Origin of the sequence: Flavobacterium sp. TAB 87 (assembly GCF_001529295.1) — a bacterium.
Classification (GTDB): domain Bacteria; phylum Bacteroidota; class Bacteroidia; order Flavobacteriales; family Flavobacteriaceae; genus Flavobacterium.
In genome coordinates, this window is the sequence record NZ_LLWK01000035.1 from 1 (window position 1) to 57671 (window position 57671).

At 33.7% G+C, this 57671-nt stretch carries 52 protein-coding genes (1 of these 52 running past the window's edge); 39 read left to right on the plus strand and 13 right to left on the minus strand.

From position 1 onward, the window contains the following. Positions 1-313 precede the first annotated feature (313 nt). From AP058_RS06820 to AP058_RS06885, 14 genes are all read left to right on the plus strand, one after another. A complete protein-coding gene (locus AP058_RS06820) occupies positions 314-826 on the plus strand; it encodes a GNAT family N-acetyltransferase (protein ID WP_066308342.1) in 513 nt (170 codons plus the stop codon). Positions 827-943: 117 nt separating this feature from the next. Further along, positions 944-1348, plus strand: coding sequence for a hypothetical protein (locus AP058_RS06825; protein WP_066308344.1), 405 nt, complete (start codon positions 944-946; stop codon positions 1346-1348). Between the two features lie 1144 nt (positions 1349-2492). Next, entirely contained in the window at positions 2493-2819 is a 327-nt protein-coding gene (locus tag AP058_RS06830; RefSeq protein ID WP_066308350.1) for a hypothetical protein, read from the plus strand. An 82-nt stretch (positions 2820-2901) separates the two neighbouring features. Beyond that, positions 2902-3207, plus strand: coding sequence for a hypothetical protein (locus AP058_RS06835; RefSeq protein ID WP_066308355.1), 306 nt, complete (start codon positions 2902-2904; stop codon positions 3205-3207). A 638-nt stretch (positions 3208-3845) separates the two neighbouring features. Continuing rightward, positions 3846-5456 carry a GMC oxidoreductase gene (locus tag AP058_RS06840; RefSeq protein WP_066308887.1) on the plus strand — a complete coding sequence of 537 codons (1611 nt, stop codon included), beginning with the start codon at positions 3846-3848 and terminating at the stop codon, positions 5454-5456. Positions 5457-5458: 2 nt separating this feature from the next. Next, positions 5459-7210, plus strand: coding sequence for an amidohydrolase family protein (locus AP058_RS06845; protein ID WP_066308358.1), 1752 nt, complete (start codon positions 5459-5461; stop codon positions 7208-7210). A gap of 64 nt (positions 7211-7274) precedes the next feature. After that, positions 7275-7856, plus strand: coding sequence for a Crp/Fnr family transcriptional regulator (locus tag AP058_RS06850; protein WP_066308360.1), 582 nt, complete (start codon positions 7275-7277; stop codon positions 7854-7856). Positions 7857-7935: 79 nt separating this feature from the next. Continuing rightward, entirely contained in the window at positions 7936-8610 is a 675-nt protein-coding gene (locus AP058_RS06855) for a CPBP family intramembrane glutamic endopeptidase (protein WP_066308363.1), read from the plus strand. Positions 8611-8766: 156 nt separating this feature from the next. Further along, positions 8767-9315 carry a GNAT family N-acetyltransferase gene (locus AP058_RS06860; RefSeq protein ID WP_066308365.1) on the plus strand — a complete coding sequence of 183 codons (549 nt, stop codon included), beginning with the start codon at positions 8767-8769 and terminating at the stop codon, positions 9313-9315. 53 nt (positions 9316-9368) lie between these two features. Next, positions 9369-10505: an exo-alpha-sialidase gene (locus AP058_RS06865; protein WP_082706599.1), complete on the plus strand. Its 1137-nt coding sequence runs from the start codon at positions 9369-9371 to the stop codon at positions 10503-10505. A 212-nt stretch (positions 10506-10717) separates the two neighbouring features. Continuing rightward, positions 10718-11413 (plus strand): SMUG2 DNA glycosylase family protein, encoded by a 696-nt coding sequence (locus AP058_RS06870; protein ID WP_066308368.1) that lies wholly within the window; start codon positions 10718-10720, stop codon positions 11411-11413. Further along, complete coding sequence (locus AP058_RS06875; RefSeq protein WP_066308370.1) at positions 11410-11958, plus strand: DUF488 family protein; 549 nt, start codon at positions 11410-11412, stop codon at positions 11956-11958. The genes AP058_RS06870 and AP058_RS06875 overlap by 4 nt, the downstream gene beginning before the upstream one ends. An 18-nt stretch (positions 11959-11976) precedes the next feature. Then, positions 11977-12186, plus strand: a complete 210-nt coding sequence (locus tag AP058_RS06880; RefSeq protein WP_066308372.1) for a DUF2945 domain-containing protein — start codon at positions 11977-11979, stop codon at positions 12184-12186. Between the two features lie 249 nt (positions 12187-12435). Further along, positions 12436-13209, plus strand: a complete 774-nt coding sequence (locus AP058_RS06885; RefSeq protein ID WP_066308375.1) for a glucose 1-dehydrogenase — start codon at positions 12436-12438, stop codon at positions 13207-13209. A 178-nt stretch (positions 13210-13387) separates the two neighbouring features. Here AP058_RS06885 and AP058_RS06890 read toward each other — a convergent pair whose 3' ends face one another. After that, positions 13388-13885 (minus strand): hypothetical protein, encoded by a 498-nt coding sequence (locus tag AP058_RS06890; RefSeq protein WP_066308378.1) that lies wholly within the window; start codon positions 13883-13885, stop codon positions 13388-13390. A gap of 494 nt (positions 13886-14379) precedes the next feature. Here AP058_RS06890 and aroC point away from each other — a divergent pair, with 494 nt between their 5' ends. From aroC to AP058_RS06905, 3 genes are all read left to right on the plus strand, one after another. Further along, positions 14380-15438: a chorismate synthase gene (gene aroC / locus AP058_RS06895; protein WP_066308380.1), complete on the plus strand. Its 1059-nt coding sequence runs from the start codon at positions 14380-14382 to the stop codon at positions 15436-15438. 49 nt (positions 15439-15487) lie between these two features. Then, positions 15488-16768, plus strand: a complete 1281-nt coding sequence (locus AP058_RS06900) for a dicarboxylate/amino acid:cation symporter (protein WP_066308382.1) — start codon at positions 15488-15490, stop codon at positions 16766-16768. 118 nt (positions 16769-16886) lie between these two features. Further along, positions 16887-19112 (plus strand): response regulator, encoded by a 2226-nt coding sequence (locus AP058_RS06905; protein WP_231739586.1) that lies wholly within the window; start codon positions 16887-16889, stop codon positions 19110-19112. 132 nt (positions 19113-19244) lie between these two features. Here the strand turns inward: AP058_RS06905 and AP058_RS06910 are convergent, their stop codons facing one another. After that, positions 19245-20270 (minus strand): low specificity L-threonine aldolase, encoded by a 1026-nt coding sequence (locus tag AP058_RS06910; RefSeq protein ID WP_066308384.1) that lies wholly within the window; start codon positions 20268-20270, stop codon positions 19245-19247. A gap of 140 nt (positions 20271-20410) precedes the next feature. Between AP058_RS06910 and prfB the strand changes: the two genes are divergently transcribed. Next, positions 20411-21509 (plus strand): peptide chain release factor 2 gene (gene prfB / locus AP058_RS06915; RefSeq protein WP_157492637.1). Its coding sequence is split into 2 segments (ribosomal slippage): positions 20411-20473 and positions 20475-21509, totalling 1098 coding nucleotides; the frame shifts between segments, so codons are not numbered across the junction. A 386-nt stretch (positions 21510-21895) separates the two neighbouring features. After that, positions 21896-22903: a class 1 fructose-bisphosphatase gene (fbp, locus tag AP058_RS06920; RefSeq protein ID WP_066308894.1), complete on the plus strand. Its 1008-nt coding sequence runs from the start codon at positions 21896-21898 to the stop codon at positions 22901-22903. A gap of 102 nt (positions 22904-23005) precedes the next feature. Here the strand turns inward: fbp and AP058_RS06925 are convergent, their stop codons facing one another. Further along, entirely contained in the window at positions 23006-23467 is a 462-nt protein-coding gene (locus AP058_RS06925) for a hypothetical protein (protein ID WP_066308389.1), read from the minus strand. A gap of 173 nt (positions 23468-23640) precedes the next feature. On the opposite strand from AP058_RS06925, the gene AP058_RS06930 reads away from it, so the two are divergent. Next, positions 23641-24051, plus strand: coding sequence for an OsmC family peroxiredoxin (locus AP058_RS06930; protein WP_066308392.1), 411 nt, complete (start codon positions 23641-23643; stop codon positions 24049-24051). A gap of 52 nt (positions 24052-24103) precedes the next feature. Here the strand turns inward: AP058_RS06930 and AP058_RS06935 are convergent, their stop codons facing one another. Both AP058_RS06935 and mnmD read right to left on the minus strand, forming a co-directional pair. Next, positions 24104-24301 (minus strand): hypothetical protein, encoded by a 198-nt coding sequence (locus AP058_RS06935; RefSeq protein ID WP_066308394.1) that lies wholly within the window; start codon positions 24299-24301, stop codon positions 24104-24106. Positions 24302-24467: 166 nt separating this feature from the next. After that, positions 24468-25130: a tRNA (5-methylaminomethyl-2-thiouridine)(34)-methyltransferase MnmD gene (gene mnmD, locus AP058_RS06940; RefSeq protein WP_066308396.1), complete on the minus strand. Its 663-nt coding sequence runs from the start codon at positions 25128-25130 to the stop codon at positions 24468-24470. Between the two features lie 288 nt (positions 25131-25418). Between mnmD and AP058_RS06945 the strand changes: the two genes are divergently transcribed. After that, positions 25419-26486, plus strand: a complete 1068-nt coding sequence (locus AP058_RS06945) for a branched-chain amino acid aminotransferase (protein ID WP_066308399.1) — start codon at positions 25419-25421, stop codon at positions 26484-26486. Between the two features lie 55 nt (positions 26487-26541). On the opposite strand, the gene AP058_RS06950 is transcribed toward AP058_RS06945, so the two are convergent. Continuing rightward, complete coding sequence (locus AP058_RS06950) at positions 26542-26922, minus strand: nucleoside triphosphate pyrophosphohydrolase family protein (protein WP_066308402.1); 381 nt, start codon at positions 26920-26922, stop codon at positions 26542-26544. Between the two features lie 79 nt (positions 26923-27001). Here AP058_RS06950 and AP058_RS17105 point away from each other — a divergent pair, with 79 nt between their 5' ends. From AP058_RS17105 to AP058_RS06975, 5 genes are all read left to right on the plus strand, one after another. Beyond that, on the plus strand, positions 27002-27190 hold the full coding sequence (locus AP058_RS17105; RefSeq protein ID WP_066308405.1) for a hypothetical protein: 189 nt from the start codon (positions 27002-27004) through the stop codon (positions 27188-27190). 100 nt (positions 27191-27290) lie between these two features. Beyond that, a complete protein-coding gene (locus tag AP058_RS06960) occupies positions 27291-28403 on the plus strand; it encodes an SRPBCC family protein (protein WP_066308408.1) in 1113 nt (370 codons plus the stop codon). A 69-nt stretch (positions 28404-28472) separates the two neighbouring features. After that, positions 28473-29015 carry an RNA polymerase sigma factor gene (locus AP058_RS06965; RefSeq protein ID WP_066308414.1) on the plus strand — a complete coding sequence of 181 codons (543 nt, stop codon included), beginning with the start codon at positions 28473-28475 and terminating at the stop codon, positions 29013-29015. A gap of 30 nt (positions 29016-29045) precedes the next feature. Further along, on the plus strand, positions 29046-29459 hold the full coding sequence (locus AP058_RS06970) for a hypothetical protein (protein ID WP_066308419.1): 414 nt from the start codon (positions 29046-29048) through the stop codon (positions 29457-29459). A 16-nt stretch (positions 29460-29475) separates the two neighbouring features. Further along, positions 29476-29937 carry a sensor of ECF-type sigma factor gene (locus AP058_RS06975; RefSeq protein WP_369815136.1) on the plus strand — a complete coding sequence of 154 codons (462 nt, stop codon included), beginning with the start codon at positions 29476-29478 and terminating at the stop codon, positions 29935-29937. Positions 29938-30002: 65 nt separating this feature from the next. On the opposite strand, the gene AP058_RS06980 is transcribed toward AP058_RS06975, so the two are convergent. Further along, on the minus strand, positions 30003-31058 hold the full coding sequence (locus AP058_RS06980) for an oxidoreductase (protein ID WP_066308420.1): 1056 nt from the start codon (positions 31056-31058) through the stop codon (positions 30003-30005). Positions 31059-31176: 118 nt separating this feature from the next. On the opposite strand from AP058_RS06980, the gene AP058_RS06985 reads away from it, so the two are divergent. The 3 genes from AP058_RS06985 to AP058_RS06995 all read left to right on the plus strand — a co-directional run bounded on the left by AP058_RS06985 (position 31177) and on the right by AP058_RS06995 (position 36021). Beyond that, positions 31177-32580 carry a hypothetical protein gene (locus tag AP058_RS06985; RefSeq protein WP_066308422.1) on the plus strand — a complete coding sequence of 468 codons (1404 nt, stop codon included), beginning with the start codon at positions 31177-31179 and terminating at the stop codon, positions 32578-32580. A 128-nt stretch (positions 32581-32708) separates the two neighbouring features. Continuing rightward, positions 32709-34673, plus strand: a complete 1965-nt coding sequence (locus AP058_RS06990; protein WP_066308426.1) for a KUP/HAK/KT family potassium transporter — start codon at positions 32709-32711, stop codon at positions 34671-34673. Positions 34674-34797: 124 nt separating this feature from the next. After that, positions 34798-36021: an RsmB/NOP family class I SAM-dependent RNA methyltransferase gene (locus AP058_RS06995; RefSeq protein WP_066308428.1), complete on the plus strand. Its 1224-nt coding sequence runs from the start codon at positions 34798-34800 to the stop codon at positions 36019-36021. Between the two features lie 60 nt (positions 36022-36081). On the opposite strand, the gene AP058_RS07000 is transcribed toward AP058_RS06995, so the two are convergent. After that, positions 36082-37617 carry a YifB family Mg chelatase-like AAA ATPase gene (locus AP058_RS07000; protein WP_066308430.1) on the minus strand — a complete coding sequence of 512 codons (1536 nt, stop codon included), beginning with the start codon at positions 37615-37617 and terminating at the stop codon, positions 36082-36084. Between the two features lie 152 nt (positions 37618-37769). Here AP058_RS07000 and AP058_RS07005 point away from each other — a divergent pair, with 152 nt between their 5' ends. The 8 genes from AP058_RS07005 to AP058_RS07040 all read left to right on the plus strand — a co-directional run bounded on the left by AP058_RS07005 (position 37770) and on the right by AP058_RS07040 (position 49428). Then, on the plus strand, positions 37770-38972 hold the full coding sequence (locus AP058_RS07005; RefSeq protein ID WP_066308436.1) for an FAD-binding oxidoreductase: 1203 nt from the start codon (positions 37770-37772) through the stop codon (positions 38970-38972). Between the two features lie 552 nt (positions 38973-39524). Further along, on the plus strand, positions 39525-39959 hold the full coding sequence (locus AP058_RS07010; protein WP_066308438.1) for a GNAT family N-acetyltransferase: 435 nt from the start codon (positions 39525-39527) through the stop codon (positions 39957-39959). 8 nt (positions 39960-39967) lie between these two features. Then, positions 39968-41122: an amidohydrolase gene (locus tag AP058_RS07015; protein ID WP_066308441.1), complete on the plus strand. Its 1155-nt coding sequence runs from the start codon at positions 39968-39970 to the stop codon at positions 41120-41122. Then, positions 41112-42260 (plus strand): alanine racemase, encoded by a 1149-nt coding sequence (gene alr, locus AP058_RS07020; RefSeq protein ID WP_066308446.1) that lies wholly within the window; start codon positions 41112-41114, stop codon positions 42258-42260. The genes AP058_RS07015 and alr overlap by 11 nt, the downstream gene beginning before the upstream one ends. A gap of 1 nt (position 42261) precedes the next feature. Further along, positions 42262-43335, plus strand: coding sequence for an alanine/ornithine racemase family PLP-dependent enzyme (locus AP058_RS07025; protein WP_066308449.1), 1074 nt, complete (start codon positions 42262-42264; stop codon positions 43333-43335). 177 nt (positions 43336-43512) lie between these two features. Then, positions 43513-46515: an amidohydrolase family protein gene (locus tag AP058_RS07030; protein WP_066308451.1), complete on the plus strand. Its 3003-nt coding sequence runs from the start codon at positions 43513-43515 to the stop codon at positions 46513-46515. Positions 46516-46553: 38 nt separating this feature from the next. Next, positions 46554-47855 carry an amidohydrolase family protein gene (locus AP058_RS07035; protein ID WP_066308452.1) on the plus strand — a complete coding sequence of 434 codons (1302 nt, stop codon included), beginning with the start codon at positions 46554-46556 and terminating at the stop codon, positions 47853-47855. 277 nt (positions 47856-48132) lie between these two features. Continuing rightward, entirely contained in the window at positions 48133-49428 is a 1296-nt protein-coding gene (locus AP058_RS07040) for an ammonium transporter (protein WP_066308459.1), read from the plus strand. 92 nt (positions 49429-49520) lie between these two features. Here AP058_RS07040 and AP058_RS07045 read toward each other — a convergent pair whose 3' ends face one another. The 3 genes from AP058_RS07045 to AP058_RS07055 form a co-directional block, all read right to left on the minus strand. Then, on the minus strand, positions 49521-51638 hold the full coding sequence (locus tag AP058_RS07045) for a cytochrome c biogenesis protein CcdA (protein WP_066308461.1): 2118 nt from the start codon (positions 51636-51638) through the stop codon (positions 49521-49523). Further along, a complete protein-coding gene (gene tilS / locus AP058_RS07050; RefSeq protein ID WP_066308463.1) occupies positions 51635-52945 on the minus strand; it encodes a tRNA lysidine(34) synthetase TilS in 1311 nt (436 codons plus the stop codon). The genes AP058_RS07045 and tilS overlap by 4 nt, the downstream gene beginning before the upstream one ends. Before the next feature lie 83 nt (positions 52946-53028). After that, on the minus strand, positions 53029-54324 hold the full coding sequence (locus tag AP058_RS07055) for an anthranilate synthase component I family protein (RefSeq protein WP_066308897.1): 1296 nt from the start codon (positions 54322-54324) through the stop codon (positions 53029-53031). 302 nt (positions 54325-54626) lie between these two features. Here AP058_RS07055 and AP058_RS07060 point away from each other — a divergent pair, with 302 nt between their 5' ends. Next, positions 54627-55001 carry a DoxX family membrane protein gene (locus tag AP058_RS07060; RefSeq protein WP_066308465.1) on the plus strand — a complete coding sequence of 125 codons (375 nt, stop codon included), beginning with the start codon at positions 54627-54629 and terminating at the stop codon, positions 54999-55001. Positions 55002-55100: 99 nt separating this feature from the next. Here AP058_RS07060 and AP058_RS07065 read toward each other — a convergent pair whose 3' ends face one another. Next, positions 55101-56681: an NADP-dependent glyceraldehyde-3-phosphate dehydrogenase gene (locus AP058_RS07065; protein WP_066308471.1), complete on the minus strand. Its 1581-nt coding sequence runs from the start codon at positions 56679-56681 to the stop codon at positions 55101-55103. Between the two features lie 76 nt (positions 56682-56757). Continuing rightward, the gene (locus AP058_RS07070; protein WP_066308476.1) at positions 56758-57069 is read right to left on the minus strand and encodes a rhodanese-like domain-containing protein; all 312 of its coding nucleotides are present in this window, start codon (positions 57067-57069) and stop codon (positions 56758-56760) included. Positions 57070-57349: 280 nt separating this feature from the next. Here AP058_RS07070 and AP058_RS07075 point away from each other — a divergent pair, with 280 nt between their 5' ends. Next, on the plus strand, positions 57350-57671 hold the 5' portion of the coding sequence (locus AP058_RS07075; protein WP_066308479.1) for a Crp/Fnr family transcriptional regulator. 305 nt of this gene lie beyond the right edge of the window; 322 of the gene's 627 nt are visible here — the first part of the coding sequence; its start codon is at positions 57350-57352; the stop codon falls past the right edge of the window.

The following is a 57671-nucleotide window of genomic DNA, read 5'->3' on the forward strand; positions in this document are numbered from 1 at the left end:
AGTTTTGAACCTATTTTTTAATAAAAAAATAGTCAACCTAGACTAGGACAAGACAGTAGAGTCACGAATCCAACGCAATTTTATAACCAAAAAATGTATAAAATTGTAGTATAAAAATAGCTTGCAAAAGACTCAATTAAGATCATAGAATGGAGATTTAAATACTAAAATCAACTCTAAACCAAAATAAATCGTAGCTTTATTTTTTAAATGTAGAAAAGCCTAAAGTTAATCAAATTGCTTTCTTATTTGGAAACATAAGGATAACTTTAATCGAAAAGAAATTACGTTAGAAACTTATTCCGTTAAAAATATGATAATAACAAATAGTACTTTAAATGATATCCCAGAAATCTTTAGGTTATACAAATTAGCAACTGAATTTCAGAAAATAAAATTTCCGGACAATCAATGGCCTGAATTTAGTGAAAAATTAATTACTTCCGAAATTCGTGAGAAAAGACAATTTAAAATAATAATCGAAAACAAAATAGCTTGTGTTTGGGCTATAACATTTAACGATGCGCAAATATGGGAAGATAAAGAAAATAATTCTTCTATCTATATTCATAGAATAGCCACAAATCCTGAGTTTAGAGGACAAAACTTCGTACAAAAAATTGTTGAATGGGCTAAAGATCTTGCAGTAGAACAAAAAAAGGAATGTATTAGATTGGATACCTGCGGAAAAAATAATGTGCTAATCAATCATTATAAAAAATGTGGTTTTAATTTTATCGGTATGAATAAATTAGAAAATACATCTGATTTGCCAATACATTACCATAATGCGGACGTATGTTTATTTGAAATAAAATTAAACTAATTGCGTAAAAGAGTAATATGGAGATAGAGAAATGATTTAGTGCTACGGACAAAAATCATTTTATGATTGGGCATAAGAAGATACGGAAACACTTGAACAAATTTAATTAAAAAAAGAATGAAAAGACAAGTTTTATTGATCTGCATATTTATAAGTTCATTTGGATATGGTCAAAATAAAAAAGTAACAAAATGGTATTCTAACGCTGAGATTGATGTCATTATTCATAATAAAACAAAATACAGTTACAGCTATTTCGGTACTGATAATACAAAACATATAATTTGGGATGAAGATTTAAACGTTAAAAAACCAGCAATAGGATTAACATATTCCTATAATTATATGCTATTTAAAAAACTAAGTATAGGGCTAATTAGCGGTTATAAAAAGTATAACCAACCTGATTTTTCGATGGCAGAAATAGGAGGAGTAGTAAAATTCTTTTTTGTAGACACAGACAATGTGTTTGTATATTGTTCCCTAACAAATGAGATTAGTTTAAATAAAGAACAATTTTAAAGTGGTACAAATGCAAGACTTGGGATTGGAGTTCCAGTTATTAAACGGAATAAGTTTAATGTAGCAATTAATTTATTTACAGAGCAGCAATTTTTGAGACTCGAAGGAGCTGATCCTATACTTAATTACCAACAAGAAAAATCTGGAGATTTAATTTTTAAGTCCTATGGTATCAGTACCGGTATTAAATTTTAATTACCGCACTTCCAATTTTTTTTAGCAGTACTTTCTCTTTCAAATACACGAGCACGACTACTTTAATCAAGAGAATACAAACAAATAATTGCTTCAAACAATTAGTATGAAATCGCTGTATGTTTTGATTAGTACCTTTCTTGCAAAAGTCAGTTATTTGGAAAGTGACATATCAGGCAAGATATAAAACTTTATAGATAAGCTGAATTCAATAAAAAAATTGATTGTCAGTCAAGTATTGATAGTTTCAAAATAGAAGCTATATATTTTTTTAAAATGACAATACTTCTTGTTTGGAAGTTTATAGGAAGAGAACAATCAAAGATAAAATCATAAAAAAATCCTTTTCAAAAAATAAAATAGTAGTGAAATAGATTAATTACTTTGCTGTGATTACTACGAAGTTGTCTGCTATATTTTTAATCGGTTTAAAACAAATTATATTGTCGATGTAGAGCAAAAAAAGTGTAGTACTATTAAGATATATCTAGTTTAATTTCTGTGAATTTGTGTGATCGGGTTAGTAGTACACAGGTCTAGAATTTAGATCTAAAAAAAAATGGGAACAATGTACAAACTTTAAATGATTGAAATATATCTAGCGCATTGCAGAAGTAAACAAACCATCTGTGATTATTCATTTAGGTAGAAATTTTAAATAAAATGCGTCCTACTGATAATGCGGCATATTATTAAACATTGTTCAAGATGAGATGTAAACACAAAATTAAGTTGAAAAAATTATAGATTCGGTTACAAGCAAATTCATTAAGAATTAGACCATTTTTAAAAAATTTTTCAACTAAACTTCTTATAGATCAAAAGGTTAAAAAGATTTTACACAAATTTTAGAATTTACCGAACTTATCTGTAATATAAAACATAAAATGATAAATTCTTTCCTAAAAGAAATTTATTCGCTCTTGTTACAACTTCTGTTTTATTTTTTATGGCTAGAACGCTGCTGCTTTGGTTTACATATATAGAAGAAAGAGCGACCTATAGCAACGAACAGGTTTATAATGCTACTGAAAGATATGATTATCAACAAGGAATTTCTACTTCGGTAGGCTATCCAATCAAACTACTTTCAAAGCTCAACTTTGATGTTGCTGTAAAAGGACATCACAATCCTTCAATTCATTTACAAACTAATAAAGTGTTTTCAATTGTTTGGGGTTTTGGCGATACGACTTTCAAATCTTCACTCGCTGGCAGAATTGCAGTACCAGATAACGTACTGCTATATTGGTCTTCATATGTAGAAAATAAATAGTACGAGTTAAATACAAAATTAGATAAAAGGAAGATGTCTGGTTTTTTTTAAAAATGGCTTTAGAAGAGATGTAAAAGAAAAATTGACTGATGCCGAATTGATCCAAGGGAATTATAATGAATTGATTGCTGGTATTGCGCCAAGTGGTGCTGTTGTCTTATGGATTTCGGGCGTTAATGACACCAAGGAAATAGAAATTTATAAAGCTGATGAAATTAGTCCTGACCTAATTAAAGATTACGATATTGTAGAAAAAGATCAAAGAACAAAAGTTTTAAATGATACTTGCATTTGCGAAGACAGACCTCAATTTAGGAAAACAGTAAACAACTGTAAAGCTATTCTATTCGGCATTTGGACAAACAAATACTATCAAAAATTCAACTAAAAAATGACTATTACTAATTTAGGACAAACAAAAAGCAACGCTAAATTATTGTTTTTTTAATGGAAAAAGTCAAGTCTTACACAATGAAGATGTTGTCAACTTAAAGTATGGGAAGCAGGAATTGCCAAATCTTATAAAATTTACCTTTGTAAAAGATCAAAAGAACTATAACTTTTTTATAGAATTTGGTGAAGATGAAATATACCACCATTTCGAAAAATTGATACAAAATAATCGTGGTGAACCAATTTCTATCGTGGTGAATAGTATTCCGGATTTGAAACAAATGAAGGTCTAATTACCAACAAAAGATAAAAAAATCAATTTTGAAAAATTAAAAAAAGTTAGTCTTTGCTTTTTAAAGTTTTGAACTGATTAAAATTTAAATTCTGTACAACTCATAGTATCAAAAAAAAATAACTATTAGAAGATTTTTTAAAATTCAAAAATTAACTTAAAGATCAATTCAGTTTTGATCAAACAGGTACCACAAAAATCTGAAATACCATTAAAAAAACAGATTTGCTTAAAAAATTCTTTATTCTAAAGTCTTTTTAATTCGTACATTAGTAGTTGAAGGTGGTTATAATCCATCTCTAAATGACTTTAAATTGAATACGTATTTTAAAAAATATACTGTGGAACGACGAACTTTTATAAAAATAACATCAGCTTCAAGCGCTGGTATGGTTGCAGCTAGTGCTTTCGGAATTAATTTAGAACTAAATCATAGCGAAGAAACTATTGAGAATTTAGTGATTGGTTCTGGCTATGGAGGAGCCGTTGCAGCTTTGCGACTTACCCAAGCTGGTAAAAAGGTTGTGATGCTAGAAATGGGTTTAGACTGGGAAAAAGAAAACGGAAAATATAAACCGTTCTCAGACCTAATAACTCCAAAAAATAATTCTACTTGGTTGAAGAAATCTTCTCAAGCGCCAATGATGAATATTGCAATGTTCAATAAAAAATTTACTGGCGTTCTCGACCGCATGGATTTTGAGAATATAAAGGTATATGCTGGTCGAGGGGTTGGCGGTGGATCTTTGGTGAATGGAGGAATGGCAGTGCAACCAAAGAAGGAATACTTTCAGAAAATGTTTCCAGAATTGAATGTCGATGAATTTTGGAATACTTATTTTCCTTTAGCTCAAAAAGAGCTTGAAGTCAATGAAATATCAAACGATTATTATAATGAATCACCCTACTACAAGTTCGCCAGAGTAGGAGAAAGTGAAGCGCATCATGCAGGATTCAAAACGGTCAGAGTACCAAATGTCTACTCTTTTGATTACATGAAAAAAGAGGAAGCGGGAGAAGTTCCTAAATCAGCTTTAGCAAAAGAAGTTATTTATGGTAATAATCATGGCAAGCAAAGTCTTGAAAAAACATATCTAAAAAAAGCGCTAAAAACGGGGCTGTTAAGTATTCAAGACCTGCATCGAGTAGATTATTTTAAACAAACAGAAAAAGGATATACTGTTTTTGTAGACATTATTGATACAGAAGGCTTAGTAGTTGCAAAGAAAACGATAAACTGTAAAAAGCTATTTTTAAATGCAGGAAGTTTAGGTACAACTAAGCTCTTGTTAACAGCTATGCATAAAGGAAAAATGACCAATTTTGACAAAACAGTGGGAGGCAATTGGGGAAATAATGGTAATGTGATGACGGGTCGAAATATGGTAAACACGCTTTTTAATCGTGTAGAGGATGAAGCGACGGAAGAAAATCACAGTACCGGTACAGGCTCGAAACAGTCGACTATTCCCGTTTCCGGAATTGATAATTGGAATGATGAGAAGCATGCTTTCTTTGCCGAAATATCACCCTTACCAATGGGTATGGAAGTGTACACTGCGTTATATTTAGTCATCAATAAAGTTCCTGTTCCCGGAAGTATCTCGTACGACCCAGCTATTGGAGATATTAAAATTAACTGGGAAAAGAAAAACTTTAAACATACTGTTGATAACGCCAAGTATTTTATAAAAAAAATGAATAAGGCCAACGGCGGAACTCCTGCAGGATTATTATGGGGAAAAGGGTATGGACCCGACATTTGTTATCATCCGTTGGGTGGTGCAGTAATAGGCAAGACAACTGACCTTTTCGGAAGGGTAAAAGGATACGAAAATCTATACATAACCGATGGTGCACTCGTTCCTGCAAGCATTGGAGTTAATCCGTTTTTAACGATAACGGCCATCGCAGAATATTGTATGGAAGAAATTCTTAAAAAAGATTTTTAATCATGAAAATACTCATCAAAAATGGTCTGCTTTTTTCTGGAGATAACGATCAAAAAGCTATCGTACAAGATATACTAATTGACGCCAATGGTCTTATACAAGAAATAGGTACAAACATTTTATATGAGGATGAAAATGTAGAAATAATTGATGCCAAAGGAAAATGGATTGTTCCCGGGTTTGTAGATTCGCACACGCATTACGACGCCGAAATTCTTGCCTCTCCTGGACTCAAAGAATCGGCACGACATGGAGTTACCACAATAATTTTAGGCAGTTGCTCTGTTTCTGCTGTATTTAATAGCCCCGAAGATACCGCCGATTCATTTACAAGAGTCGAAGCAATTCCAAGAGAAGTCATGTTGCCTTTGTTAGAAAAAGAAAAAACATGGAATACGCCAAAACAATGGAAAGCATATATTAATACCCTACCATTAGGAATCAATGTCGCTTCATTCATCGGTCATTCTGATATTCGGATGAAAGCAATGGGAATCAAACGCTCTTTGCTTGACAACGTATCGGCTACAAAAAAAGAAGAGCAGGAAATGCTTCAGCTGTTAACAGCTGCTTTGGACGAAGGGTTTATCGGATTATCGACTATGGATAATCCTTGGGATAAAATGGATGGTGATCGGTACTGGTCGCATAAAACGCCTTCCTTCTACTCGTCTTGGAAAGAACGTAAAAGTTTAGTCGAACTACTTCGAGAGAGAGATGCTATTCTTCAAGGTGCGCCCAATTTGGTTACTCGAGTAAACGCTTTTAATTACATGTTAGCAAGTACTGGTATTTTTAGAAAACCACTAAAAACGACCATGATTGCAATGATGGATTTAATTGGTGATCGTTATATTTATCCTTTAATTGCATTCGCTTCAAGAAGTATAAATCTTTTAGGAAATGCAAATTTCAGGATGCAGTCTCCCCCTTGTCCGTTTACGGTTTATTATGACGGAGTCGATTCTGTTATGTTTGAAGAATTTCCAAGTGGAGAAGCACTTCGTCATCTTGCAAAAGAACTAGATAAAAGAAATCTTCTGATTACAGATCCTAAATTTAGAGATAATTTTAAAAAAGAAATAAAGAAAAAATTTGCGCCAAAAGTATGGCACAAAGATTTAAGTAAAGCAGTTATTATCGATTGTCCAGATAAAAGTTTAATTGGTAAAAACTTTTACGAAATGGCAAAAGAGAGAAACAGTCATCCTGTCGATGTATTTTTAGGCACTATTATTACCTATGATAAAAAAATAAGATGGACAACAACTATTGCAAATGACCAAAAAGAAAAGTACAAGGACCTTTATAATTTTCCGTACAATTTAATCAGTTTTTCAGATGCTGTTGCACATCTTAATAACATGGCTTTTTACAATTTTCCTTTAAAAATGATACAAACAGTTCAGGATTCCATCGATAATGGAAATCCTATTATGAGTATGGAAAAATGCATTTGGAGACTTACCAAAGAGCAAGGAGATTGGTTTAATTTAGATTGTGGTCATATAACTATAGGCAAAATCGCTGATTTAGTACTTTTAAATCCTGAAAATTTGAACAACGTAACCGAAAACGTTGAACTTGAACCTATAATAGAATTCGGAAACTATGCCCGATTAGTCAATAGAAATGAAGGAGTAATTGCACGAGTTTTGGTTGGAGGAAAGACAATCTTTAAAAATGAAAATTTTGTATCAGGTTACGGAAAATCCGTCAAGTATGGAAGGTTTATGGAAAAAACAAACGTGTAATAGTAGATTATTTTCAGAATAAGATAAAATTATTTCAGCTTCCTTAAATGAAAAAGATACTATAATGGAAGAGCCTACGCCTGAAAAAATAAAAAAAGTATTTGATCAAGATTATAGTGCTGATATGAATTTGTGGAATGAATTTGCTAAATCTGTGACCACTCGCCTATTTGCCAAAAATGAAATTAGTAAAGAATATAATAAAACAGAAAACTACATCAATATAGTAGTTAGTGGTTCTGCAGCACATTTTGTTTTGGCAGACGATAAAGACATTTGTATTAATTTATATTATGAAAATCAGATTTTTAGCGATTATTTATCCTTCTTGACACAATCTCCAACAGTTATAAAAACGGAGAGTTTAGAGAAGACGATCATTTGGTCTATCAATTATAAAGATTTAAACGCTTTGTATGTAAGATCTGCGAAAGGACTTTTGGGTGGTAAAGCAATATCAGATGCTATGTTCATTCGCAAACAATCAGAGCAAATTAATCTATTAGCTCTTTCTCCTACAGAAAGATATCTCAAACTCATTAAAGAACGCCCCGAAATTTTTCAACGAACTTCCCTAAAAATAATTGCTTCATATCTTGGTGTCACTGCCGAAAGTTTAAGCAGAATTAGAAAAAAAATAGTTTAAATTTTCATTTCTTACCCAAAGTCAATTTTTTAAACAAATTAGATCTTTAATTTTGAATCATAATTAAAACCAATCCTTTATGAAAACCAAGATTAATTATTTAGCAATTGTAGTTTTTTATAGCATCGCAATCGCACTTCGTTATGTAACTAACAAAACGACAGTATTAGATAATCTAAGCTCCGAATTTTTAAAAGTAATTTTACAAGGAATTGGTCCTGCGATTGGTGCAGTAATTTCATTTTTAATCTTTAAAATAAAACCAACACCTTCTCTTAAAGGAAATTATAAAAATCTTTTAATTCCACTTCTTTTGTATTGGATCTTTCCGATTGTTTTGATCTTGGGAACCGAGTACTACACCAGCGGAACATTCTCATTTGTTGCCGTTACAGCAATACTAGTTTATGGATTATTAGAAGAGATGGGCTGGCGTGGTTTTTTACAGCAAGAACTAAAGTCACTACCAGCAATTGCAAACGTTTTGATTGTTGCAACACTGTGGTTTATTTGGCATCTAAACTTTAACCTAACGACTTCTAATATATTGTTTTTCGGAATTTTGATCCTCGCAAGTTGGGGAATAGGAGCGGTAGCCGATCGCACGCACTCTCTGCTTGCGGTCTCAGCGTTTCATTCTTTAAATAACTTTTTTCCAGAAATGAGCCAAATAAAAATTATCATTTTAATACTTTTAGTATCAGTTTGGATACTTTCTCTTATAATTAAAAAACGAAAACAAAACAGACTCTAAAATTACTTTAGCACCACTACAGTCGGAGCGCTTCATTTAGACCTTTATATATATTTAATCATTAGTTTTTTGATCTACAGTTATTCCTATACAATTGTAAAGTTATACATATAAAATACGTAAAATTCATATCTTTAAAATTCAAAACACAAACCATTGAAACCACAAGCACTACAGATAGATCAACTACTAACCGAGAGATTAATTCTTATTCCGTTTACAACCAAAATATGTGAGAATCTAATGCGTGAAGACTATAGTGATTTAGAAAAACGAAACTTCAAAAAAGGGAAAAGTTGGCCAGATGCAGACGTATTAGAAACTTTACCTAAAATAATCGCTAATCTAGCTCAAGTAGCATCACCTACAGGATTTGAATCTTGGATAATTATAAAAAAAGACAACTTAGAAATAATTGGCGATGCTGGATTTAAAGGATTTAATACTCTATTAAAAAGTGCCGACATTGGTTATGGAATAATAGCGGAAGAGCGAAAAAAAGGGTTTGCGAGAGAGGCAGCCGAAGCACTTATAAAATGGGCGTTTGCGACAGGAATTGTGAAGGAAATAACCGCCAGTTGTTTAATGGAGAATCAATTCTCTATTAATTTGCTCCACAAATTAAATTTCTTTACCACAAAAACAGACGATACAATGCTATATTGGTTTTTGCAAAACAAAGAATATCAAATTAATAGAACGTAATTTTTGTCGTAAAAAAAAGTAGTATCTTACACATCTCTTCTAAAAAAACAGTTATGCAACTTAAATTCACTACCATTTTATTCTTTTTATCTTTTATAACAGTGTCACAAATCGGAATCGCACAAAGTGCAAAAGAGGAACTTAAATTTGTAAACCTGTTTAGTTCTGATATGAAAGAAGGTGTTTCATGTTATAGAATACCCTCGATCATCACCGCTTTAAATGGCGATGTAATTGCTGCAATTGATGAAAGAGTTCCGTCCTGCGGTGATCTTAGGTCAAATAATGATATCAATATAGTGATGAGGCGAAGTGCAGACAGCGGCAAATCTTGGTCAAAAATTCAAACTATTGTTGACTATCCTTTAGGAGAATCTGCCTCAGATCCTTCAATGATTGTAGATGAATCGTCAGGCGAGATCTTTATGTTTTTTAACTACATGAATTTAGAAACAGAAAAAGATGTCTATTATTTAAAAATGGTTTCAAGTAAAGATAACGGTTTAACATGGTCTACTCCTACCGATATTACTGCTCAAATTACAAAACCAGAATGGAAAAAAGATTTCAAATTCATTACATCTGGTAGAGGACTTCAAACAAAATCGGGCGAACTACTACATACTATCGTCAATTTAGAAAAAGGATTATTTGTCTTTAAAAGTGACGATCACGGAAAAAATTGGAGTTTAATTGATACTCCCATTTTACCTGCTGATGAGTCAAAAATTATGGAATTAGAAGATGGTTCTTGGATGATCAATAGTAGAGTAAGTAAAGTTGGTGTCAGATACATACATACGTCAACAGATCACGGAAAAACGTGGACATCAAATCCAGATTCCCAATTAATTGATCCGGCTTGCAATGCAAGTTTCATTCGATACAGTTTAAAAGACAAAAAATATAGTAAAAACCGACTGCTTTTTTCAAATGTAAATTCGCCCAACAAACGCGAAAATCTGACCGTAAAAATTAGTTATGACGAAGGGAAGACGTGGAGTAAAGGAAAGACAATTTACGTCGGAGAATCTGCATATTCATCGATGACTGTCTTAAAAAACGGCGATATTGGACTCTTTTTTGAAAAAGACGGTTATAAAAAAAATGCATTTGTAAGTTTTTCTTTAGATTGGCTAACTGATGGGACTGATGCAGTTAAATCGAGTAAGAAAAAACAAGGCAAATAGTATCCAAAACAAATCTATTTTAGTCTTTTTACAACAAATATTTTTCTATTATTTAGGGCTCTAAAACTGGATTTGATGTTTCTTTTTATCTACTTTTAAATTCTATTTGCTAACTTTACTATTAAGCCTTTTTTGCTAAAAGAAATTATTCAATCTTTAATTTTCCTTACTATTTGCAAGAAACGGCTTTAAATAAAAAAAGCAGAATTTTTATGTCAAAAAGCATTGCAAATAAAGTAATTGAATTCAATACGCAACTGCACTACTCAGATCAACTTCCAGATGGTTATCAGGTACTTAATCCTTATATGGATAATCCCGAAACGATGGATGTGATGCGGCAATTTTATTATAAATTTTACAATGATTCGAACAGCAGAAAATTTATTGTGGGAATTAATCCGAGCCGACATGGTGCTGGAGTGACTGGAGTTCCTTTTACCGATACTAAACGATTAGAAAGTGAATGTGGCATTAAAATGGACTCTGCCCACACGCATGAGATCTCGTCTGTTTACATGTATGATATGATTGCCGAGTATGGCGGAACAGCTACTTTTTATAAACAATTCTACATCAACTCTCCTTTCCCTTTAGCTATTGTGCGTAAAACGAAAGAAGGAAAATGGTTAAATGCGAACTACTACGATGATTCTAAGTTATTTGAGTTGGTTAAAGATTTCATGATTGATTCGTTAAAAAAGCACATTAGTCTGGGTTTAGAAACAGAAGAGGTTTGTATTCTAGGGAAGAAAAATGCACAATTTATCCACAAATTAAATCAAGAGGCTAAATTATTCGGAAATTTAAAGGTTCTCGAACATCCGAGATACATTCAACAATATAAATCAAAAGAAAAGCAACTTTATATCGACAAGTATATATTAACCTTAAATCATTTATTATGAGTGCGCTAAAAAATCCGACTATATATACCGTCGGTCACTCTACGCATACTTTAGTGGAGTTTTTGGAAATGCTCGCTTCTTTTGAAATAAAAGTTATTGCCGATGTTCGAAGATTGCCTGGTTCCCGAAAGTATCCTCAATTTGATCAAGAAAGTTTAAAAAAATCCTTGGCTGAAGTAGGAATACAATACCTTTATTTTGCAGATCTTGGTGGTAGAAGAATTGCAAGAAAAGACACAAAAAATACCCGTTGGAACAATGCTTCTTTTCGTGGTTATGCCGATTATATGGAAAGTGACGCCTTTAAAAATGCAGTTGTAGCATTGGAAGCTGTTGCTTTAGAAAAGAATACTGCCTACATGTGCTCTGAGGCAGTTTGGTGGCGCTGCCATCGTTCTATGATTTCTGATTATTTAAAAGCAGCCGACTGGACTGTTTTACACATTATGGCAAAAGCAAAAATTCAAGAGCATCCATACACTCAACCCGCCCGAATTGTCAATGGTTGCGTTTTATATTCGGATGCAGCCGCAGATGAAACATAATACTTAAAAACTACTAGCATGAAAACATATTTTAAAATTGGAGATGCGGTGAGCTGGAACTCCGAAGCAGGGAAAGTATCAGGGACAATTATTAAAAAGCATATAAAAAATTTTGAATACAAAGGATATACGCATCATGCGACAGAAGATGAACCTCAATACGAAATAAAAAGTGACAAAACAGATCATATTGCTGCGCACAAAGGAACTGCATTAACCAAACAGTAGGTTTTAATTTATCATCAATTAAGATTAATTTTTTAAGAATACTTCTCCCCTTCTTACTCTTAAATAAACTTCTATCTCGTTAAATTTGATTTAAAAAGGACGTCAAAGCCTCGCGACATCTATTTACACAGAAAACAGTTCAAATAATTGCTTTACCTTCAATTTTTGGATTTTAAAATAACTTATATTTTCTAATCCAAACTTTATTTTTCACAGCAAAAAAACTTATTTAATTAAAAAAAGAGAAACATGGACTTTAATAAATTGTTCGATTTAACAGGTAAAACTGCGATAGTAACAGGTGGAGCGAACGGAATTGGTAAGGCAACTGCAATTATGCTGGCTAAAGCTGGAGCAAATATTGTAATCGGAGATTTTAAGAAAGATGACGCCGAAAAAACCGCAGAGGAAATCAGACAATTCGGTGTGCAAGTTTTAGCTGTAGAATGTAATATTTTGAAAGATGAAAATCTTGTAAATCTTGTTGACGAAACGGTTAAGAAATTTGGATCCATTCATATCCTTATTAATAATGCAGGTGGCGGTGGCGGTGGTCGTGAAAATCCTTTTAAAATATCAGTAGATGAAATTAAACGCGATTTTGAACTGAATGTTTTTAGTGTTTGGCGCTTAAGTCAGCTTTGTGTACCGCACATGAAAACAGCAGGATATGGATCCATTGTAGTTACAACTTCAATGTCTAGTATCAATAAAAGTCCTAACATGAGTGGTTACGGTGCTTCAAAGGCAGCAGTAAATCATATGATTGCAAATCTGGCACATGACTTTGGACCAGAAGTACGAATTAACGCTGTAGGTCCTGGGGCAACAAGAACCGCAGCATTAGAAAGCGTATTGACTCCCGAAATCGAAAAAACAATGTTGGCGCACACACCTATCAAGCGATTAGGAAAAGCGGATGATATTGCTGGCGCCATACTTTATTTTGCTTCACCAGTTTCAGAATGGGTAAGCGGACAAACAATATTTGTAAATGGTGGTGGCGTTCAGGTTTTAGAATAATCATTTATAGATTCCGAACGACGCATCAGTTCTACTTCAAAGCAATTAATCTGTTTAAAAATTCAATTATAGAAGAGGAAAACTATTCGGAATGTTGCATAAACAAAAAAAGGCTGCAAAATAATTTGCAGCCTTTTTCTTCAATTGTATCAATCGAATATCAGACGATTTGTTTGAATTAGAATCTGTAACGGATACCTAAACCAATGTCAAATCCAAAATCATCATTGTAACCACCAGTACCAATTTCTGGTCTAGCATCTAATGAAATTAAAATTGGCACTTCTTTAAATCCGTACTCAATTCCGATATCTCCAGCAGCAAAAACGTAAGTTCCGCTATCTTTGTAATCGTTATTTTTAGGTCCATCATAGTTATCATCCCAAGCAGCTAAACCAGCACCAACACCAGCATACCAGTTAAAACCACCTTCAATATTCCAAACCCATTGGTATATACCTGTAACTTTTACTGCATCATAATGATTACTATTTCTCCATCCTAAATCAACCTCTAGTCTATTGTTTGAAGATAATGCTCTTTGGTAAGAGATTTCTCCACCAAAACCGTCATTATCACCAAAACGTAGACCTAAAGCATTTTTAGAAATGTCCTGAGCCTGAGCTGCAAAGCCAATTGCTAATAGCATCATGGCAGATAAAATAATTTTTTTCATAAGTTTTTATATTAATTTTAAGCAAATCTAAAGCAAATAATCAGTAATGCATTACATAATAATTAAAATTTATTCTACAATTTACATCTTTTGATTTTCCAAATAAATAATACAAATAAGTACCCTAAAATTTTAGTTTTTTTTTTAAAACAGAATAGAGATCATTTTCTCTGAAATTTCTTAAATTTTGGAGTACAAATAAGCGTCGTTAAGACTGATGCCGCTAAAATTTAACGTTCAAGTTTTAAACTTTGCTTCTACTTACTAATCATAAAATAAAAAGAATTTTTCAGAAAGTTTTTAATCATATATCAACCGCACTTATTTTATTTTACCTCTAATTGATAAAATCATACCTTAATGACGATCAAATGTAAATTGCTTTATAGTTTTAACAAAATGAACGGTTTATATATTTTTTTGTAAAAGGAATTCATTATTATAAATTTTTTAGTTTAATTCATAAAACTTACATTTGCTCAAAACTAACTAAAATGGCAGGAAATAGCTACGGAACACTATTCAAAATAACTACTTTTGGAGAATCACATGGCGAAGCTTTAGGCGGAATTATTGATGGCTGTCCTTCTGGGATAACCCTTGATTTTGAAGCTATAGAAACAGAAATGGCACGCAGGAAACCTGGACAATCAGCAATTGTAACACAACGTAAAGAACCAGACGCGGTGCAATTTCTTTCTGGTCTTTTTGAAGGTAAAACCACGGGAACTCCAATCGGGTTCATAATTCCAAATACCAACCAAAAATCAGACGATTACTCTCATATTAAAGACAATTACAGACCAAGTCATGCCGACTACGTATATGATCAAAAATATGGTTTTCGCGATTATCGCGGTGGCGGACGCAGTTCGGCTAGAGAAACAGCAAGTCGTGTAGTAGCTGGAGCTATTGCTAAGCAAATGCTTCCTGAAATAAAAATCAACGCTTACGTTTCATCTGTCGGACCAATTCACTTAGACAAATCGTACCAAGAATTAGATTTGTCAAAAACTGAAAACAATCCTGTGCGTTGTCCAGATGAGGCCGCAGCAATAGTAATGGAAGAATACATCAGAGACATTCGCAAACAAGGTGATACTGTTGGCGGCGTTGTTTCTTGCGTAATTCAAAACGTACCAGTAGGTTTAGGAGAACCTGTATTTGATAAGTTGCACGCAGAGCTAGGCAAAGCAATGTTATCGATAAACGCGGTAAAAGGTTTTGAATACGGTAGCGGTTTTGCTGGCGCAGAGATGAAAGGCAGTGCTCATAATGATTTGTACAATTCTGATGGAACGACTAAAACAAATCTTTCTGGAGGAATTCAAGGCGGAATAAGCAATGGAATGGATATTTATTTTAAAGTAGCTTTTAAACCCGTTGCTACTATAATGCAAACTCAAGATTCTTTAAATAATAAAGGAGAGATTACCTCAATGACAGGAAAAGGACGACACGATCCTTGCGTAGTTCCTCGTGCAGTACCTATTGTTGAAGCAATGGCTGCAATTGTTCTAGCAGATTTTTATTTGCTAAACAAAACCTATTAATCGTACTAAGACAGTGAGCGTCTTAGACACATCAATTAAATATATATAAATGACCACTACAACCGAAATCAAAAAAACGTCTTTTCTTAGAAGCTTAACTGGCCAAATCTTGGTTGCAATGTTTCTAGGTGCCGTACTCGGAATCTTTCTTCATAAAAACATTTCGCCAGAAGGTGCCAAAGAATTTAGTGATAAAATACAAATTTTGGCGACGATTTTCATTCGTTTGGTACAAATGATTATTTCGCCTTTGGTTTTTACCACATTAGTAGTTGGAATTGCAAAACTAGGCGACGTAAAAGCCGTAGGACGAATTGGCGGAAGAGCTTTAGGTTGGTTTTTTACAGCATCTTTTATCTCCTTATTAATTGGTTTATTTTTTGTAAATGTCTTAGAACCTGGAGTTGGATTAAATCTTCCTCATGTAGATCTTGCTTCTGCAGCTGAAGTTACCGGTAAAACACAGTCCATATCATTTGCGAACTTTATCGAACATATCGTTCCGAAGAGTATTTTTGAAGCGATGGCAACTAATGAAATCTTGCAAATTGTTGTATTTTCTATCTTTTTTGGTTTAGCAGCAGCAGCATTAGGTGATACTGTAAAACCAGTGATAAATGCTTTAGACAAAACATCGCACATTGTATTGCGCATGGTAAATTATGTAATGAACTTCGCTCCAATTGGTGTTTTTGGTGCTATTGCGGGTGTATTTGCCGTTCGCGATTTTCAAGAACTTCTAGTAACCTATTTTAAGTTCTTCGGATCATTTTTATTGGGTATAGGTACACTTTGGGTATTCTTGATTATTGTTGGCTATCTATTTTTAAAATCACGAATGACGGTTCTTTTAAAAAGAATTACAAGTCCGTTAATTATCGCTTTTGGAACTACAAGTAGCGAGGCAGTTTTTCCAAAATTAACGGAAGAACTAGAAGCTTTTGGCGTAAAAGATAAAATTGTATCGTTTATGCTTCCGCTGGGCTATTCCTTTAATTTGGATGGAAGTATGATGTATATGACATTCGCCAGTATGTTTATAGCACAAGCTTATGGAATTCATCTCGATCTAGGAACACAAATGGTAATGTTATTGGTATTGATGCTAACCAGTAAAGGAATTGCTGGTGTACCAAGAGCTAGTTTAGTTGTGGTTGCCGCAACCTGTGGTATGTTTGACATTCCTATTGAAGGAATTGCTTTGATCTTACCGATCGATCATTTTTGCGATATGTTTAGAAGTGCTACCAACGTTTTAGGAAATGCTTTAGCAACATCAGTAGTGGGTCAATGGGAAGGTGATCAAGAGCTCACAGAAGAATTAAGCTAATTAATAAGTTAATAAAAACACTGCAAAGCGCCTTTCTCAAATGGCGCTTTGTTATTTTAATAGCTATCTATAAAATTTTTAAAAACAATATATTGTTCAATAATAAATGTATATTTGGTTGAACAATAACATCTTTATGTCGCAAATTCGTTTTGTTTTATTTGTACTATTCGTACTTACTTTTTGTACTCCCAAAGGATTCGCGCAAGCAGACACGCTCAGTGTTTCAGAAATAAAAGTACTCACCGATACTGCAGTATCTTATTTTAATACGTCACAGTTTCAAAAATCATTACTTACTTCTAGATTAGCTTTAAATTTTGCAATTGCATCAAAAGATAATTTACTAATTGCCAGATGTTATAATATTATCGCAGGAAATTGTCATGTTATTTCACAAATTAACAAGGCTGTTTTTTATTATGATAAAGCATTGTATCACGCCAATTTAACAGAAGACGATGTTATCAAAGGAAAGATAAATAACAATTTAGGAAATATTTATTTTTTTGACAGAAAAGAAACTGCCAAAGGAATTCTTCACTTTGAAAAGGCGATCGAATATAGTAACAAATCAAACGATTTACTTGGCATTTTTTTGACGAAAGTAAATATTACTTGGGCATACTTTAAGATTGGAGAGTTCGAGAAAGGAAAAGAAACTCTAAATTACGTCAATAAACATAGTTCTGAATTACTTTCTCCCGCAACTTCGACAGCATTCTACATGATCAACGCGATTTATGCCGCACACCTAAATAAATCCTATGTAGCGCATAATTATTTCTTAAAAGCAATAAATGAAGGTAATAAATGGGACAAGCAATCTGACCTTTCTTATGCTTATTTAGCCTATTCACAATTTTTAGATCGTGTAGGCAAACCAGACGCAGCTTACGAAAACTTGTTAAAATACAACACCATCGTCGACCAATTAAATAACGTAGAAATTTTTAATAAAGCAGAACTCGAGGGTACAAATTTAGAATTAGATGAGTACAAACGTGAACTAATTAAAATTGAAAATGAAAAATTAACTCAAATTCAAAATCTACAAAAATCAAAATTAATAAATTTTCTATCCATCTCACTGTCGCTGATTTTTTTACTGCTCATCGTAACTTTATTTAGAAACGTCAATTTCAAGAAAAAAGCAAACGCACAATTACTGCAGGCAAATGAAGAATTGCGCTTGGCTAAAGAACAAGCCGAAGAAGGTTCTAAGCTAAAAACTCAATTCATTTCGACTATTAGTCATGAGCTACGAACGCCGCTTTACGGAGTAGTTGGAATTACAAACATGCTGTTAGAAGAACACAAAGAACTTTCTAAAAGTCAACATCTTCGATCTTTAAAATTCTCGGCTCGATATCTGCTGCTGTTAGTAAATGATATTCTTCAGATTAATAAAATTGAAGAAAAAAAGGTGATTTTAGAACAAATGACTTTTAATATTTCTGACGAAGTCGATATGATCAAAAATTCACTTTCTTTTTTAACACAGAGTAATAACAATCAAATTCTTGTAAAAGTAGATCCTGCTATTCCCGAATATTTAATAGGAGATAAACTTCGGCTGTCTCAAATTTTGATGAATTTAATTAGCAATGCTTTAAAATTCACTAAAGACGGAAACATTTTTGTTCACATTAATTTAGTAAAAACGGAAGGCAAATCGCATTATCTTGAATTTAAGATCAAAGATACCGGAATGGGAATCGCAGATTTAGATCAAGATAAAATATTCGAAAAATTTGTTCAAGTTGGCCGAAAAGAAACCGACTACCAAGGAACTGGCTTAGGATTAACAATTGTAAAACACTTATTAAGCTTATTTGACAGCACCATAAGTTTAGAAAGTGTGGTGGATAAAGGTTCTACTTTTACTTTTACGATAGCTTTTGACCATGATCCAGAAATGACTACAAAAATTATCAATGAAATTGACGTCGACTTGACATCAAAAGAAATTTTGCGAATTTTAGTGGTCGAGGATAATTCAATTAATCAATTGGTCACAAAAAAAATTATCGAAAAAAACAATTATCTCTGTACTGTAGTTGAAGATGGATTTTCGGCAATAAAAATTTTAAAAACGGAGCAATTTGACATTATATTAATGGATATCAATATGCCAATATTAAATGGATTTGAGACCACGCAACGCATACGCAGCCTGGGAATTGAAACGCCAATTGTCGCTCTTACTGCTTTTGACAAAGAAGAAGTTACAGAAGACGCATTAGCTTGCGGCATGAATGACATCATTATCAAACCATTTGACCCACTAAAATTATTTAAAATTATAAATTGCCTGGTTTATAAAAATAAAAGTGAATTGTAAGCAGTCTATACTAAAATAAACTGCCATGAATTAAAACTAATTCCCTTTAAAGATTTTCACCTACTTCAAAAATAGTCACTAATAAACAACTATAATTTATTGCAATTCTCCACAAACGGAGGAGCTTAAAAATTAAATTTCTAATTTTTGTATCGTATCTAAAACGTAGGTATGCATAACAGCTCTATAATCTAAGTGCGTAACAATTCGTAAGCGCCCTTGTCCCATCGAACTTATCGATATGTTTTTTTGTTTTAATTTTTCTATTACTTCCTTTTCGTTACAGTATTTCTGAAGAGAAAATATTAAAATATTAGTTTCAACTTGTTCAACAGTGGCAACCCAACTTTTCGTTTGCAATACTGCTGCAATTTCTTGCGCTCTTTTATGATCAACCGCCAGTCGTTGCCAGTTATTATCAATAGCAAAAATTCCTGCAGCGGCCAAATATCCTACTTGTCTCATTCCGCCTCCTAATATTTTTCGAATTCTAAGTGCTTTGTGTATCGACGCTTTACTTCCTAGCAAAACTGAACCAATTGGTGCACCCAAACCTTTAGACAAGCAAACCGAAATGGTATCAAAAAGTTTTCCAAATTCTCTCGGATCTTGATTTTTGGCGATAAGGGCGTTCCAAATACGAGCACCATCCAAATGGTATTTTAAATTATTTGCAACACAAACTCTTTTGATGTTTTTTAAATCTTCAATTTCATAACACGCTCCGCCACCTTTATTCGTTGTGTTCTCAATACAAACCAAACTTGTCAACGGACTGTGGTAAAATTCTGGATCGTTAATCGCCCCTTGCACTTGCTCGGCGGTAATCATTCCGCGATTTCCATCAATTAGACAGCAAGAAACACCGCTGTTAAAAGAAACTCCACCACCTTCATAATGATAAACATGCGCATATTTATCTGCAATTAATTGCTCTCCTGGCTGTGTATGTAATTTTATTGCAACTTGATTGGCCATAGTTCCCGAAGGAAAAAAAAGACCAGCTTCCATACCAAATATTTTGGCAACTTTGGCTTCCAACTCAATTACAGTAGGATCTTGTTTGTACACATCATCTCCTACTTGTGCATTAAACATATATTGCAACATTTCTATACTTGGCTTGGTGATTGTATCGCTAACTAAATTTATTTCCATATTCTAAAAACTATATCTTATTTTTGCCTACAAAATTACGTATTCGGACTCGTTCTACCATAAAAATAAATAGTATTAACGAGAACCGTTGCATAATAACGAATGTATTTTAATTATCTTATTTAAACTAGTATTAATTTATGACAACAACCGAACAAATAAAAGGTATTGTGGAGCGTCTTGGTGCGTTGAGGAGGTATCTTTGACGTTGATGCTAAACTAATTGAAATTGCCAACGAGGAAGAAAAAACTTTTGCTCCCGATTTTTGGAACAATGCAAAAGAAGCGGAACTTATTGTAAAAAACCTTCGCAATAAGAAAAAATGGATTGAAGATTACGACAAAGCAATTGAGGTTACTGATGAACTGCAACTGGCATATGAATTTCATAAGGAAGGTGAAGTTTCTTCTGAAGAATTGGATGAACAATATTTTGCAGTTGAAACCCATATTGATAACATCGAATTCAAAAACATGCTTTCAGATGAAGGGGACAGCTTAAGTGCTGTTCTGCAGATAACTGCTGGTGCTGGTGGAACGGAAAGCTGCGATTGGGCGCAAATGTTGATGCGCATGTACATGATGTGGGGCGAAAAAAATGGCTATAAAATAAAAGAATTAAACTTTCAAGAAGGAGAAGTTGCTGGAATAAAAACGGTGACTTTAGAGTTTGATGGTGATTATTCTTTTGGTTATTTAAAAGGCGAAAACGGAGTACATCGTTTAGTACGAATTTCTCCCTTTGATAGTAATGCCAAGCGCCATACTTCGTTCGTTTCTGTGTATGTGTATCCATTGGTTGATGACAGCATCGAAATTGACATTAATCCAGCTGATATTGAAATTACAACTTCAAGATCAAGCGGTGCTGGCGGACAAAACGTGAACAAAGTAGAAACGAAAGTGCAATTGGTACACAAACCAACTGGAATACAAATTCAGTGTTCAGAAACTCGCTCACAGCAAGACAACAGACAACGTGCTATGCAAATGTTACGTTCGCAATTGTACGAAATTGAGTTGAAAAAGCAGCAAGAGCAACGTGCTGATATTGAGGCTGGAAAAATGAAAATCGAATGGGGCTCGCAAATTCGAAACTATGTCATGCAACCATATAAATTAGTTAAAGATGTACGAACAGGATTCGAAACCAGCGACGTAGATGGAGTAATGAATGGTGATATCGACGGATTTTTAAAAGCGTTCCTGATGATGATGGGACAAAGAGAAGAAGAATAGTCTAAGAAATAATCTGAGAAAAGGGTTTGGTTTTTTAAATAAAATCAAGCCCTTTTTTAGTAAATATAATTTCACTAATACATCTTCGCCTAAAAATCGCTCTGTTTCTAGATAAATGAACTTTATAACAATCTACAAAAGAATGAGTTTTTGCTACAAATTGAATACATTATAAATACGAGAAATAAGCGTAGTAAATTTTACTTTAAATAGTTGTACTCATAATGAGATTTTAGTAAAAATAAGTGATGATTTGATCTTAAAAATAGTAATATCAATCCAAAAATGACGTTTTACATGTAAAGCATCAAAAAAAGAAGTTGCCTGTAGGTGTATTAATGCAAAATAATACGATATTTGCCAGACCAAACGCAATCGATATAGTAATGACTAAACACAACAAAACTTTAGGTGAATTTATCATCGAAAATCAACAAGCTTTCCAATATTCTTCGGGCGAATTGTCTCGAATTATAAACTCGATCAGACTGGCTGCAAAAGTGGTCAATTACAAAGTAAACAAAGCGGGTCTCGTTGATATCATTGGCGGCGCTGGCGCACAAAACATTCAAGGAGAAGACCAACAAAAACTAGATGTTTATGCCAACGAAGTTTTTATTCAAACACTTATCAATCGTGAAATTGTGTGCGGAATTGCTTCAGAAGAAAATGACGATTTTATTACTGTTGAAGGAAACGATAAAAGTCATAGCAACAAATATGTCGTTCTCATGGATCCTCTAGACGGATCTTCAAACATTGATGTAAATGTCTCAGTAGGAACTATCTTCTCTGTTTACAGACGAATTACTCCAATTGGAACTCCAGTAACTTTAGAAGATTTTTTACAACCTGGCGTGAATCAAGTAGCAGCAGGTTATGTTATTTATGGAACGTCTACGATGCTGGTTTATACCACCGGTCACGGTGTAAATGGTTTTACACTGAATCCAGCAATAGGAACCTTTTATCTCTCGCATCCTAATATGACTTTTGCAGAAGATGGAAATATTTACTCTATCAACGAAGGTAATTATGTGCATTTTCCTCAGGGTGTAAAAAATTATCTAAAATATTGTCAAACCGAAGAAGGTGATCGTCCCTATACTTCTAGGTACATCGGAAGCTTAGTCTCTGATTTTCATAGAAATATGATAAAAGGTGGGATTTATATTTATCCCACAAGTAGCAAAGCTCCAAAAGGAAAATTACGTTTGTTATACGAAGGAAATCCAATGGCGTTTATTGCAGAACAAGCAGGCGGTAAAGCATCTGACGGAGAAAATAGAATATTAGAAATAACTCCAACAGAATTACATCAAAGAATTCCGTTTTTCTGTGGAAGCAAGAATATGGTAGAAAAAGCCGAAGAATTTATGCTAGAATCTAAATAAAAAATAACTCTTCAAATAACACGAATTAAACTGCACAAAAAAACTGGTTACCAATAATGGAACCAGTTTTTATATTTATAAAGAGAATTTCAATTCCTTATATTAGTCTTTCAGTTGCTCAATAGCACTTTCTACAGCAACTAATTGTTTGCAAAAAATCATTTCTAATTCAGATGAAAGCGGCAATTCTCTTAAAGTTTGTCTATAAATACTAACGATTGATTGCTCTTGCTCAATACACGAATGTACTGCCGAAACTTCAGAGTTAGACAAGAAGTCTAATCGACCCGATTTTTCTGAAGTTCTCGCAACTGTATTTGCATTAAAACGACTTGCTTTTGTATATTTTTTAATCTGATTTTGAAGTTGAATGATAAATAAGATTCGCTCTTTTGCAAATGCAAAAAAAGTAGCGCTCTGCTTCTTATCCTTACTATTTTGAGAGGCTTTTACGTAAGACAAACGGGCTTTTTTTAAATAGTCTACAAGTTCTATCATACGAATAGTTCTTAAAGCATATTGGTTTTCCAAACACGTAGCTTGAAGGTGTAATGTTGTGCTCATAGATATGTTATTTAGTTTACCGTAAAATTCGTCTACTAGACCATTTTTTTTATTACACAATTATGATATTACATTATAACATTTTCAGTATTCGATAAATCATGCGGGCTTAAGAGGATAAAAACCAATTGATTTACATAACTTTATAAATCAATGAAGTAAAAAATTATATTATGAAAAGAAATGCAACTGCCATTTGGCATGGAACTGGACAAGATGGAAGCGGAGAAATTACAACTGAAAGCAAGGTGTTAAACAAAACGCAGCTCTCTTACAAGAGTCGTTTTGAAGATGGAATAGGAACTAATCCTGAAGAATTAGTTGCCGCTGCTCACGCAGGCTGCTTTACCATGAAATTATCTTTTTTATTAGCCGAAGCTGGTTTCACAGCAGATACGTTGGAAACTAAAGGTTATATCACTTTTGAAGATGGTGCAGTAACCGAATCTCATTTGGTTCTAAATGCAACTATACCAAAAATAGCAAAAGATGAATTTGATAAATGTGTGAAGGACGCAGAGCTTAATTGCCCAATGAGTAAATTATTAGATACAAAAATTACAGTAGATGCAACTTTGCAATAGCAGTTCAAAAAAAAAACCGTCTCAATTGAATTTGAGACGGTTTACTTTTTTTTTACAATTTTACTAAGACGAGGCATTGTTTTAGTTCTGGTTTTTCAGTAGTAAAACTTAACAGCCACTCCTGTAATTGCTCCATTTCGTAAGGCAACAATGTTTTGATGGCTTTCTCTAATTCTTTGCAAAAAAGAGCGGGATCGAAACTTACTCTCTCAAGTATAGATTTCGTGTAATCATACATCATTTTCGACATAATAAATATAATTAGTGGGGTGTTTCTATGTTTTTAAATTCAAAGTAAAAATAACACATAATACCAATGCAAACTAAATTTTAACACTAATTTTTAATTATTAATTTACGAATACGTTTTCAAATTCGTAATACCGTAATAAACAACGCTTAGCCAAATCAATATGCTATTCTTTAATAGCCCTAAACATTTCTCTTTTTCCAGGCGGCCCTTCTAACTTTTCTACCCTAAAACCAACCTCAATCATACTTCTTTTTACCACACCGCGAGCAGCATACGTAACCAAAACACCATTCGGCTTTAAAGCATCGTACATTTTTTTAAAAATTTCCGTACTCCACAGTTCTGGTTGTATTTGATAACCAAAAGCATCGAAATAAATCAAGTCAAATTTTTCCACATCATCAATTTCATTAAAAAACTGCTGTCTTTTTGTTAATGAAAATTGATCAGAAATACGAAGCTTCTCATTCCAATTACTTTCATGCATTAGTTTAAAAGTAGATTTGTATTCATCAGCTTCTAAAACTTCGACATAATTTAATGTTAAAGCTTCAGCTTCAGCAATAGGATATGCCTCTACTCCACTGTAATCAACGACGAGGCTATTTTTTGTTGCTTCCAAAAAAGTAATAAACGCATTTAAACCTGAACCAAAACCTATTTCTAATATCGCGATCGGACTTTCTTTAAATAAAGTAAAACCATTTTTTATAAAGACGTGATTTGCTTCTTGAACGGCTCCAAATTTTGAATGGTAGCATTCATCCAACTCTGGTAAAAATATTGTGGATGAACCGTCTAAAGTTTGTATAATTTCTCTTTTCAAAATAAAATAATAGTATATCTAATTAAACATCTTCAAAATTAATCAAATCAAATACGTTTGTCCTAAAAAAAACGATTATTTTCGAAAATATGATAGAAACTGAACTCCAATTCAATCCTTTTTTATAATATAAATAAATCACAACAAAGCCTATTAAATTATACCGTTTTGATAAGGAAGTACGTATTTTTTAATTAATTTTACAGCCATAAAAAGTAACATTTTACTACTTTGTTTCTTAAAAAAGAGATCTTTTTAAGGTAAACAACACAAAAACAATTTCTTATCATGAGTACAACTCTAACAAACAAAATCGAAATTACAAAAGCTACCGCTACAAAAATAAATGAGGTAGATTTTGACAACTTAAGCTTTGGTGCTGTGTTTACAGACCATTTATTTGAATGTGATTTTAAAAATGGAGCTTGGCAAAAACCCGTCATTAAACCATATGCACCATTTTTGTTAGACCCGTCAGCAAAAGTGTTTCATTACGGACAAGCTATTTTTGAAGGAATGAAAGCATACAAAGACGAAGCAGATTCGATTTGGTTGTTTAGACCTGACGAAAATTTTAAACGTTTTAACACTTCTGCGGTACGAATGGCAATGCCAGAAATTCCCGAAGATGTTTTTATGGGCGGATTGAATGAATTGTTAAAAATTGATGCAAAATGGGTTCAAAAAGGAAACGGAAGCAGCATGTACATTCGTCCCTTTATGATCGCTACCGGTCCAGGTGTGGTTGCAAACCCATCTGATGAATATAAATTCATGATTTTACTTTCACCTGCACAAGCGTATTATGCTGGCGAAGTAAAAGTAATTGTTGCTGAGCATTACAGTAGAGCTGCTAACGGTGGTATTGGTGCTGCAAAAGCGGCCGGCAATTATGCGGGACAATTTTATCCTACCAATTTAGCGAATAAAGAAGGCTTTCAACAAATCATCTGGACCGATGATGCTACACATACCAAGCTTGAAGAAGCAGGCACAATGAATGTGTTTTTTAGAATAAACGATACCTTATTAACAGCACCTGTAAGTGAAAGAATTTTAGACGGAATTACCCGTAAAAGTTTATTGGCCATGGCTGAAAAGGAAGGTTTAAAAACAGATGTTCGTTCGGTATTGGTATCTGAACTGGTAGAAGCTGCAAAAGACGGTTCTCTGAAAGAAATTTTTGGAGCTGGAACTGCTGCAGTTATTAGTCCGATAAAAGGATTCTCTTATAAAAATGAATATTACGAATTGCCTAAAAGTGAAGATTCGTATGCTGCTTTATTAAAGGAAAAATTAACTAGTCTTCAAAATAAATTATCCGAAGACACTTTTGGTTGGACTGTAAAAGTATAAACGAAGTTTCTACAAATAAAAAATGCGATTTACTTAATTGAAAATCGCATTTTTTTTATATCAATTTTGAAAAGTCTGGTTTAAAATAATTAGGTCCTTTCATCACTTTACCGTCTTCTCTGTAAATAGGCTCTCCATCTTCTCCTAATTTACTCATATTACTGCGCTGAATTTCATCAAAAACAGCTTCAATTTTATGTTGCAAACCATGCTCTATAATTGTACCGCACAAAATGTACATCATATCTCCGAGCGCATCAGCGATTTCGACCAAATCATTATTTTCAACCGCTTCCAGATATTCTTCGTTTTCTTCCTTCATTAAATCATATCGCAATCTGTTTTTTATAGTACCCAAATCAGCGGTTGGCGTTTCATTATATCCTATTTTAAAAGCCTTGTGAAACTCTTTTACTAACTGTAATTGTTTTTGCATAGTTTGTAAATTAAATGAAACGCAAATTAGCAACTATTCTTAAAGTATTTGCTAAATTTGTGACAAAAAAAATTTAACTATGTTTAGTCAAGGACAATTAATTTTTGCAATTTGTTTTTTTGTGGTATTTGTAATCATCATGATTATATCATATAGAAGAGATTTAAAAATGCACCGTTTTTTTTATAAAGGAAACTTGAAAGTCTTAGCTGGTTTTATACTTTTTATATTTATTCTTTTTTTGATTAAAATTTTCTTTAAAAGATAACGCTAAACTCACTTTCTCGACCAAAAAAAAAGAGTAGTACCGTTTTACTATAAAACACTAAATTTATAACTTCACCCCATAATAATTAACCACTTCTAGTATGAAAATTTTAAAATATATTTTTCTTTTAGTGTTGCTAACTGCAATTACAGTGACCGTTTTTTTAGCTACACAAAAAGGTGATTTTACAATTGAAAGAAGTCGTGTTATTAAAGCTCCAAAAGTGGCATTATTTAATTATATCAACGAATATAAAAATTGGGAAGAATTTAGTTCCTGGATTGTTGACAATGCCGAAACAAAATTGCAATTAGCAGAAATAACAGCAGGACCTAATGCGTCATTTTCATGGATAAATAATGAAACCGAAGGCGACATGAAAACTTTAGGAATTACCGCTACTGATGAAATTCGCCAAAAAATTAATTACGATGGTAGTTTAATCGATAGTAAAATGATTTTTAAAGATACTATTGGTGGAACAAAAGTAACTTGGCAAACCAAAGGTAAAATGAGCTTTTATCTAAAAATATACACTGCTTTAAATGGTGGAGCTGACAAAATTATTGGAACTATTTACGAAAAAACATTACTGAACTTAGATAAAATTCTAGTTTTTGAAACTAATACTTTTACTATAAAGGTCAATGGAGTCGTTAAAAAAGCGGAAACTTTTTACATCAAGCAAAGCTTTACTAGTGAAATTGGAAAAATTACTAAAAATGCAAGAGTGGTTATACCTAAACTTACTGAGTTTTGCGAGGCCAATGGACTTGCAATGAACGGTAAGCCATTTGTAATTTATCACACCTATGATATTGTAAATGGATTAGCACGAATTTCTATTTGCGTACCTATTAATAAAGAAATCTTTACTAGTTCTGGGAGTGATATTTTAACTGGAAAATTAGAACCTTTTGATGCGGTAAAAACTACAATTACTGGTGATCTTTCTCATAAAGATGAAGCGATAAAAAAAACAGAACAATATATAGCTGCTGAAAAATTAAATGCAGAGACTTCATGGTCCCATATCGAAGTTTTTGTCACTACGAAACAAGATGCTAAAAGCCCTTCTAAATGGGTAACTGAATTGTATTATCCTTTAAAGGAGAAAGTAATTCCTGTTGCTAAACCTGTTTATCGTCCGCAAGCTGTTGAAACTCCACAACCAAAAGCGACACAACCAGAACAGGATTCATCTGAGTTTTAATCTTTATTTAATATTATAGTACTTAAACCTTTTCTATAAATTCTATTCTAAACATTAGAACGCTTTATTTTGATAGACGAAAAAGAATTTATAAAACAGCTGCTGCATCCTAAAACGCAAAATAAAGCGTTTGAAGTGCTCTTGTCCGAATATCAAAAACCATTATACCATCACATTCGAAATATTGTTTTGAACCATGATGACGCTGATGATGTTTTACAAAATACTTTTGTTAAAGTTTTTCAGTATCTAAAAAACTTTAAAGGAGAGAGCAAATTATTTTCATGGATGTATCGCATTGCCACCAATGAGGCGCTTACATTTTTAACTCAAAAGGCAAAACTTAGTGGTATTACCTCCGAAGAATTACAGTCTAAAACTATAAATAACTTGCAAGCAGACAGTTATTTTGATGGCGATGAGATACAATTAAAATTGCAAAAAGCCATTGCTACCTTACCCGAAAAACAACAGTTAGTCTTTAAAATGAAATATTTTGAAGATCTAAAATACGACGATATATCAGAGATTCTAGGCACATCTGTCGGAGCTTTAAAAGCATCATACCATCATGCTGTAAAAAAAGTAGAAACTTTTATATCCTCAAATTAAACCTTTTACAACAAATTTAGTCTTATAGATATGAGTGATTTTAAATTAGATAGTAGCCCGAAGATGAAGTCAGGTTTTAGAACTCCTGAATCTTATTTTGATACATTTTCTTTAAAGGTAATACAGCAATTACCTGCAAAAGAGCAGGCAGTATTTATATTACCTAGAAGAAAAAAACTGCTGTGGTTTGCTGCAGCTGCTGCAATATGTATCGGTTTGATGGTGCCTGTTGCCAAGTACTTTAATAATCCTGTAAAGCAACTGGACGAAGCCACTTTAGAATCTTACTTGTCTTATCAAACAAATTTGAATCAATTTGATTTAATTAATGAATTAGATTCCAGCGATGTCAATCATCTAAATACGAATTTATCTTTTGAAGACAAAAGCGTCGAAGATTTCTTAGCTGCAAATCCGAATATTGAAAATTATATCATTGAGTAATACCACAAAAAAATAAATGATGAAAATAAAAAACATATTACCTCTATTACTATTTCTAGTTAGCTGTTCGTTTTACGCGCAAAGCGAAGCAATGGAGTCTAAAAAAGAAAAAATTAAAGCGTATAAAATTTCATTCTTAACGACCGAATTAGACTTAAGCGCTACGCAAGCGGAGAAATTTTGGCCTTTGTATACTGCTTTTGATAATAAGCAGTTTGAATTGCGCCATCAGAAAATGAAGGTATGCACGAATAAGTTGAAAGACCAAAACATCAGTTCTATTTCTGAAAAAGAAGCTGTCGAAATTTTGAATCAGTTTGAAAGTACAGATGATCAATTGTATTCTTTGCGAAAAAAATACATGGCCAATCTTAAAAAAATTCTTCCTGCAAAAAAAATAGTGTTACTAAAAAAATCAGAGGATGAGTTCAATCGTAAGCTTTTGCATCAGTACAGAGACAAAGCTAGCAAAAATTAAGAGTAGCATCTCAAATAGATTAAAAAAACCTATCCAACGTAAATTTTAGATAGGCTTTTTTTACTTTAATCTTTAATAGTTAATCGAATCAGTTTGTTAGAACCTGCTGCTATTGCCGTGGTTTCATTTACAAATCGAATTGTAAACAATTTAGAATCACTTGAAATTTGTTTCCAAGATTTTGCTGAATCTGTCGAATAAAAAATCCCAGTTGCGCCAACCATTAGTAATTTCTTACCTTTACTATTGGGAACATATTGCACACACGAAGCATATCCAAAACCTTGATTTTCACCAATTAGCTTCCAATTTTTACCACCATCACTTGTTATCGCTTTGTTTCCAAAATTCTGTTGCGGTAATTCATAATCTCCACCAGCAATAAAACCATTTTTTTCATCGTAAAAGTCGGCAGTAAAGATTCCTGTCATTGTTTTTCCTTGCAGGATTGGTGTTTCAGAAGCTGTCCACGTTTTCGCCTTATCATCCGAATAAAAAACTCTTGCATTTTTTCCTCCAGAAACCAACCATGTTTTATTGTTTTTTATTACGATGTTGGTGTTGCTAGCGGCAAATGCAGCTTCTCCTTCCACTAGTTTAGGAAGATCTTCCGAAGGTAATTTTGTCCAAGTATTTCCTCCATCGCCAGTTCTTAATATAGAAAAAGTACCATCAATAGGATCCCCAATCGCTATTGCGTCGGTATCATTCCAAAATTGCATGCTATCGTAAAATACCTTCTCCTGCTTTTCTGTATAAACCAATCTATAGGAAAGATCGTTTTTTGAAATTTTATACAATAGCGCTGGATTTGCAATACTTAAAACAAAAACGGACTGCTTGTTTTGAGCTAAACTTCTAAACTCAATTTTCAGCGAATCTTCCGTAATAATTTTTTCTACTTTTTTTCTGCTCTTCAAATCAAAGTAACCAAACCGATTTCCATCAGCACTATACCATATTATATTTTCATCAATTGCAATGGCACGAATGCTAATTTTATCCTGAAAAAGAGTGTCAATTAGTACTGAAACAAAATTATTATTTACCGATTTCAATTGTGCTGATTTACAAGAAAGTAAGACTAATAACAGCCCCAAAAATAATATTGCTTTTTTCATAAAATGAAGATTTAAAAAAGCTAATTTACTGTTTTAAGAAAAGAATAGGAACCGATCACTTCTTTTTATGGCACAGTAATTGGATATTCTGTAATAGAAAAACTTAATAATTAAAGCCATGAAAAATAAACTACTTTTATTTAGCCTACTATTCTCAGTAATATCAGGCGCTTACGCTCAAGCTGGAGCACGAGTTTATGCAAAAAATTCAGACATAAGTGATAATCTTGATTTAAGAGCCGTTGCTTCGATATTTGGAGAATCATCCAATTTACAAGATTTTGAAAGACGTTTGAACGAACCAAAATATCAAATCTCTAATTTAGATTTAAATGGTGATAATCAAGTTGATTATTTACGTGTCATAGAATCCGTAGAAAACAGAACGCACGTTGTCATCATACAATCGGTTTTAGACAGAGATGTTTACCAAGATGTTGCTACAATTGATATTGAGCGAAATAGTTACAATAATGTTAATATTCAAGTAGTTGGTAATGATTATTTGTATGGCCCTAATTACATTTACGAACCCGTTTATGTGACAACTCCGGTAATTTATACTTCCTTTTGGGTAACCAATTACCGTCCGTATTATTCGACTTGGAGATGGAATTATTATCCAAACTATTACGTTGCATGGAGTCCTTATCCGATTTATCGCTATAGAAGTAATATCAATATTAATATCAATATACACAATAATTATAACTATGTTACCACAAGAAGAAGTAGTTCTGCTGTTGTTTTATACAACTCACGACGTTCTAATGGTTACGAAAGATCACATCCTAACAACGGATTTACGCAAAGACATTCTAATGTAAATAATCGTTACGAATTAGATCAAAGAAGAGTCGCTAGTGCTCAAACTCGAAGAAGCAGCAATTCTACCGGATCTTATTCGGGCTCGGAAACCAGAAGAAATAGTAGTTCTACCGGATCTTACTCTGGTTCTGAGACCAGAAGAAATAGTAGTATTAACGGATCGAATTATGGTTCTGAAACGAGAAGAAATACTAACGGATCGTATGCTGGTTCGGAAAACAGACGAAATGGTAGTTCTAACGGAATCAATTCTGGATCTGAAACGAGAAGAAGCGCGGTCGAAAGCAGAACTCAGTCGGATAGAAATACTAATGATGTAACAGCGAGCACTCGCAGAAATAATGAAAGTAGTAGTTCTAATTCCAATAATACATACAGTACAAACCGAGGAGCGACAACGCAAAGAAGTTCAAATGAAAGCGCTGCTCCTGCTCGAACTCAAAATGCAAGAACGTACAGCCAGAACAGCAGTTCAGAAAGTTCTAGAAGTACCACGTCAAGATCATCGGAACCTCAGAGTAACAATTCTTCTAGAAGAAGCTCGAGTCCTTCGGTAAATTCGAGTAGATCAAGTCAAGCTCCTAGTGCAAGAACAGAAACACAACGTTCTTCTAGCTCTCGCTCTAATTCAAACACTTCACCAAGTGAAGGAAGATCTTCATCAAGCGGTAATTACGGGAATCGCAGAACGTAAAAAGTATAGCTAATAACATCTTAAAAAAGCACGATTTTCGAACCGTGCTTTTTTTTATGTTTTTAAGTTTAATCTGTAAAATTTACATTAAAAGCAGTAGCTTTGCACCGTAATTTATAATGTTATACATGAGCACAGCACATAAAAACTTACACAGTAAGTTAACTGTAGGAGGTTTGTTAATTTCACTTGGAATTATTTACGGAGATATTGGTACTTCACCACTTTACGTAATGAAAGCCATATTAGGAGATCACATTATAGATGCAAATATTGTTTTAGGAGGTGTTTCTTGTGTGTTTTGGACCTTAACTTTACAGACCACTGTTAAATATGTTTTGATCACGCTAGGCGCTGATAATCATGGTGAAGGTGGGATTTTTGCCTTGTACGCTTTGGTAAAAAAAATGAAAATAAAATGGCTCATTGTCCCCGCAATTATTGGGGGTAGTGCATTGTTAGCCGACGGAATTATAACACCGCCCATCTCTGTATCTTCAGCGATTGAAGGAATTAAAACATATTACCCACAATTAAACACAGTTCCGATTGTTATTGCAATTTTGATTGTATTATTCAGCATTCAACAATTTGGTTCAAAACTTGTCGGAAAGTTTTTTGCTCCAATGATGTTAGTATGGTTTAGCATGCTTGGTACATTAGGTGTACTTCAATTGATTAAACATCCGGAGGTTTTTAAAGCAATAAATCCATACTACGGTTATAAATTACTCTCTATTCATCCCGATGGTTTTTTTGTATTAGGCTTTGTATTTTTATGTACTACAGGAGCAGAAGCATTGTATTCGGACATGGGGCACTGTGGTCGAAAAAATATACGTATCAGTTGGATTTTTGTAAAGTCGGCTTTAGTATTAAACTATTTTGGTCAAGCTGCTTATCTAATTCACCACGAAGGCAAAACATTGAAGGATTTAGGAGGAAATGGAAATCCGTTTTATTTGATCATGGCAGATTGGTTTCAACCATTCGGAATCGTAATTGCGACTTTAGCAGCAGTAATTGCCTCACAAGCTTTAATTAGTGGCTCGTTTACGTTAATAAACGAAGCCATGCGCTTGAATTTCTGGCCAAAAGTTCGCATTAAATATCCTACTGAACTCAAAGGACAATTGTATATTCCTTCCATCAACTGGTTGTTGCTTATTGGTTGTATCGGAATTGTATTGCATTTTGAAGAATCAGGAAACATGGAGCACGCCTACGGTTTAGCGATCGTGCTATGTATGATTATGACCACGATTTTACTTAATTTTTATTTAATCATGAAAAGAGTAAAATGGTATTTAATAGTTCCTTTAATTACAATTTATCTCGCAATTGAATTGAGCTTTTTATATGCAAATATTACCAAATTTAGCGAAGGTGGTTATGTTACCTTGATCATTGCGGCCATTTTAATATCAATAATGACCATCTGGTTTTTAGCTAAGAATATCAATAAAACATATACCAAAATCATTAAGATAGAGGATTACAAACAAGTAATCATTGAGTTGAGCGCTGATTTATCCATTCCTAAGTACGCTACGCATTTGGTTTATTTAACCAACGCCAATCGTGTTGATGAATTGGAAGAAAAAGTGATATATTCCATTTTACAAAAACGTCCAAAAAGAGCTGATATTTATTGGTTCGTGCACGTAAATATTTTATCAGAGCCTTACAAAAAACAATATAAGGTTACCGAAATTGCTAAGGATGATATTTACAGAGTCGACTTTAATTTAGGTTTTAGAGAACCAACTAAAATCAATTTGATGTTTAGAGAGGTAATTAAGGACATGGTTAAAAATGGAGAAGTTGACATTCGCAGTCGTTACGAATCATTAAATAAAAATAATATTATTGGTGATTTCAAATTTGTTCTTTCTGAGAAATTCTTATCAAATGACAACGAGTTAAAATGGCACGAAAAGATGATTATGAACTCCTACTTCTTCCTTAAAAAAATAAGTTTATCCGAAGAAAGTGCTTTTGGTTTAGACAGTAGTTCGGTAAAGGTGGAGAAATTTCCAATGGTGCTTCACAGACCAGAAAATATTGATCTAACTCGAATTAAAAACAATTAAAACAGTACCAACGCTCTTGAAAAAAGAGCGTTTTTTTTTACATAATTAAAAGGTGGCTTTACATTGAAATTTAAAATTTAAGTTTCACTCAATAAATAGTACCTTTGCACCTCAATTTATTAAAATGAGATTACACAGAAATTTAGTTTATACTACCATTGACGCTTTAAATGCCATTTTCAACGAAAAAGAATATGCCGATAAAGTGGTAGCCCGATCATTAAAGAAAGACAAACGTTGGGGAAGTTCTGACCGAAAATTTGTTGCCGAAACCATTTACGAAGTAGTTCGTTGGAAACGTTTATATGCAGAAATTGCTGAAGTAAAAGAACCATTTGATCGAGATAATCTTTGGAGAATGTTTGCTGTTTGGGCAGTTTTAAGAGGATATCCTATTCCGGATTGGAAACAATTGGAAGGGACACCCGTTAGAAAAATAAAAGGCCGTTTTGATGAATTATCAAAAATTAGAGCTTTAAAAGAATCTATTCCAGATTGGATGGATGAATTGGGTGTAAAAGAGTTGGGTGAAAAAATTTGGGCTACTGAAATTGCAGCTCAAAATCAACCTGCAAAAGTTATTCTTCGTGTTAATACATTGAAGACGACCAAAGAAAAACTACATGCCATTTTAATGGATTTGAATATTGAAACTGAGTTTTTACAAAATCAACCTGACGCATTGGTTCTAAAAGAAAGAGCGAATGTGTTTTTGACGGATGCTTTTAAGCAAGGATTCTTTGAAGTTCAAGATGCAAATTCGCAATTAGTAGCCGCATTTCTAGATGTAAAACCTGGTATGCGTGTAGTAGACACATGCGCAGGTGCTGGAGGAAAAACATTGCATATTGCTTCTTTAATGGAAAATAAAGGACAATTAATTGCAATGGATTTGTATGAAAGCAAATTGAAACAATTGAAAATCAGAGCTAAAAGAAACGGCGCTTTTAATATCGAATACCGCATTATTGATACTACAAAAATCATCAAAAAACTGCATGAAAAAGCAGATCGTGTCTTAATTGATGCGCCTTGTAGTGGTTTGGGAGTTTTAAAAAGAAACCCAGATGCAAAGTGGAAACTACAACCTGAATTTATTGATAATATTCGTAAAGTACAATCGGAAGTTTTAGAGAGTTATTCTAAAATTGTAAAACCAGGTGGAAAATTAGTTTATGCTACTTGCTCGATCTTACCTTCAGAAAATCAAGAACAAATTCAGAAGTTTTTAAAGACTGAAATCGGAAAAGAATTTGATTTTGTAAAAGATCAAAAAATTCTAGCGTCAGAATCTGGTTTTGATGGCTTTTATATGGCTTTACTAGAGCGCAAAGACAAAGCAGAATAAATTTTAGCATAAAAAACATCTAAAAAGAGCCACTTTAAATTGATAAAGTGGCCCTTTTTTTTATCCCAACCAACCATCTCTGTCCAAACTTCTATATTGGATGGCTTCTGCTATATGCGACGAAATAATATCGGCTGAGGCTTCTAAGTCAGCTATCGTTCTCGACACTTTCAAAATTCGATCGTACGCTCTTGCAGATAAGTTCAATCTTTCCATTGCAGTCTTTAATAAATTTTTGGATTTTTCATCCAATACACAAAATTCTCGAATTTGCCGTGAACTCATTTGTGCATTGTAATGAATAGAATCGGAAATTTCAAAGCGTTTCGTTTGAACATCTCTTGCCTTAATAACTCGATTTCGAATATCAACACTACTTTCCCCTTTTTGCTCCTCGGTTAATTTTTCAAAAGGAACTGGCGTAACTTCTATATGAATATCAATCCGGTCTAATAATGGTCCTGAAATTTTACTTAAATACCGTTGCATTTCGTGTGGCGATGAAGTTTGTGGTGCGCCTGGATCATTAAAAAAGCCACTCGGACTCGGATTCATACTCGCTACCAACATAAAAGAAGAAGGATAAGTAACTGTAAACTTAGCTCTCGAAATAGTGACTTCCCTATCTTCTAAAGGTTGCCGCATCACTTCTAAAACATCTCTTTTAAATTCGGGTAATTCGTCCAAAAATAAAACACCATTGTGCGCCATAGATATTTCTCCTGGTTGTGGATAACTGCCTCCTCCGACTAAAGCTACACTTGAAGCTGTATGATGTGGCGAGCGGAAAGGCCGCTGGTTCATCAATCCGACTTCTTTTAACTTTCCAGCAACACTGTGAATTTTAGTCGTTTCTAAGGCTTCTCGCAACGTCATCGGTGGTAAAATACTGGGTAATCGTTTCGCTAACATTGTTTTTCCCGCGCCTGGCGGCCCAATTAAAATTATATTATGTCCGCCAGCAGCTGCGATTTCCATACATCGCTTAATAGATTCTTGCCCACGAACATCGCTAAAATCAAATTCGGGAAAATCTAATGTTTTATAAAATTCAGCGCGAGTATCGACAATGGTTGGTTTTAAATCTCCTTTACCTTCAAAAAAATCTATCACTTGCTGCACGTTTTCAACACCGTAAACATCCAAATCTGAAACTATCGCTGCTTCTGCTGCATTTTGAATGGGTAGAAAAAAGCCTTTAAATCCTTCTTCTTTCGCTTTAATAGAAATTGGCAACGCACCTTTTATGGGTTGTAAACTTCCATCTAATGAAAGTTCTCCCATAATGATATACTTATCGGTTTCAGTGCTTTTAATTTGACCTGATGCCACTAGAATTCCTATGGCAAAAGTCAAATCGTAGGCTGAACCTTCTTTTCGCAAATCGGCAGGAGCCATATTTATGGTTATTTTTTTGCCGGGCATCGAATAGCCATTATTTTTTAATGCCGCTGCAATGCGGTAACTACTTTCTTTAATTGCGTTGTCAGGTAATCCGACCAAGTGATAGCCAATTCCCTTATCCATATTTACTTCAATGGTAATTGTAGTCGCCTCCACTCCAAAGACAGCACTTCCGTAAACTTTTACTAACATAATTTCTAAATGTAAATTTTGTCAAATCTAATAAAAATTTTAATACAATTTATCTTATACATTATCAATGGTAATTTTGTAATTAAACTTTAAAATTTATAAACACATCCAATTCCCTTTTAAATAATTTTAAAGTCTAAAATAAGAGAACAATGGATTTAAAATCTGGATTGCCTTTTTGGCTGATAAAAAATGGACTTTCTAAGGACTATAATACTTTAGACAGCGATATTGAAACGGAAGTTTTAATTATAGGTTCTGGAATTACAGGTGCATTGGTAGCACATTTTCTATGTGAAGGAGGAGTTAACTGTGTCGTAGTCGACAGACGAATGGCTTCTACAGGAAGTACGACTGCTAGCACTGCCCAATTGCAATATGAAATTGATACCTTTCTTTTTGATTTAATCGAAAAAGTTGGTGAAGAAAATGCAGTTAAAGCCTACCAGAAATGCTTAGAATCTATTTATACTTTAGAGAAAATAATCAAAAAATTAAAAATAGATGGCAATTTTGAATGGCGATCGAGTTTGTATTTAGCTTCTGATGCTAAAGGCTTTAAAGATTTAGAGCAAGAATATGAGACTCGAAAAAAATTCAAGCTGCCAGTCACTTTATTGAATCAAAAAGAATTAAAAGATAAATTTAATATTGACAAAAAAGGGGCGTTATATAATGATTGCTCGGCACAAATTGACACGTTCAAATTGTGTACAGAATTACTAAATTATCACAAAAAAAACTCTGGCCTAGTGGTATACAGTCATACTGACGTAGTAAAAGTCGAAAACAAAAAAGAACATATAATTGCCATTACTGAAAAAGGATATAAAATTACAGCCAAAAAAATTGTCGCTGCACCTGGATTTGAATCTGAATCATTATTGAAAGAGAAAGTGATGCAATTAAATTCTACTTACGTATTTGTAAGTAAGCCATTAAAAGAAGAAGATTTTTGGAATGAGAAATGTTTGATTTGGGAAACTGCACGTCCTTATATATATGTACGGACCACCAAAGACAATCGAATTATGGTTGGCGGATTTGACGAAGATTTCCAAAATCCGAAGAAACGTGATGCCTTAATGGAGCAAAAGAATAAAGCAATTTTAAAAAGATTTAAAAAACTTTTTCCAGATAGTAAAATTGAAGTCGATTTTTATTGGTGCGGCACTTTTGGAGAGACAAAAGATGGCCTTCCTTTTATTGGCGAACATAAAGAACATCCTAATATGTATTTTGCATTAGGTTACGGTGGAAACGGTATCACTTTCAGCGTAATAGCGGCTGAAATGATCAAAGATTTATACTTAGGCAAACCGACAGATTCTGATTTATTTGCTTTTGATCGCTAAAATAGTTGTATGGAAATTCAGCTCAAATAAAGTGATAAATTTCCATACAATAAATTATAAAATTATTGCTTTTAAATAGCATTTTAAGGTCTCAAAAGAGCTCTACAATTGGCTTTTCTTTAATTTTTTGTATCTTTACAGTCATCTAAATGATTTTTAGTTCAAAAGTGAATGTTATTTTTATACTTCATTTTATCTAATTTGTGGTTTCGAATTCTAGAAATCCGCCTAAAAATCAGTAAAAATTTGCAGCTTAACACTGCATCTTTTTTTTGCCTTTTGGAAGAATTCCATAAACAGGCTTATAATAATCAAATAGAGAAAAGATTTTAAGAGAGAACGTATTGTTTTGCAATCTTCAAATAAGTTGCTTTAAAACAGCATTTTACCTGTTTTTTTTTTAAGGATCAGATCAAAAGCAACATTACTTTAAAAAAACAAGATATCTTTAAAGGCTTGTATTTAAATGAATTATATTCGAAATGCAAAAAATTAAACTTGTTATCTTGAAATTTATTTTATAATCAATTTACAATAAAAAAGGAGCAAAATATGGAATTTAAAATAATCAACCACGTTACTGGAGAAGATAAAACATATAAAAATGAGACCATTGCTCGTTTTCTATTTACACATCTCGAGCAATATGGGGATAAGGTCGAAGATATTTTAAAGTGCATTGATTATGTAATGAACCCAAACAAAGGCGGAACTATTGTAGTGGGTTTAGAGCATGATGTGATTGTAGGAGTAGTGATCCTAAATAACACAGGAATGAAAGATTTTATTCCCGAAAATATTTTGGTTTACGTTGCAGTTGATAGTTCGCAACGAGGTAAAGGTTTTGGTAAAAAATTAATGCAAAAAGCGATTAGTATTGCTGAAGGAAATATTGCTTTGCATGTCGAACCAGATAATCCAGCGCTACAGTTATATGAAAAACTCGGCTTTACCAATAAATATTTGGAAATGCGTTTAATCAAATAACCAAAAAAATGGGAACTTTTTTACCCGATTTTATCGAGTTGCAAGAACTTCGCAAAGAATTGCATCAATTTCCCGAACTTTCGGGAAAAGAATTCAATACTGCGGAAAGAATTGTATCGTTTTTACAAAAATATCCACCCGACGAATTAGTAACAACAGTTGGTAAAACTGGAATTTTAGCTACTTATTCTGGAGAAGTATTGGGGCAAACGGTTTTATTTCGCTGTGAGTTAGATGCTCTTCCCATAAATGAAATCAACATTTTTAACTATCGTTCCGAAACTGAAGGAATTTCTCATAAATGTGGGCACGATGGACATATGGCTATTTTATGTGGTTTAGCCAAGCAATTGTACTTGAATAAGCCGAAAAAAGGAAAAGTGGTTTTGCTTTTTCAACCTGCAGAAGAAGATGGATCTGGTGCTAAAAAAGTAGCCAACGATATTCGTTTTCAGCAAGTAAAACCCGATTATGCATTCGCTTTACATAATTTACCAGGTTATTCTAAAAGTCAGATTGTAATTAAAGAAGGTACTTTTACCTGTGCTGTCAATAGTATTATTATCAAACTGAAAGGAATTACTTCGCATGCAGGTGAACCAGAAAAAGGTATCAATCCTGCTTTAGCTATGGCTGAAATAACCACCGAATTTCTACAATTGACTCAACCTCTAATGGCTCAAGACAATTTTTGTATTGTTACTCCCATTTACACTGCAATGGGCAAAAAAGCCTATGGAGTTTCCGCTGGCGAAGGGGAAATTCATTTTACCGTTCGAAGCAACAGCAATAAGCAAATGAGAATTATAGAAGCTAAATTCGAAAACTTTGTCGCAGAAAAAGCAGCAAAATACCATTTAGCACATACCATAAAATGGACACAAAGTTTTCAAGCCAATGAAAACAGCAAAGACGCTGTTGCATTAATTGAAAATGCCGCACTAATAAGCGACTATTCTATTCTAAAAAAAAAACATCCTTTTACTTGGGGCGAAGATTTCGGCTTGTTCACTCAATTGTATTCTGGCGCAATGTTCGGATTGGGTTCAGGCGAAGATACTCCTGCCCTACACAATCCTGATTATGATTTTCCAGATGAAATTATAACAACTGGAGTAACTATGTTTCATGAAATAAGCAAAAAAATTACCAATGCACAATAATTCTATTATAGAACTAAATAGTATAGCGTATCAAAATAACATTGATTTTCTAAAAAAAACATTCGGAAAAAAAGTGATTCTTTCTGCTGTTATTAAAGGAAATGCATACGGACACGATATTGCTCATTTCTGTACGATGGCTTATGCCGCTGGCATTACTCATTTCTCTGTATTCGATGTTGATGAAGCTAAAATTGCACATGCTGTTTTAGGCGACAAAGCTACTATTATGATTATGGGATTTGTTGGCGATACCGATATGGAATGGGTTGTTGCAAATCATATTGAATTTTTTGTATTTGATAAGCACCGCTTAACTGCCGCTTGTAAAGCGGCAAAAAAATTAAAAAGCAAAGCCAACGTTCATATCGAATTAGAAACCGGAATGAACCGAACCGGCTTTGAGCGCAAAGAATTGAAAGAAGTTATATCTTTTTTAAGAGAAGAACAAGATTTTGTTACGTTTAAAGGTTTGTGTACGCACTTTGCTGGCGCCGAAAGTATCGCCAATTATTACAGAGTGGATAAGCAACTGAAACGTTTTAACGAGTTGTACGATTACATAGTATCGCAAGGCTTACAACCAGAGATTAAACATTCTGCCTGTTCTGCCGCTTCGATGATGTTTCCCGAAACACGAATGGATTTGGTTCGAATTGGAATTATGCAATACGGATTGTGGCCAAGCCCAGAAGTTTTAGTTCATTATTTAAATAGTAAAAAAAGCAAAATTGATCCACTGCAGCGCGTAATTACGTGGAAAAGTAAAGTAATGAGCCTGAAAAAAGTGGCAGTAGGTGAATTTATTGGATACGGAACGAGCTTTTTGGCCGAGAGAAAGATGAAGATTGCGGTCATTCCTATTGGATATTCTCATGGTTACAGTCGAGCGTTGAGCAATCAAGGTCGTGTCTTGATACAAGGTCAACGTTGCCTTGTGGTCGGTTCTGTAAATATGAATATGGTCACTGTCGACGTAACTGATATCGAAAAAATTAAAAAAGGAGACGAAGCGGTACTTATTGGTACTCAAAATGACGTTTCGGTTTCGGTTGCTTCCTTCAGCGACTTGAGCAATCTGTTGAATTATGAATTACTAACCCGAATTTCAAAAACAATTCCACGAAAAATAATTTAAAATGGCTTTTATACAATTATATAGAGAAAAATTAAAAGAGAATTATACGTTTCTCAACACTATTTTTACGTCAAGAAATATTGAATGGGGAATTGTATCTAAACTTTTGTGTGGAAATAAAATTTATCTTAAAGAAATTATTGCTTTAGGAACACATGAGATTCTAGATTCTAGAGTGAGTAATTTACGTAAAATCAAGTCGATTGATCCTAATATTCAAACAGTTTACATTAAACCTCCCGCAAAACGAAGCATAGAAAGCATCGTAAAATATGCCGATGTAAGTTTTAATACTGAAATCTACACGATTCAGATGCTTTCTAACGAAGCAAAAAAACAAAATAAAACCCATAAAGTAATCATTATGATTGAAATGGGAGATTTGCGTGAAGGCGTAATGGGCGAAGAATTAGTAGACTTTTATGGCCAAATTCTCCAAATGCCAAACATTGAAATTACAGGTATTGGAACCAACCTAAATTGTTTGAGCGGTGTCATGCCAACGCAAGATAAATTAATTCAGTTGAGTTTATATAAACAATTAATTGAAGCCAAATTTAATATTACAATTCCGTGGGTTTCAGGAGGAACTTCAGTAGCTATTCCTTTAATTTTAAAAAATGCCAGACCCATGGCGATCAATCACTTTAGAGTCGGCGAAGCTTTATTTTTTGGAAAAGATTTATTTACGGGAGAAACGATCCAAGGAATGCACGATGATGTTTTTAAGTTATTTACTGAAATTATCGAAATCACCGAAAAACCAGATACACCGACAGGAGAACTAGGAGAGAATGTGGCAGGTAACACCTTCAGCATGAATGATACTGAAGATTTTGGCGGTACTTCATTGCGCGCTATTATTGATATTGGTTTGTTGGATATGCAACCTCAATATTTAGACGCAGATGATCCCGATATTACTATAATTGATGCGAGTTCTGATATGTTGGTTATTGATATTTCTAACTCTAAAAAGAACTATAAAATAGGGGATTTAATTTCCTTTAAAATAAAATACATGGGTGCTTTATATCTTTTGAATTCCGATTATATCGAGAAAACGATCGCATAATAGTGTTGCAAATAGAAAAAGAGAAGTTAAACAAGTCAGGTTTTGCTTCTCTTTTGTTTTTAAATCGAGAAAAAATAAAGAATAAATAATTTTTATTCTAATAATAGGTCCTATTTAAAAACTATTCGTAAATAGTATAGTAAAATCTTATATTTTTATACAAAATAACCAAATCGTATGAAAAAAAATCTCTTTACTATTTTACTGCTAGTACTTTGTGTTTTTACAAGTGGTGCGCAGGAATATTTTCCGAACAATGAAAGTATTCACAATAAAAACAGCAACTATACTGCATTTACGAATGCAAAAATACTTGTTACCCCAACTCAAATTTTAGAAAAAGCAACTTTACTGATCCAAAACGGAAAAGTCATTGCCGTTGGCACTTCGGTTACTTTACCTAAAAACATCACACCCATAAACTTAGAGGGCAAAACAATTTATCCCTCGTTTATTGATATGTATACTGATTTTGGTGTAGAAAAAGCACAAATAGTACAAAAGTCACGCGGAAGGCAAGTGTACGACAGCAAACGAGAAGGTTATTATTGGAACGAACATATTCGTTCGGAAGTAGATGCAATCCAAGGCTTTGATTATGATAAAAGCAAGGCAGAAGAATTTTTAAAAGCAGGCTTTGGTATTGTAGGAACACACAACGATGACGGTATTGCACAAGGTTCAGGAGCTCTAATTGCATTAAATACTTACAGCAGTGACAGTCGTGTACTCTCTAATAAAATTACTAACCATTTTAGTTTCAAGAAAAGCGTTACCTCAAAACAAGCGTACCCAACCTCACAAATGGGCACCATGGCACTTTTGAGACAAATGTACTTAGACTTAGATTGGTACAAAAAATCGAGTGTCAGAAACAAAGATTTATCGTTAGAAGCGCTGCTTCAAAATGAGAAATTAGTGCAAATTTTTGATACTGGAGACAAGTTAAACAGTTTACGCGCTTCAAAAATAGGGAACGAGTTTAACATAAATTATATTTTAAAAGGTTCGGGGAATGAATTTGAACGTTTGGATGAAATCAAAAAAACGAAAGCTAAATTTATAATTCCAATTAACTTTCCAGAAGCGTACGATGTTTCCAATCCGTATCAAGCCAGTAACTTAGATTATGCTGACTTAAAATTTTGGAACCAATCTCCAACCAATTTAAAAGTTCTTGCCGATAATGGAGTCGAGTTCGCATTAACTACTAATAAATTAAAAAAATTAGAAGATTTTAGAACGAACTTATTAAAAGCGGTTCATTATGGTTTTGATAAAACCAAAGCCTTAGAAGCATTGACTACTACTCCTGCCAGTTTACTGGGAAAAAGCAACGAAATTGGAACGTTAAAAGTGGGGAGTTCTGCCAATTTTTTAATTACTTCTGGCGATTATTTTGATAAAGAAACAATATTATACGAGAATTGGGTGCAAGGCAACAAACATACAATTCACTCGATGCAAGCCATCGACATTCGAGGCAATTATACTTTGACTGTCGGAAGTCAAATGTACACCTGGGTTGTAAAAGGAGAAATGAACAAGCCAACATCTGAAATTAAATTAGCGAACGACTCTACTACATTAGAATCAAAACTAAACGTAGCTGAAAATTGGATTTCACTAATCATAAATGCCAAAGATAGTATCGGTAACACTCATACTCGATTGAGCGCTTATCTGCAAGATCGTAATTCTATAGTTGGAAAAGCAATTTTATTAGATGGTACTGAAGCTACTTGGAAAGCAACAAAAATAGGTGAATTTACAAAAGATAAAAAAGAAGACAAAAAGGAAGAACTCCGAGAAATACTACCAATAAGCTATCCCAATATAGCTTTTGGAAATGCAGTACTTCCAACTGAGGAAACCATTTTATTTAAAAATGCAACGGTTTGGACGAACGAAAAAGAAGAAAATCTTTTGGAGACTGATGTTCTGATAAAAAACGGGAAAATTGCAGCCATTGGTAAAAATCTTCCTGATGGCGGAGCAGTAGTTGTTAATGCCAAAGGAAAACATTTAACGAGCGGAATAATCGACGAACATTCGCACGTAGCGATCTCCAATGGAGTTAATGAAAGTGGTCATAATTCGACGGCTGAAGTCACGATACAAGATGTCATCAACTCTGATGATGTAAATATTTACAGACAAGTTGCAGGCGGCGTGACTACATCGCAATTGTTGCATGGATCTGCGAACCCAATTGGTGGTCGCTCGGCTATTGTAAAATGGAAATGGGGAGTCGGTCCTACTGAAATGCTATATAAAGATCAACCTGGCTTTATAAAATTTGCGTTAGGCGAAAACGTAAAACAATCGAATTGGGGAGAAAATGATCCTTCGCGTTTTCCTCAAACAAGAATGGGCGTTGAACAAGTTTTTACAGATTACTTTCAGCGTGCTAAAGAATACGATGCCAATTGGAAAGACTTTAACTCTAATGGAAAAAAGAACAAAGCAAACGCACCAAGGGTAGACTTAGAGCTGCAAACATTAGCCGAAATTATAAACAAAGAGCGTTTTATAACCTGTCATTCGTATGTACAGTCTGAGATTTTGATGCTAATGAATGTCGCCAACCAATTTAATTTTACTGTAAATACGTTTACTCATATTTTGGAAGGATATAAAGTGGCAAATGAAATCAAAGCGCACGGAGCCGGTGCTTCTACTTTTTCAGATTGGTGGGCATACAAATTTGAAGTAAATGATGCGATTCCGTTTAACGGTCCGATAATGCACAAGCAAGGAATTGTAGTCGCTTATAATTCTGATGACGCGGAGATGTCTCGACGATTAAATCAAGAAGCAGCCAAAGCAGTTAAATATGGCGGTATTTCTGAAGTAGAAGCTTGGAAATTTATCACCTTAAATCCTGCTAAATTACTACATATTGACGATAAAGTAGGAAGTATTAAGGTAGGAAAAGATGCTGATGTAGTGCTTTGGTCAGACAATCCGTTGTCGATTTATGCTAAAGTGGAGAAAACAATAATTGAAGGTGTAGTTTATTATGACGCTGATGTCGAAGAAAGTAAACTTGCTGCGATTGCAAAAGATAGATTATTAATCATCAATCAAATGCTAGACGAAAAAAACAGTGGTAAGAAAACACAGGAACCAAAAAAGAAAGAAAAACTGGAGTACCACTGCGATACCTTAGAAATGTAAGCACCTATTCAACACCAATTCAAAAAAACTGTACACAGATGATACAAAAAATATATTTATGCTTCCTGTTTTTAGGAAGTTTAAGCTTGGTGGCACAACATGCACCCGCTAAAAAACAAAGCCAATCCATCTTAATTTTAAATGGTACCGCTCACATCGGGAACGGAAAAGTGATAAATAGCAGCGCGATAGGTTTTAAAGACGGTAAACTAGATTTGGTTACCGAATCGAATTCCGATCAGTTAGTTAAATCAAATTATGATCAAATCATAGATGCTTCCGGAAAACATGTTTATCCTGGTTTTATAGCTGCAAATTCGACTTTAGGATTAGTTGAAATCGATGCTGTAAAATCATCTGATGACGAAAGTGAACTGGGTGACTTTAATCCGAATGTAAAAAGTATTGTGGCTTACAATGCCGAATCTCGTGTTATTGAAACCGTAAGACCCAATGGCGTTCTTATGGCACAAATTACGCCTCGCGGAGGGCGATTTTCAGGATCATCATCAGTGGTACAATTGGATTCTTGGAATTGGCAGGATGCCATTATTAAGGAAAATGACGGTTTACATCTTAATTTCCCGTCCTCTTTCAAAAGATCTGGTTGGTGGGCAGAACCAGGAGAAGTCACTTTAAATAAAGAGTACGCGAAACAAGTAAGCGATATCAGTAATTTGTTGTCTAACTCCAAATCCTACTTCGCTGAAAATTCGAAAGTACGAAATTTAATTTTTGAGTCCATGCAGGGACTTTTTGACGGCTCAAAAACATTGTTTATTCATGCTGATGATGAACTTCAAATCGTAGATGGCATAAAAGTGGCACAAAAAAATGGAGTAAAAAAGATCGTCATTGTAGGTGGTTTTGAAGCTTATAAAGTCGCTAAATTATTAGAATCTAACGCAATTCCAGTTTTATTGAGAAGAGTGCACCAAATGCCCATCCATGATGACCAAGATGTTAATTTACCTTATAAAATGGCAAAGATACTAGTCAATATGGGAGTTTTGGTCGGTTTAGAAAACAGCGGTGATATGGAACGCATGAATACACGTAATCTTCCATTTCTGGCCGGTACTTGCGCCGCTTATGGTTTGGATAAAGAACAAGCACTAGCATTAATTACTTTAAATACAGCGAAAATATTAGGCATTGATGTATTCTGTGGTAGTTTAGAAACGGGAAAAGATGCCACTTTGTTTGTTTCTGATGGTGATGCCCTAGATATGCGTACAAATAAACTGACTCACGCTTTTATTCAAGGAAGAAAAATTAGTTTAGAAAATCATCAAACACAACTGAATAAAATTTACACAGAGAAATACGAACAGCAATAAAATAAATCCTATTTTTCAAAAAGATCTTCTCAAAATTCTAATTTTGAGAAGATCTTTTTGTGGTAGGAAATGCAAATCTGGGTTTGAAATGGATTTTACTAAAAAACAACGATTATCAAATTACAGATATATTATTTTGTCATAGTACTAATTTACAACCCGTAAAAATTTACGGGTCCAAAATAATAATTTAATAAAAATCACTTGATGTGCTCTATTTTTTTTAAGGTCAATTAGTCATTTATATACTTTTATAGTGAATCCTAACTATAAATTTATGCGTAAAACTGTCTTAAGCGTGATACTTCTCGCTCTTTTAATATTAACTTTTATCTCCAATCACATTTTTACCGAAAATTTAGTAACACCAAAAAAAGTAGTTTTTGACAACGGTGATACCGCTTGGATGATTATGGCTACCGCTTTAGTACTATTGATGACACCTGGACTTGGATTTTTTTACGGCGGAATGGTGGGTAAAAAAAATGTAATTAGCACCATGCTTCAAAGTTACATGGCAATGATAGTCGTGACCATTTTATGGGTTGTAATTGGCTTCGGACTTTCTTTTGGTCCTATACTTGGTGGTATTATTGGCAATCCATCTGCTTACTTCTTTTTTAATGGTATCGGTACAAACACGGCATGGAGCACTGCACCCACCATACCGATTATGCTATTTGCGTTGTTTCAAGCAAAATTTGCGATCATCACTCCTGCCCTTGTTACGGGCGCTTTTGCCGAACGCATTCGCTTTTGGGCTTACCTATTATTTATGGTTCTATTCATTCTCTTAATCTATACTCCGTTATGCCACATGACTTGGCATCCCGATGGTTTACTCTTAAAAATGGGAGTTCTAGATTTTGCTGGAGGAACCGTTGTACACATGATCGCAGGTTGGGCAGCTCTGGCTGGAGCAATGTTTTTAGGAAAAAGAAGGGGACAAAAATCCAATCCAGCGCGTATTACTTATGTAATGCTAGGCACTGCATTATTATGGTTTGGATGGTTTGGGTTCAACGCGGGCTCTGCGATGGGCGCCAACGAATTGGCCGTTCAAGCATTAGGCTCAACAACAGTTGCAGCCGCAGCCGCAGCGATGGCTTGGGTTTTTATGGATAAAATTTTAGGTCATAAACTTTCTGCTATGGGTGCTTGTATTGGTGCAGTTGTAGGCTTAGTTGCTATTACTCCTGCAGCTGGTTTTGTAAGTATGCCGCATGCTATTTTTATCGGATTGTTTAGCAGTTTAGTCAGTAACTTTGCAGTAAGTCGCTTTCCAAGAGGCAAAATAGACGATGCATTAGATGTTTTTGCTTGTCATGGGGTTGGCGGAATGATGGGAATGTTATTAACTGGTGTCTTTGCTTCAAAGGCGATAAATCCAGCAGTACTAGATCAAGGTTTAGTATTTGGCGAAACTACACTATTTGTACACCAACTAATGGGATTGCTTTTAGTTTCCGTATTTGCTTTTATGGGCTCGTACTTTTTATTTTTTATCGTAAATAAAATTACACCGCTGCGTGTTTCGGAAGAAAAAGAAGCACTAGGTTTAGATATTTCGTAACATGGTGAATTTTTATAATATAACTGTTTCAAAAAAAAACCTCTAAGACCAAAGTCTCAGAGGTTTCTTGAATAAATAATCAACCCAATCATTTACTTAAATTTTGCTATTCCTGCTTGCAACCAATTGTAGTATTCTTCTATTCCTACGTAACTAATAGTTGGTTTTTCAGTGTTTAAACTATTTCCTTCCAAATCAGTTAAGATATACAATGGTTGTGTATTAGTTTTGTATTTTGAGATCATAAAGTCCGTCCATTTATCTCCAGTAGTTTCAATTAACTCGCCTGTTGAAGGAGAAATAAATTGTTCTTCTTTTGGCAAATCACGTTTGTCATCTACGTATAAAGAAATTAATACCAAATCATTCTTTAAAATAGGAAGTACCTTAATATCCGACCACACATTGTTTTCCATCTTCCGACAATTCACACAAGCATATCCTGTAAAGTCAAGCATAACAGGTTTGTTTACCGATTTTGCATATGCCATACCATTTTCATAATCTTCAAAAACCATTATTCCGTGCGGGCCAATTTTTGCTCCTTTTGGTAAAGCTTCATTTGTTACCACACCATTGGTTGCACTTTTTCCAACTCCATAGGGACTTTCGCTATATTCTAAAGAAGGTGGAAACGCACTAATTATTTTTAGAGGTGCTCCCCAAAGTCCAGGAATCATATAAATCGTAAACGTTAAAACGATCAATCCTAGAGATAATCTTCCCACAGAAATATGTGTCAATGGACTATCGTGCGGCAAAGTGATTTTTCCAAATAAATAAAAGGCTAATGTTCCGAAGATGGCGATCCAAATCGCAATAAATACTTCTCTCTCTAAGAAATGCAATTGTAAAACTAAGTCTGCATTCGATAAAAATTTGAATGCTAAAGCCAATTCTAAAAATCCTAAAACGACCTTTACTGTATTCAACCAACCACCCGATTTTGGTAATGAATTTAACCAACCTGGGAACATCGCAAACAACATAAAAGGCAACGCTAATGCTAGTGAAAATCCGAACATCCCGACTACTGGCGCTATTCCTCCGGTAGAAGCTGCTTCTACCAATAAAGTACCTACAATTGGACCAGTACAAGAAAAGGACACAATTGCCAAGGCCAAAGCCATGAACAAGATTCCGATAATTCCGCCACGGTCTGCTTGCTGATCTACCTTATTTGCCCATGAATTAGGAAGCATAATTTCAAAAGCTCCCAAAAACGAAGAGGCAAAAACAACTAATAATATAAAGAAAAATACATTAAAATATACATTTGTAGATAGTGCATTAAGCGCACCAGCACCAAAAACTGCGGTAACCAGCCAACCTAATAATACATAAATTACGATAATCGAAATTCCGTATAAAATTGCATTTCGTAAACCTGCTGCTCTATTTTTGCTTTGTTTGGTAAAGAAACTTACCGTCATTGGTATCATCGGAAACACACAAGGCGTAAGAAGTGCTGCAAACCCAGATAAAAAAGCGATAAAAAATATAGTCCATAAACTTCTTGTAGATTTTGGACTAGGAGCAGCTACATCGGCAGTTACCCCATCTGCATTATCTGCTGCCACAGCGCCTTCACTTACGAGTGAATCTTGCGGTTCAACACTAACATCAGTAACTATAGTATTTTCAACAACGGGAATTTCCGCAACAGCTTCTGCTCCTTTTACATCTGTCGAACTGGGTGTGGATGCAACCATTTTGAATGAGGCTGGAATAGCCAAATTGAACTTTTTGTTAGAGTTGATGCACACCTCTTTACAAACCTGATAATCAAATTCTACTTGAATGTTTTTTACATTTGGATTAGAAATCGTTATCAGCTGTTCTATTTTTGCTTTATTTTCAAAAAAGGTTTCGTTTACCTCAAAAATATCATTGTAGGCCGTACGTGTTTTACTTTCCTTTGCTTTTCCATTAACCAAATAATTATCCTTTTGATTCTTGAACGTAATTTCTAAAGGAAGTGGTCCGCCATCTGGTGTAAATTGAGAGTATACATGCCAATCTTTTTCAATTGTAGCTTCAAAAGTCAATAAAAAGCTATTTCCTGATTTATACTCAATTTTTGATGTCCATTTTACTGGTTCAACCATTTGACTATTTCCCTTCGCAAAAGCGAATAAAAAAAGAAATAAAAATACGCAATGCTGTAGTTTGAAATTTAAATTTCTAATAAAACCGTGTTGATTATTCATTCTTCTAAAGTAATTTTAAATATAGTGTTTGTTGTGTTTTGTATTGTAAATCGGTCGTCAGCACGTTTGCCAACAATCCATAATATGTTTTCTCCTGAACAAAGTAACCAAGCATTTTCTTTATCCACCAAAGAAAATTTTTCGTCCTTAAAAAATTTACTGATTTTTTTGCTCTTTCCGTCCATTCCCGTAGGATGAAAAAAATCGCCTTCTCTCCATCTTCTTAAAAACAACGGAAAATTCAGTTTGTCTTTGTCGACAAATATAGTTTTATTTGAAAGTTTAGTCACGTGACTTACCTCACAAAGCTCCAACTTTAAGGGAAAATTAACGTCTCGTTTCTCGTTATCAATTGTAAATATTTCGTCTGATTCTTCTTTGTATGGAGATAAAATTAAGTCTGCCCTATTTTTTATTAGGCGGTAATTGGGAGCTAAAATTTGTTTACCCGATTGACTTTCGACCAAATCATAAATGTCCTTCCAAGCCGTAAACCCATACTCCTTCAGCCATTGATACAAATACGATTGGTAATTCGGCAAACGTTTTAATTGGTGCAAATCAAAATGAATTTCATTACCCTTTTCGTTGGCCACTTGCTGGTATATCATAATCGATGCATCTTCGACCATTTCTTGGGCTTCCTGCAAGTAGGATTGCGTCTTTTGAAAAATAGCTAAAAATTGTGGATTAATTTCCTTCAAAATTGGAACCAATTCGTGTCTAATTTTATTTCGCACGTATTTAGACGAAGCATTACTGCTGTCTTCGCGCCATTTTATTCCACTTTTTTCGGCGAATTCTTTTATCTCTAAACGAGAATACGGCAATAAAGGACGAAGTAATTTTTCAGTTTGTTCAGGAATTCCCACCAAACCTTCTAAACCAGTTCCGCGAGATAAATTGATAATAAAAGTTTCTAAATTATCATCAGAATGATGTGCGGTTAAAATATAGTCATAACCTTCCATTTCTAACAATTCGTCGAACCAACTGTAACGCAATTCTCTTGCAGCAACTTGAGTCGAAAGTTTATAATCTGCAGCAAAAGCAGCGGTGTCAAATTGTGTACTAAAAAAAGGGCGCTGAATTTTAGAAGCAAATTCTTGAACAAAGTTTTGATCTTCAAAACTCTCTATGCCTCTCAATTGAAAATTGCAATGTGCAATGGCAAAATCATAGTCTAGTTCGTTAAATAAATGTGCCATCACCATACTGTCTAAACCGCCGCTAGTCGCTAAAATGAGTTTTTTTGATCCTAAAAAAGGGAAGGAATTAACAATATGTTTTTTAAATTTATGAAGCATTTTTTGATATCTTATTTGAATAATTCGTAAAAAGTGAATTCAACCAATTGCTAAAATTACAAATTTACTACAAGACATCAATTTTATGATTGCAAAACTTCAAACATCGCTTTGGCTTTAAGTAAGCATTCTTCGTACTCTGATTCTGGATTTGATAGTGAAGTGATCGCGCTTCCTACAGAAAAAGAAAGATATTGCGATTTAACATCGTACAAAATACTACGAATAACAACGTTAAAATCAAAATCACCTTCGGGTGTAAAGTAGCCAATGGCGCCGCTGTACAACCCTCTTTTAGTCTCTTCTTGCTGTTCTATAATAGTCATTGCCGAGTGTTTTGGTGCTCCCGTCATGCTTCCCATTGGGAAAGTGGTTTTTAATACATCTACTGCAGAATATTGCAAATCTACTTTTGATTGTATGGTCGAGATCATTTGATGCACTTGCAAAAAAGAATAGATTTTACACAATTCAACTACTTTGACACTGCCTTTTTGTGCTGTTTTTGACAAATCATTTCGAACCAAATCGGTAATCATAATATTTTCTGCCCGCTCTTTGATGTCGTTTTCTAAATCAAATTTTGATTGATTATCTTCCTTTTCATTTTTAAAACGTCTGGAAGTTCCTTTTATAGGCTGCGAAATAACAACATCTCCAACTTTTCTGATGTATCGTTCTGGAGACGCACATAAAACAAAATTTGTATTGTTTTTGAAAAAAGCTGCAAAAGGAGGTTTTGAAATTGCATTTAACTTCTCAAATTTTGCCAAAGGATCAATGGTAGCATTCTGCGCATAAAATTCCATGCAAAAATTAGCTTCATAAATGTCTCCACGGTGAATGTGTTCTAAAACTGTAGTTACTTTCTCGACGTATTTCTGTTTTGAAATTCGTTGCTCAATCGTAATTATTTCTTTTGAAATGTTATGGATTTCACTGTTATTTATCGCAGTAATTTCTTGAAAATCAAATTCGACCTCATCATCACACAAAAATAAATATTGGATTTCAAGTTGATTCCCTTTTAAAAAGAATAATTTTTTAGGTTGAAAAAAGAATAAATCAGGAAATTGTAGTCCATCAAAATTAGCTGATTGTAGCTCTTCGGTATCGTTTTTTAAATCATATGATAAATAACCAAAAAGCCAGTCTTTAGTTGTTTGTTGGTACTGCTTTAAATCGTCAAAAGCAGTATGACAATCGGTTTTAATTGCGGTAAAAGCATCAACTGCCAATACACAATCAAAACTAGAATAGTCTTGTCTATAATTATTACTGTCCAAAAAAACCACTTCTCTAAATTGCTGTGACCAGCTTAAAAGTTGCTTTTTAAATCCGTCTGGATTTGAAATTTGTTTGTGAATGGAAACTCTCAAGAATAGTGCTTTTAATAATTTCAAAATTACGATAAAAATCACTGTTAAAAAGTTCTTTCGTTCAAAAGAGAAAATTTATCAAGTACAATAGCAACTCTGCACTGTACCTCAACCTAAGTTCTCATAAATAGCATCAGTTTAACAAGTAAAAAAATATTAAAATAAAATTAGTTTAGTTTTTATAATAGCACTAACTTTAGTAAAATGATAAAGCACTAATAATTAACGTTTTAAATCAGTAATTTCAAGTATATAGGATCAAATATTTCTACTTAGAAACTAACTTTTAAATTATAGAAATCATGAAAATTGCTACTCTTATTGTTCGTGTTCTCATTGGATTACTATTACTATACGCTTCTATAAGCTACTTTTTAAATTTAATGCCTGAGCCAGAAGTTAACGGTAATTTTAAAGCATTTAATTTAGGTTTAGTCGCTTCTACTTATTTAATGCCACTCGCAAAGTCGATAGAATTATTATGCGGTTTAGCCTTTCTAGTTGGTCGCTACGTGACCTTGGCCAACATTTTAATTTTACCCATAACCGTTAATATTTTATTTATAAACTATTTTATGACTCCCGATGGCTTGGCAATTGCCATCTTATTATTTATTGGAAATTTATTCTTAATTTACAGCTACCGCAACAATTATAAATCGCTCTTTACTGCTTAGTGTTTTCAATTTTTAGAACTGAAACTAGCCTCGTTTTTTATCAAAAAAAAATGCCTCATCTAAAATTAGAATGAGGCATTACTACTTCTACTACAAGTATTATAAAATATAATCGGTATTAATAAAGTTTGAAGCTCTACTGTTTAGTAATTCTTGTAAAATTTGATTGTTGTAATCGTTGTCTTTTGAAGCAACAAACGTACGAATAGAAAACGAACGCAAGGCATCGTGAATACTCAACGTTCCTACTGCAGAATCCTTACGACCTGTGAAAGGAAAAACGTCTGGTCCTCTTTGACAAGAACTGTTTAAGTTTACTCTACACACTAAATTAACCAAAGTATCAATTAGTGGAGCGATCGTTTTAATATCTTGTCCAAACAAACTTACTTGCTGTCCGTAGTTAGAATCTGCCATGTCATCCAAAGGCTCTTGAATGTCTTTGAAAGTCATTATTGGCACTACTGGTCCAAATTGCTCTTCGTGGTACACACGCATTTCTTTATTTACTGGAAATAAAACTGCAGGAAAAATGAAATTCTCCGTATGTTTTCCTCCTTTTTCGTTGATAATTTCAGCTCCTTTAGAAACAGCATCATCAATTAATTCTTGAATGTAACTTGGTTTTTCTTTTTCTGGAAGTGGTGTCAAAGACACCCCTTTTTCCCAAGGGTTACCAAATGCTAAAGCATCTACTTTTGCAGCAAAACGTCTGTTAAACTCTGCAGCAATTGATTCGTGAACGTATAATATTTTTAAAGCAGTGCAACGCTGTCCGTTAAAAGACAAACTACCTGCGATGCATTCTTGAATTGCTAGATCTAAATCAGCATCTGCCAAAATAATAGCAGGATTTTTTGCTTCTAAGCCTAAAATTAAACGCAGTCTATTCTTGTTTGGGTGTTGATCTTGCAAAGCAATAGCCGATTTACTGTTTCCGATAAGTGCTAGAACATCAACTTTACCCGATTTCATAATCGGAGAAGCTACCTCGCGCCCTCTACCGTAAACAATGCTAATTACTCCTTTTGGAAAACTGCTTCTAAAAGCCTCTAATAAAGGAGAAATTAATAAAACACCATGTTTTGCAGGTTTAAAAATTACTGGATTTCCCATAATTAAAGCCGGAATCAATAGCGAAAAAGTTTCGTTTAATGGGTAATTGTATGGCCCTAGACATAATACAACACCTAATGGTCCACGACGAACCATAGCATTAACACCTTGAACCTTAGAAAAATGTGCGCTTCTTGTGTTTAATTCTTTGTAACTGTCTATCGTGTCGTAAATATATTCTACTGTTCTATCAAATTCTTTTTCAGAATCGCCAAGTGATTTACCAATTTCCCACATCAAAAGTTTGACCACTTCTGTACGTGTTTCTTTCATTTGAGACACAAAATTCTCCATGCATTTTATGCGGTCTACTACCTTCATAGTTGGCCACAAACCTTGTCCTTTATTGTATGCTGCAGTAGCTGCCTCAACAGCCTCATTCGCTTCTGTTTCTCCCATAAAAGGAATAGCGCCCAATAAAGTTGGTGCATAATCCTCTGTTGACGAAATAGTCGAAAAAACTGGTGTTGTTTGTCCAGTCCATTGTTTTAATTCACCATTTACAAGATAGGTTTCTTGCATAATTGGCGCTTTAATCTGAAATTCTTCTGGTATTACATTCATTTTTTTTGGTTGTTTATTGTATAGTTTTTATTAATAGCTCAATAAAAAAGAGGCTCTTCATGCCTCTTCTGTTTTTTTATGGTTCTACTGTTTCGCCTTCCCAATCTAGGAAACCGCCCAATAAATTATACGAATTAGCAAATCCTAATTCATTCATAATCTGGCATGCTTTGGCACTTCTAGCACCAGAACGACAATAGACGTAGTAGTTTTTTTCTTTATCTAAATTTTCTAATTCATAAATAAAACCTTGTCCTTTATGAATATCAATATTGATAGCATTTTCAATATAACCTTCATTAAATTCGTCTTCTGTGCGCACATCTAGTATCACTGCGTTATCGTCAGCTTCAAATTGTGCAACCCAATCTTCTTGTGATAAATTCATATTCGTTGTATTTTTTGTAAATTTACGATGTTTTCAGTAAAAAAAAAGCCCCAAATATAGGAATTAGGTTATATTTTAATGAAAACGTTTTAGTGAAACGATAAAAATCAATGAATTACCTAATCTGATATTAATATTATAATTATTAGTACCCAAATTAGCCAAGTAATGTCATATTTAAAATTGCGATTCTTTAAATTGCTACTTATTCTATCGCTTATTGTTCGTATTTACATTCTCTTATTTTGAATTATCTTTACACTATTCAAAATCACTTATAATGCAAAATAATTTACCCATTCTTTTTCCAAATTTTTCCAGCTCTCTTATACAAGAGATCGAAAAAAATGCTATCAACCAAGAAGTTGTTTCGGGAACTACCTTGATGCGAACCGGTGAATACATCAAGAGCACCGTTTTAGTAACCAAAGGAAAAATAAAAGTCTACCGCGAGGGAGAAGACGGCGGTGAATTTTTAATGTATTACTTGCAACCTGGCCAAGCCTGCGCATTATCTATGATTTGTGCTACCAAGAACGAAAAAAGTCAGATAATGGCAAAAGTGGTTGAAGATTCAGAACTCGTAATGGTTCCCTTAAAGC

Coding starts and splice junctions, on each gene's coding strand:
- AP058_RS06820 (WP_066308342.1), top strand. CDS start 314: ATGATAATAACAAATAGTACTTTAAATGATATCCCAGAAATCTTTAGG.
- AP058_RS06825 (WP_066308344.1), top strand. CDS start 944: ATGAAAAGACAAGTTTTATTGATCTGCATATTTATAAGTTCATTTGGA.
- AP058_RS06830 (WP_066308350.1), top strand. CDS start 2,493: ATGGCTAGAACGCTGCTGCTTTGGTTTACATATATAGAAGAAAGAGCG.
- AP058_RS06845 (WP_066308358.1), top strand. CDS start 5,459: ATGAAAATACTCATCAAAAATGGTCTGCTTTTTTCTGGAGATAACGAT.
- AP058_RS06850 (WP_066308360.1), top strand. CDS start 7,275: ATGGAAGAGCCTACGCCTGAAAAAATAAAAAAAGTATTTGATCAAGAT.
- AP058_RS06855 (WP_066308363.1), top strand. CDS start 7,936: ATGAAAACCAAGATTAATTATTTAGCAATTGTAGTTTTTTATAGCATC.
- AP058_RS06865 (WP_082706599.1), top strand. CDS start 9,369: ATGCAACTTAAATTCACTACCATTTTATTCTTTTTATCTTTTATAACA.
- AP058_RS06870 (WP_066308368.1), top strand. CDS start 10,718: ATGTCAAAAAGCATTGCAAATAAAGTAATTGAATTCAATACGCAACTG.
- AP058_RS06875 (WP_066308370.1), top strand. CDS start 11,410: ATGAGTGCGCTAAAAAATCCGACTATATATACCGTCGGTCACTCTACG.
- AP058_RS06880 (WP_066308372.1), top strand. CDS start 11,977: ATGAAAACATATTTTAAAATTGGAGATGCGGTGAGCTGGAACTCCGAA.
- AP058_RS06885 (WP_066308375.1), top strand. CDS start 12,436: ATGGACTTTAATAAATTGTTCGATTTAACAGGTAAAACTGCGATAGTA.
- AP058_RS06890 (WP_066308378.1), bottom strand. CDS start 13,885: ATGAAAAAAATTATTTTATCTGCCATGATGCTATTAGCAATTGGCTTT.
- aroC (WP_066308380.1), top strand. CDS start 14,380: ATGGCAGGAAATAGCTACGGAACACTATTCAAAATAACTACTTTTGGA.
- AP058_RS06900 (WP_066308382.1), top strand. CDS start 15,488: ATGACCACTACAACCGAAATCAAAAAAACGTCTTTTCTTAGAAGCTTA.
- AP058_RS06910 (WP_066308384.1), bottom strand. CDS start 20,270: ATGGAAATAAATTTAGTTAGCGATACAATCACCAAGCCAAGTATAGAA.
- fbp (WP_066308894.1), top strand. CDS start 21,896: ATGACTAAACACAACAAAACTTTAGGTGAATTTATCATCGAAAATCAA.
- AP058_RS06925 (WP_066308389.1), bottom strand. CDS start 23,467: ATGAGCACAACATTACACCTTCAAGCTACGTGTTTGGAAAACCAATAT.
- AP058_RS06930 (WP_066308392.1), top strand. CDS start 23,641: ATGAAAAGAAATGCAACTGCCATTTGGCATGGAACTGGACAAGATGGA.
- AP058_RS06935 (WP_066308394.1), bottom strand. CDS start 24,301: ATGTCGAAAATGATGTATGATTACACGAAATCTATACTTGAGAGAGTA.
- AP058_RS06945 (WP_066308399.1), top strand. CDS start 25,419: ATGAGTACAACTCTAACAAACAAAATCGAAATTACAAAAGCTACCGCT.
- AP058_RS06950 (WP_066308402.1), bottom strand. CDS start 26,922: ATGCAAAAACAATTACAGTTAGTAAAAGAGTTTCACAAGGCTTTTAAA.
- AP058_RS17105 (WP_066308405.1), top strand. CDS start 27,002: ATGTTTAGTCAAGGACAATTAATTTTTGCAATTTGTTTTTTTGTGGTA.
- AP058_RS06960 (WP_066308408.1), top strand. CDS start 27,291: ATGAAAATTTTAAAATATATTTTTCTTTTAGTGTTGCTAACTGCAATT.
- AP058_RS06970 (WP_066308419.1), top strand. CDS start 29,046: ATGAGTGATTTTAAATTAGATAGTAGCCCGAAGATGAAGTCAGGTTTT.
- AP058_RS06975 (WP_369815136.1), top strand. CDS start 29,476: ATGATGAAAATAAAAAACATATTACCTCTATTACTATTTCTAGTTAGC.
- AP058_RS06980 (WP_066308420.1), bottom strand. CDS start 31,058: ATGAAAAAAGCAATATTATTTTTGGGGCTGTTATTAGTCTTACTTTCT.
- AP058_RS06985 (WP_066308422.1), top strand. CDS start 31,177: ATGAAAAATAAACTACTTTTATTTAGCCTACTATTCTCAGTAATATCA.
- AP058_RS06990 (WP_066308426.1), top strand. CDS start 32,709: ATGAGCACAGCACATAAAAACTTACACAGTAAGTTAACTGTAGGAGGT.
- AP058_RS06995 (WP_066308428.1), top strand. CDS start 34,798: ATGAGATTACACAGAAATTTAGTTTATACTACCATTGACGCTTTAAAT.
- AP058_RS07000 (WP_066308430.1), bottom strand. CDS start 37,617: ATGTTAGTAAAAGTTTACGGAAGTGCTGTCTTTGGAGTGGAGGCGACT.
- AP058_RS07005 (WP_066308436.1), top strand. CDS start 37,770: ATGGATTTAAAATCTGGATTGCCTTTTTGGCTGATAAAAAATGGACTT.
- AP058_RS07010 (WP_066308438.1), top strand. CDS start 39,525: ATGGAATTTAAAATAATCAACCACGTTACTGGAGAAGATAAAACATAT.
- AP058_RS07015 (WP_066308441.1), top strand. CDS start 39,968: ATGGGAACTTTTTTACCCGATTTTATCGAGTTGCAAGAACTTCGCAAA.
- alr (WP_066308446.1), top strand. CDS start 41,112: ATGCACAATAATTCTATTATAGAACTAAATAGTATAGCGTATCAAAAT.
- AP058_RS07025 (WP_066308449.1), top strand. CDS start 42,262: ATGGCTTTTATACAATTATATAGAGAAAAATTAAAAGAGAATTATACG.
- AP058_RS07030 (WP_066308451.1), top strand. CDS start 43,513: ATGAAAAAAAATCTCTTTACTATTTTACTGCTAGTACTTTGTGTTTTT.
- AP058_RS07035 (WP_066308452.1), top strand. CDS start 46,554: ATGATACAAAAAATATATTTATGCTTCCTGTTTTTAGGAAGTTTAAGC.
- AP058_RS07040 (WP_066308459.1), top strand. CDS start 48,133: ATGCGTAAAACTGTCTTAAGCGTGATACTTCTCGCTCTTTTAATATTA.
- AP058_RS07045 (WP_066308461.1), bottom strand. CDS start 51,638: ATGAATAATCAACACGGTTTTATTAGAAATTTAAATTTCAAACTACAG.
- tilS (WP_066308463.1), bottom strand. CDS start 52,945: ATGCTTCATAAATTTAAAAAACATATTGTTAATTCCTTCCCTTTTTTA.
- AP058_RS07060 (WP_066308465.1), top strand. CDS start 54,627: ATGAAAATTGCTACTCTTATTGTTCGTGTTCTCATTGGATTACTATTA.
- AP058_RS07065 (WP_066308471.1), bottom strand. CDS start 56,681: ATGAATGTAATACCAGAAGAATTTCAGATTAAAGCGCCAATTATGCAA.
- AP058_RS07070 (WP_066308476.1), bottom strand. CDS start 57,069: ATGAATTTATCACAAGAAGATTGGGTTGCACAATTTGAAGCTGACGAT.